The sequence below is a fragment of the Panacagrimonas perspica genome (genome assembly GCF_004364935.1).
Lineage (GTDB): Bacteria > Pseudomonadota > Gammaproteobacteria > Nevskiales > Nevskiaceae > Panacagrimonas > Panacagrimonas perspica.
This window is the reverse complement of sequence record NZ_SOBT01000009.1, coordinates 260,893-318,563: the sequence shown is the minus strand read 5'-3', so window position 1 is coordinate 318,563 and position 57,671 is coordinate 260,893. Positions and strand designations below refer to the sequence as shown.

The 57,671-nt window shown below is 66.8% G+C and carries 45 protein-coding genes and 2 tRNA genes (2 of these 47 only partly in view); 20 read left to right on the top strand and 27 right to left on the bottom strand.

What is annotated here, in order from left to right; translation table 11 throughout:
• The 8 genes from treS to DFR24_RS12935 form a co-directional block, all read left to right on the top strand.
• Position 1 carries a 1-nt sliver of a maltose alpha-D-glucosyltransferase gene (gene treS / locus DFR24_RS12970; RefSeq protein ID WP_246051651.1) on the top strand. 3,413 nt of this gene lie to the left of the window's left edge, so a 1-nt sliver of its 3,414-nt coding sequence is all that appears in the window; its start codon lies off the left edge, out of view; its stop codon straddles the left edge of the window (only 1 of its three bases is visible, at position 1).
• Positions 2-11: 10 nt separating this feature from the next.
• Positions 12-2,222: a 1,4-alpha-glucan branching protein GlgB gene (glgB, locus tag DFR24_RS12965; protein WP_133881832.1), complete on the top strand. Its 2,211-nt coding sequence runs from the start codon at positions 12-14 to the stop codon at positions 2,220-2,222.
• Positions 2,215-4,404: a glycogen debranching protein GlgX gene (gene glgX, locus DFR24_RS12960; RefSeq protein WP_133881831.1), complete on the top strand. Its 2,190-nt coding sequence runs from the start codon at positions 2,215-2,217 to the stop codon at positions 4,402-4,404. Before glgB ends, glgX begins: the two co-directional genes overlap by 8 nt.
• Complete coding sequence (treZ, locus tag DFR24_RS12955) at positions 4,401-6,176, top strand: malto-oligosyltrehalose trehalohydrolase (protein ID WP_133881830.1); 1,776 nt, start codon at positions 4,401-4,403, stop codon at positions 6,174-6,176. The genes glgX and treZ overlap by 4 nt, the downstream gene beginning before the upstream one ends.
• Positions 6,177-6,333: 157 nt before the next feature.
• Positions 6,334-8,391, top strand: coding sequence for a 4-alpha-glucanotransferase (malQ, locus tag DFR24_RS12950; protein WP_133881829.1), 2,058 nt, complete (start codon positions 6,334-6,336; stop codon positions 8,389-8,391).
• Between the two features lie 235 nt (positions 8,392-8,626).
• A complete protein-coding gene (gene treY, locus DFR24_RS12945) occupies positions 8,627-11,419 on the top strand; it encodes a malto-oligosyltrehalose synthase (RefSeq protein ID WP_211346602.1) in 2,793 nt (930 codons plus the stop codon).
• 37 nt (positions 11,420-11,456) lie between these two features.
• Entirely contained in the window at positions 11,457-12,602 is a 1,146-nt protein-coding gene (locus tag DFR24_RS12940) for an AI-2E family transporter (protein WP_133881828.1), read from the top strand.
• Between the two features lie 187 nt (positions 12,603-12,789).
• Positions 12,790-13,194, top strand: a complete 405-nt coding sequence (locus tag DFR24_RS12935) for a hypothetical protein (RefSeq protein ID WP_133881827.1) — start codon at positions 12,790-12,792, stop codon at positions 13,192-13,194.
• A gap of 94 nt (positions 13,195-13,288) precedes the next feature.
• Here DFR24_RS12935 and DFR24_RS12930 read toward each other — a convergent pair whose 3' ends face one another.
• On the bottom strand, positions 13,289-14,233 hold the full coding sequence (locus tag DFR24_RS12930) for a helix-turn-helix domain-containing protein (RefSeq protein ID WP_133881826.1): 945 nt from the start codon (positions 14,231-14,233) through the stop codon (positions 13,289-13,291).
• Positions 14,234-14,377: 144 nt separating this feature from the next.
• On the opposite strand from DFR24_RS12930, the gene DFR24_RS12925 reads away from it, so the two are divergent.
• Complete coding sequence (locus tag DFR24_RS12925; RefSeq protein WP_246051650.1) at positions 14,378-15,274, top strand: alpha/beta hydrolase; 897 nt, start codon at positions 14,378-14,380, stop codon at positions 15,272-15,274.
• Between the two features lie 54 nt (positions 15,275-15,328).
• Here DFR24_RS12925 and DFR24_RS12920 read toward each other — a convergent pair whose 3' ends face one another.
• The 3 genes from DFR24_RS12920 to DFR24_RS12910 form a co-directional block, all read right to left on the bottom strand.
• The gene (locus tag DFR24_RS12920; protein ID WP_133881824.1) at positions 15,329-16,306 is read right to left on the bottom strand and encodes an iron-containing redox enzyme family protein; all 978 of its coding nucleotides are present in this window, start codon (positions 16,304-16,306) and stop codon (positions 15,329-15,331) included.
• Positions 16,303-17,280 carry a methyltransferase gene (locus DFR24_RS12915; RefSeq protein WP_162851195.1) on the bottom strand — a complete coding sequence of 326 codons (978 nt, stop codon included), beginning with the start codon at positions 17,278-17,280 and terminating at the stop codon, positions 16,303-16,305. Before DFR24_RS12915 ends, DFR24_RS12920 begins: the two co-directional genes overlap by 4 nt.
• A gap of 333 nt (positions 17,281-17,613) precedes the next feature.
• The gene (locus tag DFR24_RS12910; RefSeq protein ID WP_133881822.1) at positions 17,614-18,063 is read right to left on the bottom strand and encodes a hypothetical protein; all 450 of its coding nucleotides are present in this window, start codon (positions 18,061-18,063) and stop codon (positions 17,614-17,616) included.
• A 103-nt stretch (positions 18,064-18,166) separates the two neighbouring features.
• Here DFR24_RS12910 and DFR24_RS12905 point away from each other — a divergent pair, with 103 nt between their 5' ends.
• Positions 18,167-18,739 carry a DUF4142 domain-containing protein gene (locus DFR24_RS12905; protein WP_162851194.1) on the top strand — a complete coding sequence of 191 codons (573 nt, stop codon included), beginning with the start codon at positions 18,167-18,169 and terminating at the stop codon, positions 18,737-18,739.
• 276 nt (positions 18,740-19,015) lie between these two features.
• On the opposite strand, the gene DFR24_RS12900 is transcribed toward DFR24_RS12905, so the two are convergent.
• From DFR24_RS12900 to DFR24_RS12855, 10 genes are all read right to left on the bottom strand, one after another.
• Complete coding sequence (locus DFR24_RS12900; RefSeq protein WP_133881820.1) at positions 19,016-19,456, bottom strand: helix-turn-helix transcriptional regulator; 441 nt, start codon at positions 19,454-19,456, stop codon at positions 19,016-19,018.
• Positions 19,457-19,635: 179 nt separating this feature from the next.
• Positions 19,636-20,364: a TetR/AcrR family transcriptional regulator gene (locus tag DFR24_RS12895; RefSeq protein WP_133881819.1), complete on the bottom strand. Its 729-nt coding sequence runs from the start codon at positions 20,362-20,364 to the stop codon at positions 19,636-19,638.
• Between the two features lie 140 nt (positions 20,365-20,504).
• The gene (locus DFR24_RS12890) at positions 20,505-20,918 is read right to left on the bottom strand and encodes a nuclear transport factor 2 family protein (RefSeq protein WP_133881818.1); all 414 of its coding nucleotides are present in this window, start codon (positions 20,916-20,918) and stop codon (positions 20,505-20,507) included.
• Positions 20,919-20,960: 42 nt separating this feature from the next.
• Positions 20,961-21,983, bottom strand: a complete 1,023-nt coding sequence (locus DFR24_RS12885) for a zinc-dependent alcohol dehydrogenase family protein (protein WP_133881817.1) — start codon at positions 21,981-21,983, stop codon at positions 20,961-20,963.
• Positions 21,984-21,985: 2 nt separating this feature from the next.
• Entirely contained in the window at positions 21,986-23,767 is a 1,782-nt protein-coding gene (locus tag DFR24_RS12880; protein WP_133881816.1) for an FAD-dependent monooxygenase, read from the bottom strand.
• 26 nt (positions 23,768-23,793) lie between these two features.
• Entirely contained in the window at positions 23,794-25,605 is a 1,812-nt protein-coding gene (locus tag DFR24_RS12875; RefSeq protein ID WP_210772359.1) for an FAD-dependent monooxygenase, read from the bottom strand.
• Positions 25,606-25,607: 2 nt separating this feature from the next.
• Positions 25,608-26,720, bottom strand: coding sequence for an aromatic ring-hydroxylating dioxygenase subunit alpha (locus tag DFR24_RS24730; RefSeq protein ID WP_133881815.1), 1,113 nt, complete (start codon positions 26,718-26,720; stop codon positions 25,608-25,610).
• Between the two features lies 1 nt (position 26,721).
• Complete coding sequence (locus DFR24_RS12865) at positions 26,722-27,990, bottom strand: aromatic ring-hydroxylating oxygenase subunit alpha (protein ID WP_210772358.1); 1,269 nt, start codon at positions 27,988-27,990, stop codon at positions 26,722-26,724.
• 47 nt (positions 27,991-28,037) lie between these two features.
• Positions 28,038-28,391 (bottom strand): hypothetical protein, encoded by a 354-nt coding sequence (locus DFR24_RS12860; protein WP_210772357.1) that lies wholly within the window; start codon positions 28,389-28,391, stop codon positions 28,038-28,040.
• Between the two features lie 59 nt (positions 28,392-28,450).
• Positions 28,451-29,311: a fumarylacetoacetate hydrolase family protein gene (locus DFR24_RS12855; RefSeq protein WP_133881813.1), complete on the bottom strand. Its 861-nt coding sequence runs from the start codon at positions 29,309-29,311 to the stop codon at positions 28,451-28,453.
• A 166-nt stretch (positions 29,312-29,477) separates the two neighbouring features.
• Here DFR24_RS12855 and DFR24_RS12850 point away from each other — a divergent pair, with 166 nt between their 5' ends.
• The 3 genes from DFR24_RS12850 to mdeB all read left to right on the top strand — a co-directional run bounded on the left by DFR24_RS12850 (position 29,478) and on the right by mdeB (position 33,358).
• On the top strand, positions 29,478-30,101 hold the full coding sequence (locus DFR24_RS12850; RefSeq protein WP_133881812.1) for a VOC family protein: 624 nt from the start codon (positions 29,478-29,480) through the stop codon (positions 30,099-30,101).
• A 177-nt stretch (positions 30,102-30,278) separates the two neighbouring features.
• On the top strand, positions 30,279-30,674 hold the full coding sequence (locus DFR24_RS12845; protein WP_133881811.1) for a nuclear transport factor 2 family protein: 396 nt from the start codon (positions 30,279-30,281) through the stop codon (positions 30,672-30,674).
• Complete coding sequence (gene mdeB, locus DFR24_RS12840) at positions 30,671-33,358, top strand: alpha-ketoglutarate dehydrogenase (RefSeq protein WP_133881810.1); 2,688 nt, start codon at positions 30,671-30,673, stop codon at positions 33,356-33,358. Before DFR24_RS12845 ends, mdeB begins: the two co-directional genes overlap by 4 nt.
• A 144-nt stretch (positions 33,359-33,502) precedes the next feature.
• Here mdeB and DFR24_RS12835 read toward each other — a convergent pair whose 3' ends face one another.
• The 4 genes from DFR24_RS12835 to DFR24_RS12820 form a co-directional block, all read right to left on the bottom strand.
• Positions 33,503-34,051, bottom strand: coding sequence for a c-type cytochrome (locus DFR24_RS12835; RefSeq protein ID WP_133881809.1), 549 nt, complete (start codon positions 34,049-34,051; stop codon positions 33,503-33,505).
• Between the two features lie 83 nt (positions 34,052-34,134).
• Complete coding sequence (locus DFR24_RS12830) at positions 34,135-34,584, bottom strand: DMT family transporter (RefSeq protein WP_210772356.1); 450 nt, start codon at positions 34,582-34,584, stop codon at positions 34,135-34,137.
• An 88-nt stretch (positions 34,585-34,672) separates the two neighbouring features.
• Positions 34,673-36,313 (bottom strand): flotillin family protein, encoded by a 1,641-nt coding sequence (locus DFR24_RS12825; protein ID WP_133881807.1) that lies wholly within the window; start codon positions 36,311-36,313, stop codon positions 34,673-34,675.
• The gene (locus DFR24_RS12820; protein ID WP_133881806.1) at positions 36,310-37,053 is read right to left on the bottom strand and encodes an OB-fold-containig protein; all 744 of its coding nucleotides are present in this window, start codon (positions 37,051-37,053) and stop codon (positions 36,310-36,312) included. Before DFR24_RS12820 ends, DFR24_RS12825 begins: the two co-directional genes overlap by 4 nt.
• A 382-nt stretch (positions 37,054-37,435) precedes the next feature.
• On the opposite strand from DFR24_RS12820, the gene DFR24_RS12815 reads away from it, so the two are divergent.
• The 7 genes from DFR24_RS12815 to DFR24_RS24450 all read left to right on the top strand — a co-directional run bounded on the left by DFR24_RS12815 (position 37,436) and on the right by DFR24_RS24450 (position 49,498).
• Entirely contained in the window at positions 37,436-38,572 is a 1,137-nt protein-coding gene (locus DFR24_RS12815; protein ID WP_162851193.1) for an aromatic ring-hydroxylating oxygenase subunit alpha, read from the top strand.
• Positions 38,573-38,701: 129 nt separating this feature from the next.
• On the top strand, positions 38,702-41,638 hold the full coding sequence (locus DFR24_RS12810; protein ID WP_133881804.1) for a DUF748 domain-containing protein: 2,937 nt from the start codon (positions 38,702-38,704) through the stop codon (positions 41,636-41,638).
• Between the two features lie 444 nt (positions 41,639-42,082).
• The gene (gene glgC / locus DFR24_RS12805; protein WP_246051649.1) at positions 42,083-43,378 is read left to right on the top strand and encodes a glucose-1-phosphate adenylyltransferase; all 1,296 of its coding nucleotides are present in this window, start codon (positions 42,083-42,085) and stop codon (positions 43,376-43,378) included.
• Positions 43,379-43,403: 25 nt separating this feature from the next.
• A complete protein-coding gene (gene glgP, locus DFR24_RS12800) occupies positions 43,404-45,587 on the top strand; it encodes an alpha-glucan family phosphorylase (RefSeq protein WP_133881802.1) in 2,184 nt (727 codons plus the stop codon).
• On the top strand, positions 45,584-47,068 hold the full coding sequence (gene glgA / locus DFR24_RS12795; RefSeq protein WP_210772355.1) for a glycogen synthase GlgA: 1,485 nt from the start codon (positions 45,584-45,586) through the stop codon (positions 47,066-47,068). The genes glgP and glgA overlap by 4 nt, the downstream gene beginning before the upstream one ends.
• A gap of 283 nt (positions 47,069-47,351) precedes the next feature.
• Positions 47,352-48,227, top strand: coding sequence for a 2OG-Fe(II) oxygenase (locus DFR24_RS12790; protein ID WP_162851192.1), 876 nt, complete (start codon positions 47,352-47,354; stop codon positions 48,225-48,227).
• Between the two features lie 434 nt (positions 48,228-48,661).
• Positions 48,662-49,498 carry a hypothetical protein gene (locus tag DFR24_RS24450; RefSeq protein ID WP_136249406.1) on the top strand — a complete coding sequence of 279 codons (837 nt, stop codon included), beginning with the start codon at positions 48,662-48,664 and terminating at the stop codon, positions 49,496-49,498.
• Positions 49,499-49,671: 173 nt separating this feature from the next.
• On the opposite strand, the gene DFR24_RS12780 is transcribed toward DFR24_RS24450, so the two are convergent.
• The 9 genes from DFR24_RS12780 to DFR24_RS12740 form a co-directional block, all read right to left on the bottom strand.
• A tRNA-Arg gene (locus DFR24_RS12780) sits at positions 49,672-49,748 on the bottom strand.
• 50 nt (positions 49,749-49,798) lie between these two features.
• Positions 49,799-49,890, bottom strand: a tRNA-Ser gene (locus DFR24_RS12775).
• 171 nt (positions 49,891-50,061) lie between these two features.
• The gene (locus DFR24_RS12770; RefSeq protein ID WP_133881800.1) at positions 50,062-51,291 is read right to left on the bottom strand and encodes an aspartate kinase; all 1,230 of its coding nucleotides are present in this window, start codon (positions 51,289-51,291) and stop codon (positions 50,062-50,064) included.
• A gap of 69 nt (positions 51,292-51,360) precedes the next feature.
• Complete coding sequence (gene alaS / locus DFR24_RS12765; protein WP_133881799.1) at positions 51,361-54,000, bottom strand: alanine--tRNA ligase; 2,640 nt, start codon at positions 53,998-54,000, stop codon at positions 51,361-51,363.
• A gap of 277 nt (positions 54,001-54,277) precedes the next feature.
• Positions 54,278-54,697, bottom strand: a complete 420-nt coding sequence (locus DFR24_RS12760; protein WP_246051648.1) for a regulatory protein RecX — start codon at positions 54,695-54,697, stop codon at positions 54,278-54,280.
• A gap of 40 nt (positions 54,698-54,737) precedes the next feature.
• Positions 54,738-55,754 carry a recombinase RecA gene (gene recA / locus DFR24_RS12755; protein ID WP_133881798.1) on the bottom strand — a complete coding sequence of 339 codons (1,017 nt, stop codon included), beginning with the start codon at positions 55,752-55,754 and terminating at the stop codon, positions 54,738-54,740.
• Between the two features lie 274 nt (positions 55,755-56,028).
• On the bottom strand, positions 56,029-56,622 hold the full coding sequence (thpR, locus tag DFR24_RS12750) for an RNA 2',3'-cyclic phosphodiesterase (protein WP_133881797.1): 594 nt from the start codon (positions 56,620-56,622) through the stop codon (positions 56,029-56,031).
• Between the two features lie 146 nt (positions 56,623-56,768).
• Complete coding sequence (locus DFR24_RS12745; RefSeq protein WP_246051647.1) at positions 56,769-57,251, bottom strand: CinA family protein; 483 nt, start codon at positions 57,249-57,251, stop codon at positions 56,769-56,771.
• 17 nt (positions 57,252-57,268) lie between these two features.
• Positions 57,269-57,671, bottom strand: partial view of a single-stranded DNA-binding protein gene (locus DFR24_RS12740; RefSeq protein ID WP_133881796.1) — the 3' portion only. Its footprint extends 80 nt past the window's final position; 403 of the gene's 483 nt are visible here — the last part of the coding sequence; its start codon lies off the right edge, out of view; it ends in the stop codon at positions 57,269-57,271.

The following is a 57,671-nucleotide window of genomic DNA, read 5'->3' as shown; positions in this document are numbered from 1 at the left end:
GTCCTCCTCCCATGCCCGATCTTCGTCTACCCGACGCGGCGGCGCAGGCGCTCCTCGGAGCGCACTGCGGCGACCCGTTCTCCCTGCTCGGCGTGCACGCCGTCGACCGCGGTTTCGCGCTGCGCGTATTCCTTCCCGGCGCGCGCGGCGTCACCGCACACATCGACGGCCACGGCGACCTGCCGCTCGACAAGGGCCAGGTCGAGGGCCTGTTCGTCGGCGCGCTGCCGGCGCGCGCGCCTTACCGCCTGCGCATCGAGTGGGCGCAGGGCGTGCAGGAAACCGAAGATCCCTATTCCTTCGGCAACCTGCTGGACGCACGCGACCTCGCGCAGTTCTCGTCCGGCCTGCATCCGCAGCTGGGCCGCGTGTTCGGCGCACAGGCGATGACGGTCGGCGGCGTGGCCGGCGTGCGCTTCGCCGTCTGGGCGCCCAATGCGCGGCGCGTCTCGGTGGTCGGTGATTTCAACAGCTGGGACGGTCGCCGCCACCCGATGCGCCGGCGCGTCGAGGCCGGCGTCTGGGAACTGTTCGTCCCGCGCGTCGCGCCCGGCGCCCTGTACCAGTACGAGGTCCTGGGTCCGCACGGCCTGTTGCCGCTCAAATCCGATCCGGTCGCGCAGCAGGTGGAAGTGCCGCCGCGCAATGCGAGCATCGTCGCGGATCCGGCGCCGTTCGCCTGGACCGATGCCGCGTGGACCTCACAGCGCGCGGCAAGGCAGTCGCTGCGCGCGCCGATCTCCATCTACGAACTGCATCCGGAGTCCTGGAGCCGTCCTCCGGGCGGCCCGCTGGGCTGGTCGGGTCTGGCGGACCGGCTGATCGCCTACGTGCAGTCGCTGGGCTTCACGCACATCGAACTGCTGCCGGTTTCGGCGCACCCGTTCGGTGGCTCCTGGGGCTATCAGCCACTGGGCCTGTACGCACCGCACGCGCCGCTGGGCACGCCGGCCCAGCTCAAGGCCTTCGTCGATCGCTGCCATGCGATGGGGATCGGCGTGATCGTCGACTGGGTGCCCGCGCATTTCCCGACCGACGCCCATGGCCTGGCGCAGTTCGACGGCACCGCGCTGTACGAGCACGCCGATCCGCGCGAGGGCTATCACCAGGACTGGAACACGCTGATCTTCAACCTGGGCCGCAGCGAAGTGCAGGCGCACCTGATCGGCAGTGCGCTGCACTGGCTGGACGAGTTCCATATCGACGGCCTGCGCGTGGATGCCGTCGCCTCGATGCTCTATCGCGACTATTCGCGACGTGCCGGCGAGTGGATTCCCAACCGCTACGGCGGACGCGAGAACCTCGAATCGGTCGACTTCCTGCGGCGCTTCAATACGGCGGTGCGCGAGCATCACCCGGGCGTCGTGACCATCGCCGAAGAGTCCACCGCCTGGCCCGGCGTGACGCGCGCGGTCGCCGACGACGGCCTGGGCTTCGACTTCAAGTGGAACATGGGCTGGATGCACGACACGCTCGGCTACGTGGCGCAGGATCCGGTGCATCGCCGCTATGCGCATGACCAGATGACGTTTGGCCTGGTCTACGCGTTCTCCGAGCATTTCGTGCTGCCGCTGTCGCACGACGAAGTGGTGCACGGCAAGCGCTCGCTGTTCGGGCGGATGCCCGGCGACGACTGGCAGCGCTTCGCCAACCTGCGTGCGTATTTCGGCTTCATGTGGGCGCATCCGGGCAAGAAGCTGCTGTTCATGGGCGGCGAGCTGGCGCAGGCCAGCGAGTGGAACCACGACGGCGAGCTCGACTGGGCGGCGCTGGAAGGCGATTCGATGCCGGCCGCCCGCCGGCGCGGCGTCCAGAAACTGGTGCGCGATCTCAACGGCCAGCTCGCGGTGCATCCGGCGCTGCACACGGCCGACTCCGAGAGCACCGGCTTTTCGTGGATCGTCGGCGACGACCGCGACCAGAGCGTGCTCGTGTTCTGTCGCCATGCGCACGATCAGGCCGGCCCGCCGCTGATCGTGGCGGTGAATTTCACGCCGGTGCCGCGGCACGTTTATCGCATCGGGGTTCCAGGCGCCGGTCGCTGGCGCGAAGTCCTCAATACCGATGCACTCGATTACGGCGGATCCGGCATGGGCAATCTTGGCGGTGTGGAATCGGAAGCGATCGCCCATCACGGGCAGCCACAGAGCATCGCGGTGACCTTGCCGCCGCTGGCGGCAATCTGGCTGCAGGCGGACGCGGGTGGGTCCGCCCGTGGCTGAGCCGGCGTCCCGGCTCCAGCCTTCCGAACCGGGACCTTTCGGCGCGCACTGGGACGGCCGCGGTACGCACTTCGCGGTCTTCTCGGCGCACGCCGACGCGATGGAGCTGTGCCTGTTCGATCACTCCGGCCGGCACGAAACCGCGCGCTTCCGCTTTCCCGAATGCACGGACGGCATCTGGCACGGCTACCTGCCGGGCATCCGGCCGGGCCAGCTCTACGGCTATCGCGCCTACGGTCCGTACGAGCCGGACCGCGGGCACCGGTTCAACCCGCACAAGCTGCTGCTCGACCCCTACGCGCGGCAACTGTCCGGTGAGCTGCGCTGGCACGACGCCCTGCATGGCTACAAGGTCGGCTCGCCGCGCGAGGATCTGTCGTTCGACCGGCGTGACAGCGCGGCCTACATGCCCAAGGCCGTCGTCAGCGCCGACCATTTCGATTGGGCCGGCGATCATCCGCCGCGCGTGCCCTGGTCGGACACCGTCATCTACGAGATGCACGTGCGCGGCTTCACCAAGCGGCGCCACGACCTGTTCGAACACGATCGCGGCACGTTCGGCGCGCTCGGTTCCAGCGAGGTCATCCAGTACCTGAAGGGGCTGGGTGTCACTGCGGTGGAACTGCTGCCGATCCACGCCTTCGCGCGCGACCGCGTGCTGCTCGAACAGAAGCTGACCAACTACTGGGGCTACAACACGCTCGCGTTCTTCGCGCCCGATCCGCAGTACCTGTCGGACGGAACGCTCGGCCAGGTGAAGTGGGCGGTGAGGCAGTTGCACGCGGCCGGCATCGAGGTGCTGCTCGACGTCGTGTTCAACCACAGTTGCGAAGGCAGCGAGCGCGGCGCGACGTTGTCGCTGCGCGGGCTCGACAATCTCAGCTACTACCGCCTGGATCCCGAGCAGCGCCGGTACTGCATCAATGACACCGGCTGCGGCAACACGCTGGACTTCCGTCATCCGCGCGTGATCCAGCTCACGCTGGATTCGCTGCGCTACTGGGTGCAGGAATTCCACGTCGACGGTTTCCGTTTCGACCTGGGCGTCACGCTCGGACGCGAGACGCACGGCTTCGATCCGGGCGCGGGCTTCTTCGATGCACTGATGCAGGACCCGGTGCTGTCGCGGGTCAAATTGATTTCGGAGCCCTGGGACATCGGGCCCGGCGGCTACCAGATCGGCAATCACCCGGCCGGCATGGCCGAATGGAACGGGCGCTATCGCGACGACGTGCGCCGCTACTGGCGCAGCGACGACGGCCTGCGCGGCGCGCTGGCGGCGCGCCTGCAGGGCTCCGCCGATCTGTTCGATCACCACCGGCGGCGCCCCTGGGCCAGCATCAACTTCGTCACCGCGCACGACGGCTTCACGCTGCACGACCTGGTCAGCTACGAGCAGAAGCACAACCAGGCCAACGGCGAGGACAACCGCGATGGCGGTGACGACAACCTCAGCCGCAACTGGGGCGTCGAGGGCGAGACCGATGACGCCGAACTGATCGACCTGCGCGATCGCCTGAAGCGCAGCTTCATGGCCACGCTGCTGACCTCGCACGGCACGCCGATGCTGCTGGCCGGCGACGAGCTGGGCCAGACGCAGAACGGCAACAACAACGCGTACTGCCAGGACAATGAGCTGTCGTGGCTGGACTGGTCGAAGCTGGACACCGAGCGCGGCCGGCGCATGCGCGACTTCACGGCGCGGCTGATCGCGCTGCGAAAGGAATGGGCGCTGCTGCGTGCGCCGCGTTTCATGCACGGCCGCGGCGAGGCGGAACTGGGCCTGCCGGACCTGCTTTGGTTCGACGAGAACGGACGCCAGCTGGTGTCGGCCGACTGGAGCAATCCGGTGGCTCGATTGCTCGGTGTGCGTCGCGCGCAGCGAAGCGGCGAGCGCGTGGACATCGCGGTGCTGCTGTTCAATGCCGACAGCGCCGATCACGCCTTCGAGCTGCCGCTGCCGGTTCCCGAGTTCCGCGTGCTGCTGGATTCGAACGAGCCGCTGCGCGATCCGCCGTCGATGAGCGCATCGAGCTACCTGCTGGCGGCGCACAGCGTCGCGCTGATCTCGGCCGACGTGGATCGCGACACGGCACAGCGCTGGACCGTCGAGCAGCAGAAAGCGGCCGACGCCGCGGCAGCGGCTGCAAACACGGCAGACGAACCCGCTCCCCCGGCATGAGCGCCGCACCGCCTGCCCGGCCGTCCTTCGGTGCGCAGGTCCTGGGCAACGGCAGGACGCGCTTCGGACTGTGGGCGCCGGCGCTCGACGAAGTCACGCTCGAACTCGGTGACGGACGACACGAGCAGCTGCGTCCCGATGCGCAGGGATGGTTCGGCTGCGAACTGGCGTGCGTCGCCGGCACCGCATATCGCTACCGTCTCGCCGACGGCACGGCCGTATCGGATCCGGCCTCGCGCGCGCAGGCCGACGACGTGCACGGCGACAGCCTTGTGGTGGATCCGGATGCCTATGCCTGGCGCAACACCACGTGGCGCGGACGGCCCTGGACCGAGACCGTGCTGTACGAGGTGCACGTCGGACTCTGCGGCGGTTTCATCGGCCTGCAGCAGCAGTTGCCGGCGCTCGCCGAACTGGGCGTCACGGCCATCGAGCTGATGCCGATCGCGGATTTTCCCGGCACGCGCAACTGGGGCTACGACGGCGTGCTGCCGTTTGCGCCCGATCGCGCCTATGGCAGTCCGGAGGATCTCAAATCGCTCGTCGACACCGCGCACGGTCTGGGCCTGATGATGTTTCTCGACGTGGTCTACAACCACTTCGGCCCCGACGGGAACTACCTGCACGCGTATGCGCCGGCGTTCTTTCGTGACGATCGCCAGACGCCCTGGGGCCCGGCGATCGACTTCCGCCGTCCGGAGGTGCGCGCGTTCTTCACGTCCAACGCGCGCTACTGGCTCGAGGAGTATCGCTTCGACGGATTGCGTTTCGATGCCGTGCATGCGATCCGCGAGCCCGGCTGGTTGCGCGAGACGGCGGCCACGATCCGTGCGGCGCTGGAGCCGGCGCGGCACCTTCATCTGGTGCTGGAGAACGACGACAACGACGCCGAGCTGCTGAGCGGCGAGGGCGTCGACAACGCCTATGACGCGCAGTGGAACGACGACGGGCATCACGCGTTGCACGTGCTGCTCACTGGAGAGAACCAGGGCTACTACGCGGCGTATGCCGAACAACCGGCGCAGCAGCTCGCGCGCTGCCTGTCGGAAGGTTTCATCTACCAGGGTGAGACCTGGCCGCTCAACGGCGAACCGCGCGGAATGCCCAGCGCGCAGCTTCCGCCCAGCGCATTCGTGCTGTTCCTGCAGAACCACGACCAGATCGGCAATCGCGCGCTCGGCGAGCGGCTGACGCGCCTGGCCGATCCACAGGCGCTGCGCGCCGCCACGGCGCTGCAACTGCTTTGCCCGATGATCCCGCTGTTGTTCATGGGCGAACCCTGGGGCGCACAGGAGCCGTTCCTGTTCTTCACCGATCACGGAGACGAGCTCGCCGAACAGGTCCGCGAAGGACGTCGCCGCGAGTTCGCGCAGTTCCCGGCCTTCGCCGACGAGGCGCAGCGTGCGCGCATTCCCGATCCCAACGCGCAGCAGACGTTCGAGGATTCGCGTCCGCGTGCAGCGGACGCCGATGCGCGCGCCCGCAGCCTGGCCGACGAGGTGCGCAAGCTGCTGCGCATCCGGCGCGAATCGATCGTGCCCGGGCTTCCCGGCTGTCGCAGCCTCGGCGCACACACGCTCGGCGCGGCCGGCGTGTGCGCGCGCTGGAGACTCGGCACCGGTCGCGAGCTGCTGCTGGCGATGAACCTCGCGACCGAGCCGGTGGCGTTCGTGCCGCCTGCGGGCGGCACGCGGATTCACGCGAGCCGTGCGGACATCGAGTGGCGCGACGAGCGGCTCGCGCCGCGATCGACGGTGGCGTATCTCGTATGAACTGCGAAGAAAACGTGTCTGCGGGTGGCGAACGTAGCCCGGACGAAGTCCGGGATTGCGCTCCGCATGCGAGGGGAACCCCGCTCTTTCGCTTCGCGAAATTCAACGTCCGGGCTGCGGTTGACATGCGGTTTTCGGGACGAACGAAGGAGAATCCGTGAGCAGCGATCCCGGACTTCACGAACTGGCCGCCGCCGCCGGCGTGTCCGTCCATTGGCACGACTTCAGGGGCCAGGCGCGCACGGTCTCGGACTTCGCGCTCGGCCGCATGCTCCACGCGCTCGAACTGCCGGGCGCGACGCCACAGCAACGGATCGACAGCCTGGCGCGACTGCGTGCCGAAGAGGATCAGCCGGCGCCGCTGGTGACCGCCGTCGTCGGCGAGGCCATCGCCTTGCATCGCGGCGCGGTGGGCCGCTATCGCCTGCTGCTGGAAAGCGGCGCGATCCGCGAAGGCCAGTTGCAGGCGGGCGAGATGCTTCCCGGCGTGCAGGAGCCGGGATATCACCGGCTCGAACTGGGCCTGGACGCACCGATCACGCTGGCCGTCGCGCCGCGTCGATGCCTGGGGCTCGATGATCTTGGCAAAGCGAATGCGCGTCGCTGGGGCGTCACCGTGCAGATCCCGAGCCTGCGCCGGCGCGGTGATGCCGGTCTCGGCGATTTCGGCTCGGTGGCCGGCATCGTCGGAGCGCTCGCGGCGCAAGGCGCGGATGCGATCGCGCTGAGTCCCGCGCACGCCGGCTTCGGCGCGTGGCCGGATCGCTTCAGTCCCTACAGTCCTTCATCGCGGCTGATGCGCAACGCCGTGCTGGCCGACGCGCGCGCGGTGTTCGATGCATCGACCATCGACGCGGTGATGGCGCAGCGCGGGCTGCTCGAGGAATTCGAGGCGCTCGAACGCGCGCCGCAGATCGACGCGGGACGCTCGACGCGAGCCAAGACGTCGCTGTTCGCCGGACTGTTCGAACGCCTCGACGCCAGCGGCCAGCGTGGCGCATTTGAAACCTGGTGCGCTTCGCAGGGCGCGCTGCTGCGCGAGCACGCGTGTTTCGAAGCCTTGCATGCGCGTTTCGCCAGCGGGCCGGAGCCGATTGCGCACTGGCGCAACTGGCCTGCGGAATTTCGCGATCCCTCGAGCGAACGGGTGACGCGTTTCGCCGCCGAACACGTCGACGAGATCGCGTTCGGACAGTTCCTGCAGTGGCTGGCCGATCGCAGCGTCGCAGCGGCGCAGCAGGCCGCGCGCGATGCCGGCATGGCGATCGGCCTGATCGGCGATCTCGCAGTGGGCACCGACAGCGCCGGCAGTCATGCCTGGAGCCGTCAGCGCGATCTGCTGCTGGGCCTGCGCATCGGCGCGCCGCCCGATCCGCTCAATGGCAAGGGCCAGGACTGGGGTCTGTCGGCGCTGTCGCCGCGCACGCTGCGGCAGGACGGCTTTCGCCCCTTCATCGAATTGCTGCGTGCGAACCTCGCGCACGTCGGCGGCCTGCGCATGGACCACGTGTTCGGCCTGGCGCGGCTGTGGTTGATCGCCGACGACACGCGCGCCGACGAGGGCGCCTACGTGCGTTATCCGCTGCAGGATTTCCTGCGCCTGATCGCGCTCGAATCCTGGCGGCACCGCGCACTGATCGTCGGCGAGGACCTGGGGACGATGCCCGAGGGCTTCCAGCAGCACCTGATCGGCGGCGGTCTGCTCGGCATGCGCGTGATGTGGTTCCAGCGCGACGGTGTCTATTTCGTCGAGCCCCAGCGCTGGCCGCGCGGCACGGTGGCGATGACGTCCACGCACGACCTGCCGACGGTCGCGGGCTGGTGGCGCGGGCGCGATCTGGAATGGCGCGCGCAACTGGATCTGCTCGACGACGGGCAGACGCCGGCCGACGCTGCGCGTGTGCGCGGTGAGGATCGCAACGCGCTGTGGAACGCCTTCGTGCACGCCGGCGTGGCGCAGGGCGCCGAGCCGCCCGCGGCGGAAGGAGAGATCGCCGCGGTGGCCGCCGCCGCGTTCATCGGCAGCACGCCCTGCGAACTCGCGCTGCTGCCGATCGAGGATGCGCTCGCGCTGGTCGAGCAGCCGAATATTCCAGGCACTGTCGACACGCATCCGAACTGGGTGCGGCGCCTGCCGGACGAGGCGGTGACCCTTATCGAGTCGCCGACGGCGCAAGCGGTGCTCGGAGCCTTGCAGCGAGCACGCACCCCGTAGCCCGGACGAAGTCCGGGGAGCCTCGCTGCGGGGTGAGCTCGGTAGGCTGGGTTGGAGCGAAGCGAAACCCAGCAGGTATTCGGCAAAAGTCCGCTGGGATTCGCTTCGCTTCATCCCAGCCTACGGCCGGAAACGCCGCAGCAAGCGCGCGACACCCCGTAGCTCGGACGAAGTCCGGGATGCCCGCTGTGGAGGTTTCGACCCCGGGATCCATTCTTGCTGCCCTGCCGGACCCGTGAATGACGTCCGCCCCCTCGCCTTGGATATTCCGACGCCACCGCGCGCCACCGCGCGTGTGCAGCTCAATGCCGGCTACACGTTCGACGATGCACGCGCCGGCGTTCCGTACTTCCAGAAACTCGGCATCAGCCATCTGTTCGTCTCGCCGATCCTGACGGCCCGCGCGGGCTCGATGCACGGTTACGACGTCGTCGATCACGCCCAGGTCAGTGCCGAACTCGGCGGTGAACAGGGCCTGCGCCAGTTGGTCGCGACGCTGCACGCGCACGGCATGGGCTTGGTCGTCGATGTCGTGCCCAACCACATGGCGGTGGGCAAGGGCGACAACCCGCGCTGGCTCGACGTGCTGGAGTGGGGGCGCGAAAGCCGCAACGCCACGTTCTTCGACATCGACTGGGATCGCAGCGACCCGGCTTTGTCCGGCCGACTGCTCGCGCCCTTTCTCGGCGAGCCGTACGGCGAGGTGCTCGCCGCCGGCGACCTGCAGCTGCGCTTCGACGAGCGGCGCGGCCGCTTCTTCGTCGGATACGCCGACCACGTGTTCCCGATCGCGCCTTCGCACTACGCGTTGCTGCTGTCGGGCAGTCGCCTGGCGGATGTCTTCACGAATGCGCTGGCGCAACGACGCGGCGACGCTCGCTTCAGCGCATTCGAGCAGGCGGCGATGCAGCTCGCGGATGCCACGCGCGAAGACGCCGGCGTGCGCGACACGCTGGCACGCACGCTCGAACGATTCTCCGCGGCGACGCCCGCAGGGCAGGCGCTGCTGCACCGCCTGCTCGACCGCCAGCACTATCGCCTCGCGTGGTGGCGCACGGCGTCCGACACGATCAACTGGCGCCGCTTCTTCGACGTCACCGAACTGGCCGGCATTCGCATCGAGGATCGCGCCGTGTTCGAGGCTGCGCATTCGACGTTGTTCCGCTTGTACGCCGAAGGCCTGATCGACGGCCTGCGCATCGATCATGTCGATGGCCTCGCCGATCCGCGTGCCTACTGCCGCCAGCTCCGTGCGCGCCTGAAGCGCGAACGGCCGCGCCACACCTGCTACGTCGTCGTCGAGAAGATCCTCGCGCAGGGCGAACGCCTCGCCAGCGACTGGCAGGTCGACGGCACGTCGGGCTACAGCTTCATGAACGAGGTCGGCGCGCTGCTGCACGACGCGCGCGGGCAGGCGCGCTTGACGCAATTCTGGAATCGGCACGAGGGCGGCAACGACTTCGCCGACGAGGAAGAGGAAGCGCGCCGCCGGATTCCGCAGGAACTGTTCGCGGCCGAGTTCGGCGCCTGCGCGCATGCGCTGCACGCGGTCGCGCTTGAACACTCGGCGACGCGCGACTGGACCCTGTCGGCGATCCGGCGCGTGCTCACCGAACTGCTCGCGCACTTCCCCGTCTATCGCACCTATGTCGACGGCCGCGGGCGCGGCGACGAGGACGCGCAGATCATGCAACGCGTCGTCGAGGCCGCGTCGCGCAGTTGCCGCCCGTCCGAGCGGCCGCTGCTGCACCGGATCGACGGCTGGCTTGGCGGCGAGGCGCCCAAGGACGTGGCACGACCCGCAGCGCGGCGTGCGCGCCTGCGCGCGATCGCGCGCTTCCAGCAGCTGACGTCGCCAGTGGCCGCGAAGTCGGTGGAAGACACCGCGTTCTATCGCCACGGCCTGCTGCTGTCACGCAACGAGGTCGGCTCCGACCCGCGACAGTTCGCGCTGTCCACCGACGACTTCCACACCCTCTGCGCCGATCGGCGCGAGCGCTATCCCGACGCGCTGCTCGCCACCGCCACGCACGACCACAAGCGCGGCGAAGACGTCCGCGCGAGATTGGCGGTGCTCAGCGAGACACCGGATGCCTGGGTCGAGGCCGTCGGCCGCTGGCGCCGGTTCAACGAGCCGCTGCGTCGACAGCAGGACGGGCAGGCGCCGGACGATGTCGACGAATACCTGCTTTACCAGATGATCGTCGGCGCATGGCCGATGGGATTGCAGGCGACCGATCGCGAAGGCATGAGCGCCTATGTCGAACGTCTCGCCGCGTGGCAGCTAAAGGCGATCCGCGAGGCCAAGCGCCACTCGAGCTGGAGCGCGCCCGACGAGCGCTACGAACAAGGCTGCCGGGAATTCCTCGAAGCCGTGCTCGATCCGGCGCGCTCCTCGACGTTCATCGAATCGCTGGCGAGCTTCGTCGACGAGATCACGCCCACCGGCGCCGTGAAGAGCCTGACGCAGGCGCTGCTGCGGATGACCTGTCCCGGCGTGCCGGACCTGTACCAGGGCACCGAAGGCTGGGATCTGAGCCTCGTCGATCCGGACAACCGCCGGCAGGTCGATTACGCGGGACTCGGCGCGAGTCTCGAAAGTTCGGTTTCCACGCCGGATCTGCTGGGCAACTGGCACGACGGTGCGATCAAGCAGCGGCTCGTCGAACGCGTGCTGGCGTGCCGGCGCGGCGATCCGGACATCTTCGCGCGAGGCGAGTACCAGGGTCTTGCGCTCGAAGGCCGACTCGCGCCGCACTTCGTCGCGTTCCTGCGCCGCCATGCCCGGCGTTGCCTGCTGGTGATCGCTCCGCTGCATGTTCATCCGTACACGCGGCGTGCGCGCGACCTGCGCCTGCCGCCGCAAGCCCTGCTCGATACCGCCGTGGTGCTGCCTGAAACACTGGCGGCGTACGACTGGTACGACGCGCTGGAGATGCGGCCGCTGTCGATGACGGGCCGCCGGCTGCCGCTGAACACCGTGATGACCGACTGGCCGGTCGCGCTGCTGCGCGGCACCAGCGCCTGACAACCGCTCCCTTGCGCCACGCGACAACGAGGTCGACATGAGCCCATCCGAAACATCCTCCCGCCAACGAGATCCGATCCGCATCGCCAACTACGTGGCGCTGCTCGTCCTGCTGGGCGTGCTGCTGATCTGGGCGCGCGTGATCGTGGTGTCGCTGCTCGTCGGCGTGGGTATCGGCGCCATCCTGGCGCCGGTCCTGGAGGCCATGCAGCGAAGGCTGCGCGTGCCGCGCGGTATCGCGGCGGCCCTCATCGCCTTGATCGCCATCGCGCTGGTCGGTGGCATCGGCTGGGCCTTCGCCGGCGTCGTCGACTCGCAGGCTGCGCTGCTGGCCGAGCGCGGTCCGGCGCTGGTGCAACGACTGCAGGAACTCGCCAACGGCCTGCTGCATCGCTTCCCGTGGCTGCAGAAGAACATGGCGTCGATGGACGTGGCCGGTACCGCGAGTTCGGTGGGCACGATGGTGTTCAAGGGCGCGTGGTCGGGTGTCGGTGTGCTCTCCGGATTGGTGTTCGCGATCGTCATCGGCCTGTACGTGGCGGTGGACGCAGGTGAATACCGACAGGGCGTCGTGCGCGCAGTGCCAGCGCGTCACCGCGAGCGCGCCGATCGTTTCGTCGGGCAGGCCTCGAAAGTGGTGCGCACCTGGTTCCACGCGCAGCTCATCGACATGCTGATCATCGGCAGCCTGACGTCGCTGGGCCTGTGGGCCGTCGGCGCGGATTACTGGCTGCTGCTCGGCGTGCTCACCGGCGTGCTCGGGATCATTCCGTACGTCGGCATCATCATCGTCGTGGTGTTCGCCGCCTTGCTGACGCTGGCGTCCGACGTCTCGCGTCTTCCGTGGGTGCTGGGCGTCTTTCTCGCGACGCAGCAGCTCGAGGGTCACGTGATCCTGCCGATGGTCATGCGCGGCAAGGTGCAACTGCCGGCGGCGCCGTTGTTGGTGATCATGCTGCTGATGGGATCCTGGGCCGGCCTGCTCGGCGTGCTCATCGCGCCGCCGCTGTTCGCGGTGCTGCGCCTCGCGTACCTGGAGTTCTATGTGCCGCGCGTCGACGGCATGAAGAACGAGGACGAACCAATGGAGGCGATCACGGTTCTGCCCGGCACGCAGGCCTCCGGTCGCGAGAGTCCGCCGCGTGCAGCGCCTTCGCGTCCGACGCCGCAAGCGACGGCTTGATCCGGCTTCGGGAAGGCCGTTCCGGATCGGTTGGGTATTCTGCGCGGGCCGTGCCGACGCGCGTTCCGCAAGTCATTGATCCCCGGGTGTGAACGCGACCGATTTGTGTGTTCGGGCAGGCACCGCGATTGCGTCTCCCCAGCGTCGTTTCAGTTACTGAAACCGCATCCACTGAAGGAGTAGATCCATGGCCACAGCCAAGAAGAAGACTGCGAATGCCGCGACGCCGGACGCGAAGAAAAACGTGATCGACGACCGCGGTCCCGGCGCGCGCAAGCCGGAACTCGAAAAGCGGCTCGACAGCAACGCCCAGGCCGAGCGCAAAACCGCTGACGCGCCGCATGGCGACGACCATGGACGCCGCGATGGCTCCGATCACCCGGATGCCAAGAATGACGAGCGCTTCCAGCCGCAGGCCGCGGCCGAAGACGAGACTCGCAAGCCGGAGCCGCCGGGCGACAAGCCGGACGAGGGTCGCTCGGTGAAGACCGACCTCGACGACGCGCTCGACGACAGCTTCCCGGCTTCCGATCCGCCGGCGCGTTCGTCGCCGACGTCGGCCGGCGGACATCGCGATCAGCGCGGCCGCTAGCGCGGTCTGAAGTAGTGGCGCCGTCAGGCGCTCGCCGAAGCTGATGCAGGCGCGGGGCTATCGAGCCCCGCGCTTTTTTTTTGACGGCGCCGCTCTATTGGGAGCGAGCGCTCCGCCGAAGATCGCGCGGCGTGCAGCCATAGGCGGAACGGAACGCACGCGTCAGCTGCGCGGCGTCGCCAAAGCCCCAGCGATGTGCGATCCGCGTGATCGTGGTCCGGCGATCGCCACTGATGTCGGCGTGGCAGCGCACGAGACGACGCTGCTTGATCCATCGCGACACCGTCGTGCCCTGATGCTCGAAAAGAAGATGCAGATAGCGAACTGAAATGTCGGTCGCCCTGGCGATGGCCTTGGGCCCGAGCTCTTCGTCATCGAGATGCAGGTCGATGTATCGAAGGGCCGACTCCAGCGATGCCGGGCGCATCGAGCTCTCGGCCCAGCCATCACCGGCCCTCAACGCGTTGCTGAGCCCGAGTATCGCCAGCTCCCCGGCGGCGATCGCTTCCCGGTCGCCCAGCGCGCCCGAGACATCCGCCAGCGCTTCGATTGAGTTGCGCAGCAGCTGGGTGAGCGGGCCACTGAGCACGGTTCCCGCATAGTCTTCCGCATTCGGAAGAGCCGCCTTCATCAGCGCGTGCGGGATCATCAGCGTCAGCTTTTCGAGCGGCTCGATGACCTTGAAGCTCTGCGTCTTGCGGCTGTCCCAGAACATCAGATCGCCGCCGGTCAGCAGGTGCTGCCCCACGTGATCGGTGACCTGCTCGCGGCCGCGCCGGATGTAGAGAAGGCCGAAGCAGTCGTCCGAGGTATTTTCGATCTGGCGTCTGCCGCGCTCGCCGGAGCACGGCGTGCTGCTGCACGACACGAAGCTCAGGTCACCCAGACCGTCACGATGCACGCGCGCGGAAATCGCATTTGCGCCAGCGCCATCCAGGTCGAAGCCGAGGTGCGTCTCATTGAGCGCAACCTTCCAGGCTTCGAATCGATCTTGCGGACGGTAAGCCTCGGTCGACCAGTCAAACGGGTGGATACGCATGGCAATTGGACGTGTTGCGCGCGCCAGTGTCGGACGCCGTCGCGGCGTGCGTCAACGACTGCACTGCCTGCTCGAACGACTGCGCTGACGAGCAAGATCGGAAGAACGCCTCTGGATACCGTGCGGCTCTGTCCGGACCAGGAGATGCGGGTGCGCAAGGATATCGAGTTCAAGACCGAAGACGGGACCACGCTGCGGGGGTGGCACTACGCGCCATCGTTCGGCGACGGCAGGTTCCCGACCATCGTCATGGCGCACGGATTCTCGGCCGTGAAGGAACTCCTTCTCGACCGCTTCGCCGAAGCGTTCGTCGCGGCCGGATTCGCCGCCGTGGTCTACGACCACCGCAATCTCGGCGCCAGCGACGGCCTGCCTCGACAGCACATCGATCCGTGGCAGCAGGTCCGCGACTGGCGCGATGCGATCACTTACGCCGAGACCTTGCCGCAGACGGACGCGCAGCGGATCGGCGTCTGGGGTTCCAGCTACGCCGGTGCCCACGCGATGGTCCTCGGCGCGCAGGACCGTCGCGTCCGATGCGTGGTCGCCCAGGTTCCGCTGACCAGCGGCCACGCGAATTTCCGGCGTCTGGTCAGGGCCGATCAGATCGTCGTCATGCAACGCGCGTTCGACGAGGATCGCCGGCGCCGGTCGCGCGGCGAGCCCGCACAGCTGATTCCGGTCGTCGCGCCGGAAGGTCAGCCGAGTGCGCTGCCGACGCCTGATTCGTACAGCTGGATGACCTCGCGGGCCAAGGAGCACGCGCCGTCGTGGCGCAACGAGGTCACGCTGCAATCGGCCGAGCTGTTCTCGGAATACGAGCCGGGCGCCTACGTCGAGTTCGTCAGCCCCACGCCGCTGCTGATGGTGGTGGCGCTGGACGATGAGCTGGCAGTTGCCGACGAAGCGCTCAAGACCTACGCGAAGGCGTTGGAGCCCAAGCGGCTCGAGGGGATCCGGTGCGGACACTTCGACGTGTATGACCAGTACTTCTCCCGATCATCGGGGGCCGCCGTCTCCTGGTTCATCGAGCACTTGTGAACCGGGTGCGCACGGCCGCTGCAGTGGCCGTGCGCGGGAATCTCTCTCGACGCGTTATTCCACCGTCGCCGGCGCGCTTCTGATCCGCGATACACGCTCGCGTGTCACGGGCCGGACGATCCGCGGCGCGAGCGTGGGGCTGCCCCACAGCGTCTCGCGATAGCGCGCGAAGCAGCGCGCGCCGGCGTTGAGTCGCATCAACGCGCCCTCGGCGATCGGGATGCGCAGCCGCGGGTCCGCCTCGATCAGCGGACGGATGACCTCTCGGTTCCACTCGCGCGAATGCAGGACGTCGATGCGCGAGTGCAACGTGAAGTAGCTGCGCGCGCGCGGCGCAACGCCGAGCCGCTTCAGGCCCTTGTCGACCTGGCGCACGCGCGACGGCGCCGTGAGTTCGACGACGCCGAGCGCGCCGATCGAGTGATAGGCGTACCGGCGGCTGCTGGCCATGGCCGACATCAGGTTGGCCAGGGCCAGGGCTTCCCAGACGGTTGCTTCGACGTCTGCGCGAAGCTCCAAGGCGACGGCGGTGGCGTGCAGCATCGGACCGTGCATCCGGATCTCGCGCCCGCGGCCCATCTCGTCCCAGTAGTTGCGGGCCATCTCGAGCTTGGCCTGGGTGGGCATGCGCACCTGCGTGAGCGCCACCAGGTCATCGAAGCCGGCTTCCCCGGCGATCTCCTGGTTCAGGAACCAGCGCATGTCCTCCATCGATGCGCGCGTCGCAAGCCAGTTGAACAACGGATCGTGCTGGCCGGCGCCGGCTTCGTCGAGTGACTCGAACCACTGCATGAAGTCGTCCGGATCCTGCGGCAGTCCGGCGCAGCGCTCAATGACGGCGCGCCGCTCGCCTTCCAGAAAGCGGCCTTCGAGTTGTGCGAAGTGGCCCTGCTGCTGCAGTTCCTCGAGCCATTCGCTGGTCGGCAGCGCCGGTGTGAGGCGCTTGCGGTTGAAGTACGCGAGCCGGCGATGCAGCGAATCCTGCGGTGTGATCGGGGCCACGCGGGCGGTTACAGCAAGTGACGAATTCATCGATCGCCTCCGGGGCGGGAAACCACCAGTCCGACGACGGCGATGCGATCGACCTCGGCGTATTGGGGAAGGCTCATGTTTTCGCCGAAGACGTCGGGATCGAGTTCGGTGTAGCGATAGCGCAGCGAGGTGCGGTCGAGCAGCGCGCTGGCGTGACGCAGGAACGTGTCGACACCGCGCACGATCGGCGTGCCGGTGTACATCAAGATCCGTCCGCCCGGCGCCAGCCGATCCATCGCGTCGGTCAGGAAGCGCAGCGCCATATCCACGCCGCCATGGGAGCCGCCGTCGCGGTAAGCGCGATCCAGGCCGTCTTCGATCATGTAGGGCGGATTGGCGATGAGCAGATCGAAGTCGGCCTCCACGTCCGCCAATGCGTCGCCCAGGCTCAGATCCAACGGACCGCAGGCGTTCAGCTCGGCGTTGGTCGCGGCGAACTGCAACGCTTTGGGATTGATGTCACGCAGCAATATCCGCTGCAGGTCGCGGCCGTCGAGCGCATCCAGCGCGACGATGGCGCCTGCCGCCGCACCACAGCCGATGTCGGCCATCGAACGCACGGGATGAGGCCAGGGCGCGGACAGCGCGGTCTCGACGAAGCGGGTGAACCGATACGTGTCGGGGCCGAAGAAGACCGCGTCGCGATCCAGCGTGGGATACGACGAATGAGCGAAGAGGCGATCGCCGATCGACGAGAAGCGCACGCCGCTGCGCAGTCGCGTTCCCATGTGCGACAGCATGCGGGCCTCGTGCAGCCAGTGGATGACGCAGTCCGGCATCACGCCCGCGGAGAACGGCAGGTTCCAGCCGAAGACATCGTCGAGCGACTGCGCTTCGCGATCGGGCGCTCGCTCGATGACGCGTGCGTGCGTGTCCGGCGTGGGACAGACGAACCGGTATGCCTGCGCCTGCAGCCAGCGCCCGAGTGAAAGCAGCGCTTCGTTGGGCACTCCGACGGTCGGCACCGACTCCATGGAACCGAAAGCTCCTGGAGGGATGCGCAGCATCGAAACAGCGGAAATGGAATCCAGCGGCACGGTCTGTCGCTCCCTATTGCATGCACTGGCGCTGCTCGAGCAAGGGGCGTGCCGTGCGAGGAAGGCTTCCGAAAAGCCGTGATCGGGCTGCGGAATGAACGTTTCTTCGGGGAAAAACGCGTCGGCGGACCGGGACGTCCTTGCGCTGTCCGGTCAGGGCCCGGAGAACGGCAGGACGCCCAGTCTCGTTTTGCACGCCGGCCTGCAGACTGCAGCGCAATTCGCGGGCGGCGATCCCGTCCGGCATCGCCGCCGTCGCCGCATCGATACCTAGGGGGAGCGAGCGGCCTGCTTGTCCGCGGACGAGTGGATGTCCTTGACCAGGTTCTCGATGATCAGCCGGTTGTACTTGGCGGCGTAGACCACGGCGTGTCCGTTGAGCAGCGACATCGCCCGCTCCTGATCGTCGGTTTCCGGCGCGAAGATCAGCAGGAAGTGACACCCCGCCTTGGCGAGTTCGAGCTGCTTCTGGCGGGCGGGCACGCTCGCACCGGCAGAAAGGAAGCTCGCGTCCTGCAGGTTCTCTTCCGCCTCGTCGGCCATCGATGCGGCGTCGACGTACAGCACGTGATCCTCGGGCCATTGCCCGCGCGTCAGCACGCCCTGGGCTTTCTTGGCAGCGGATGCATTCTCGAATGCCGCGACGATGTGTCCTGTCGGGTAGAAGACGCCGCCCTCGAGAAACTTGTTCGCTTCCTTCTGATCATGAACGGGATGCATGGGGCACTCCTATGGGAACTCCGGCGGAACCGGTCGCAATCCCTGTTCCCGGCATTGGGTACGTGGCGTGCTGCTGGACCCGGTCGACCGTGCGGAGAACGTCATGAAAGCCCTTCCCCTGATGTGCCTGCTGGCGGGCCTTGCTGCGGTGTCCGGCGCGACGCCGTCGCTATCCGCCGCGGAGCAGATGAAGCCTTCGGGTGCGATGGAGGCTGTGATGTCCAGTGACCCTTCGGACTTCTACGAATCGGCGGCGTCGCTGGATCAATTGGAGATCGAAGCCGGCAAGGTGGCGCTGGAGCGTTCGACCGATGCCGACATCAAGGCGTATGCCAGCGCGATGGTGAAGGACCACACGGCGTCGTCGCAGAAATTGACCAACCTGGCGACCCGCAAGAACGTCGATCTGCCCAAGGAACTGCTCAAGCGGCATCAGTTGATGCTCGACAGTCTGAAGGAGCAGGACGCGGGACCCGGCTTCGATGCGAACTACCGCATGAAGATGCTGCTGTCGCACAAGGAGGCGATCTCGCTGTTCGATCAGTCCGCGAAGGAATCGCCTGATCCGGATATCCGCAAGTTCGCGCTGTCGATGATGACGATGCTGCAGGAACATGGCAGCCGTGCGCAGAAGCTCGACGACGAGGCCAGGAAGAAGGGTGGCAGGAAGTCCTAGCGCGCCATGACAGCGGCACGCCGTCATCGATGAAAGCCCCTGCGGCACGAAGGCCGCAGGAGCATCCTCCACCGTCAATGGCAGCAAGGGATCCGGCCGCCCAGGCCTGGCGCCTCGCAGTCCGCGATCAGCGCTGCGGGTCTGGCGCCGATCCGCACTTCGGCGGGGCGGGAATCCAGCCGGCGAAGAACGAAGCGATCAGTGGAACGCGGCGGTCGGGATATCGAAGCAAGTGGACTCCGGTCGCCTCGTGCGAACCGGAGCCAGGATGTCGCCTCAGGTGGCGGCGTCGAGCATCTTCTGGACTTCGCGCTTGCCGACACCCCTCAGCCGCGACAGCGACTGCAGCTGTGCGCGACGGGGAACGGTCTTTTCCGCTTCCCAGTTGTAGACCGACTGGCCGCTGACGCCGGCGAGCTTGCCGAAATCCTCGGCGCTCAAGCCCAGGCGGGCGCGCAGCGAACGCAGGCCCTTGGCCTGGAAACGCAGGGGCTGCTCATCACCCTCGGAGGCTGCCGCGGCGGCGGGTGCGCGTCCGGGGGCTCCCTTGCGCAGGCGAGCGACTTCCTTTTCCAGCGAGGCGATCTGCCGTTTCATTGCCGCAATATGGCGCCGCTGTGCCGCCGAACTGGCTTGCAAGGGGCCGATCTGGGTTTTCAATACCTTTTTTGCGAGACGGGTGATTTCGTCTTTCAGCACGACGCCAATGTTGGGCATTCGGTTTCCCGGAGGTTGCGAGACGTACACCATACCGGCCGGATACCGGCCGAGGGAAGTAGGGAAGCAGCCTGCTGATTCACCCGCCAGCGCAGGGGACCCGCGTATGGGGCCTTGCCGATTAACGCGCGCCCAAGTTTGGGTGCCCGGCCGCGCAGCCGCAGCCGCCGCACCAGCGTTCAGCGGAACAGGAAATCGAAGATCAATTCGATGGTTTTCCGCACTTCGGCGGTGGAAAAGACATCGCGTCGGGTCAAAAGCCCGAATTCGGTGGAGACTGAAAAAAGCGTTCCGCCCAAACCGATCACCGCGTAATAGAGGCGTTCGGCCTCCCCTTTGCGCACGGCGCCCGAAGCCTGTCCGCGCCGGATCATGTCGCAGACCTGGCTGAACGAGTCGAGCAGATGAGCGTCGATCAGCCAGTGGATGCGCTGGCTGCCCTGCGTGCTTTCCTGCGTCATGATCCGGTGCAGCTGCGGCACCTTGGCCGAGAATTCCACGAAATTCTCGATGAACGCGCGCAGGCCGGCGCCAGCATCCGTCACGTCGACCTGCGCGAGCCGGGCATAGAGCGCACTCTGGTAGCGGCCCAGCACGTCTTCCATCGTGCTCTGCCAGAGCTGGTCCTTCGAATCGAAGTGATAGAGCAGCAGCGGATGGCTCAGGCCCGCGCGTTCGGCGACGGCGCGCGTCGACGTTCCCTCGAAACCGAAGGCGCCGAAGCACTCCAGTGCCGCATGCAGGACGCGCTCCCGGGCCTCGTCGCCACGCGCGCGCTTGGCGGAAGACTTGGCGACGGCAGCGCGGGGTGACGCATGCGATTTCGCGGGCAGGCGCGCCGCATGGCTGCGACGTTGCCCGCGCGCGTTCTTCCTGGCCGGTTCTTTCGAGGGAGTCTTTGTTGCCACTTGATTACGTTTCCTTCATTGCGCGCGCCGCGCAGGCAGGCTTGCCTGCGCGGCGCGTACCGCTCGCACGATCGCTTTCGGTCCGGAATGGTGGCGGAATCCGGGCATCCGCGTGTCGTGCAAGGCGTACGTGGCGCCGCTCAGGCCGGGACCAGCTTGTTGCCGAGCAGGGCGGTCTCGACCGCCACCGTGTCCATGAACTCGACGACGCTCTGGATCTGGCCGTTCTCGATGGACAGCACCATCGCGTAGTGCGCCTGCTTGTACGGCAGGCCCGTCGGACCTGCGCCCTCGCCCGACGCGATGGTGACCACCCGGCTGCCTTCGACGATCAGTTCATGGCAGGTCAGCTTGAGCGGCTTCTGGAAACTGGCTAGCGCCGGCACCAGTGCCGCCTTCACGGCCTCGCGCCCGGGCAGCGGCACCGACAGCGGCGTGGTGCCGATGATCCGGTAGACCGCCGTGTCCGAGAGCATGTCGAAGGCCTCGGAGAATTTCCCTGCGCTGAGCAGGTCCATGTAACGCTGTGCGACTTCGCGGGTGCTGTTGCTCACGGTGTTTCTCCTTTCAGGAACGGGATTTCGAAGGCGACGGCTTCAGGCGCCGACGCGGATAGAGACCTTGCCGAAATGGCGGCCGGATTCGAGATGGCGATAGGCGTCGGGCGCTTCGTCGAACGCGAAGACCTTGTCGACGACGGGGCGAATGCCGGTCAGGCCGACGAAGCGCGACAGCTTTTCGAGCATCTCCGCACTGCCCACGTAGACGCCTTCCATGCGCTTGGCGCCAATGATCAGCGACATCGGGCTGAAGTTGGGATCGGTGCCGAAGCCGCTGACACCGCCGATCAAGGCCACCACGCCGCCGAAGCGCGCACTGGCCACCGAACGCGACAACGTGCCTTCGCCGCCGACTTCGAGCACCAGGTCCACGCCTTCGCCGCCGGTCAGGCGCAGCACTTCGTGCTGCCACTCGGGCGTGCTGCGGTAATTGATCGTGTGCGTCGCGCCCAGCGTCTTGGCCTTGGCGAGTTTCTCGTCGCTCGACGAGGTGATCAGGGCTTCGATGCCGGCGGCCTTGGCGATCTGCAGCCCCCAGATCGACACACCGCCGGTGCCCAGCAGCAGCACGCGCGCGCCCGGTTGCAGGTTGGCGATGGCGAACATCGCGTTCCACGCCGTCACGCCGGCGCAGGTCAGCGTCGAGCCTTCGACGTAGTCCATGTCCTGCGGCAGCTTCGCGAAGCAGCGCTCGGGCAGCACCAGTTCTTCGGCGAGCACGCCGTCGATGCCACCGCCGAACGAGTGCAGGCTCTTGGTGGGCGTCTGACGGCCGTCGACGTAATCCTGGAAGAAGGTGTTGGCGACGCGATCCCCCGGCTTGAACGCCGTGACACCGGCGCCGACCGCCACGACTTCACCGGCGCTGTCGGACGCCGCGATGACCGGATGCTCCACGCGAACCGGATACAGGCCGTTGACCGCCATCAGGTCGCGATAGTTGAGCGAGACCGCGCGTACGGCGACGCGAACCTCACCGGGTCCGGGATCGCGCGAGGGACGCTGCACGATCTTGAGACTGGCGATCCTGTCGCCGTGTTTGAATTGCCAGGCACGCATCGTCATCGGCTTCCTTTGGTTTTGCTGAGAATCCTGCCGAGCGCATCCGACAGCGCCGTGGCGGCATCCACCGGCGCGCGGGCGCAGCGCCATCCGACGTGGACGTCGGGACGCACGAGGATGGCGCCGTCTTCCTCGACCTGGCGCAGCTTCGACCAGGTGTTGCTGCGGTCTTCGGCCTGGCCGGGCGCGCCGACGCTGACCACGTCGACCGGCACGCCGTAGCGCTCGGCCGCCGCCTTGGCTGCGGCTTTCCAGGTATCGCCCTTGGCGCCGGTGATCAGCACGAATCGCCCGCGACCGCAGAGATCGTGCGTCGACAGCTTGTTGCCGCCTTTCTCGAGCCAGGCATGCGGCAGGCGATGTCCGGGGCGCGTCGTCGGCGTGTAGATGTCGCCCATGCGTCCGCGCGGCGGCGGCTCGGTTCCGTCCGGTACCACGGCGTTGCCGTCGTAGCGGAAACCCAGCTCCATGTCGTGCGCCTGGAACTCCATGCGCTGCGTGCCGACGACTTCGTCGGCACGCGCGCGAAACCACTCGCCCTCGTCGCTATCCGACAGCAGCGTGGTGATCTGGAAGGCGTTGAGCTCGGGCGGCGCGCCCGGGATGAGACCGAAGCCGGCGTCCGTGACGACGTGGTTCATGAACGTCATCAGCGCCCAGCGCGTGTTGCGCGCGGCCACCGGCCGGCGCTCCTGCTCGTAGGAATCCAGCAGTCCGTCGCCGGCCTGGCCCTTGAGCACCGCGGCGAGTTTCCATGCGAGGTTGTGCGCGTCCTGGATGCCGGAGTTCAGGCCCAGGCCCGTCGTCGGCGGATGTCGATGTGCGGCGTCGCCCAGGATCAGGCAGCGACCACCGCGGTACTTGTTGGCCAGCACCGCTTCGACGATCCAGTGGCTGACCTTGTGCACCTTGATGTCGAGGTCGGGAATGCGCAGCAGGTGGCGGATGCGCGGGACGATGTCGTCCTCGTTGAAATCCGGATCGTCCGGGCGGAACGCGAAGTGGAACACCCACTCCTCGGAGTGGCGGTCGAACTTGTTCGGACCCATTGCCACCATCACGCCGCTGCCCCAGCCGCTGCCGCCTTCGGGATTGGCGAACCAGCGGATCAACGGCGAGTCGTCGGTGATGTACTTCGACAGGTCGGCGGTCATGTGCGTGCTGACCATGTCGACCAGATTGCTCGGACCCTGCAGCTCGATGCCGAGCTTCGGATTGATCGTGCGGCCGCGATCGGCGCCGCACAGGTACTGCGAGCGCACCTGGAATTCCTCGTCGCTCTGCAGGTTCTTGATCACCGACGTCACGCCGGTGTCGTCCTGCTCGAAGCTCATCAGCTCGTGGCCGAACAGCACCTTGGCGCGCGGGCTCTTCTCGGCGAACTCGCGCAGGATCGGTTCGAGCCGCATCTGCGGAAGGTTGCCCGAGCGCGTCGGGCTGTCGGCGTCGTAGATCGGTTCGAGCTTGCCGCCACCGAAGGCATCCATCTTGTAGAGCAGCTTGCCGTCCAGCGGGCCGTCGCCGGACAGCGAGGTCATCCACACGATGTGGCCCATGTTCTCGAACGGCGTGCCGCGCGCGTAGATCGTGTCGGCGATGCCGTGCTCGCGGAAGATCTCCATCGTGCGCTGGTTGTAGTAGTGCGCCTTCGGCAGATGCGAGGTCGTCGTGTGGCGTTCCACCAGCAGGTTGTCGATGCCGTGCGCCGACAGGAAGATCGACAGGCTCAGGCCTGCGCCGCCGCCGCCGCAGATCAGGACCGGTGTTTCGATGGTTTTCATGTTGCGTTCTCGAGGAGTGTCGTGACTCAGCCGGCCTTCGGGCCGAGCAGTTGGTGAAAAACGGTGCGCAGCTGCTGCGGCGCATCGGCGGGCGCGGTGGCACAGCGCCAGGCGACCATGCCGTCCGGTCGTACCAGCACGGCGCCGGCTTCGCCGACGCCGCACAACGTCGCCCAGTGTCGATCGGTGTCCAGCACGTCGCCGTCGGCTGCGACGCGCACGGCGCGCAGGCGCAGACCACGCTCCTGCGCGATGGCGCGCGCCGCCTGGCACCAGGCGCCACCGCTCGCGTTGGCGATCAGCAGGAAGGATCCGCGCTCGTCGAGCAGATCATGCGTCGACACGCGCTCGCCCTTGCTCTCGAGCCAGGCGTGCGGGAGGCGATGCCCGGGCCGTGTCGTCGGGCGGTACTCGGAGCCCCAGGGATCGCGCTCGGGCAGCGGTGTTCCGTCCGGAACGAGGGCCCCGTTCTCGTAGACGAAGCCCAGCTCGACGTCGTGATCGAACATCTCGACGCGATGCGTGCCGAACACTTCCTGCATGCGCGCGCGGCGCATGCGGCCGTCCGGCGTGTTGGCGAACAGGCCAGAGATCTCGTTGTCCTCGTCGGGCTGCCCTACGGCCTCGTAGACGTTGGCCGGGTGGATGGCGAAGATCGAGGCCGCGCTCAGCAGATGATTCCAATAGCTCGACAGCGCCCAGGCCACGTTGAACGAGCCGATCGGGCGGCGTTCCTGCTCGTAGCTGTCGAGCAGCGCGTCGCCGGCATCGCCACGGATGACGCTGGCGAGCTTCCACGCGAGGTTGTGCGCGTCCTGGATGCCGGTGTTGAGCCCCAGGCCTGACGCCGGCGGATGCCGATGCACGGCGTCGCCCGCGAGCAGCACGCGACCAAACCGGTACTTCGACGCGAGCACGGCCTCGATCATCCAGTGGCTGATCTTGTGCACCGTCATCTGCAGGTCCGGCAGCTTGAGCAGCTCGCGGATCTGCTGCGTGACCATGGCCTCGTCGAAGCGCGAGGGATCGTCCGGCGCCACCATGAAATGGAAGATCCACTCCGCGCTGTGGCGGCCCCACTTCGCGTCGTCGCCGCCGGCGGGCACGAGCGCGCCGCTGGCCAGCGGACCGCGACGCGTCGGGTGGATGAAGAAATGCAGCATCACGCGATCGTCGAGCAGCAGCTTCGACAGGTCGGCGCTGAAGTGGACGGTGACGTTCTTCGCAAGGCCCGAGGGGCCGACCATCGTGTTGCCCAGCGACTTGCCGATCGTGCGGCCGCCGTCGGCGCCGACGAGATACTTCGCGCGCACGGACAGCGTCTCGGCGGTCTTCAGGTTCTTCACGATCGCGTCGACGCCGTCGGCGTCCTGCGTGAACGAGACCAGCTCGTGCCCGAAGCGCAGCCGGCCCGGTGCGCGCGTGTCCGCGTGCCGGCGGAAGATCGGCTCGGAGCGGATCAGCGGCAGGTTCGCGGAGCGGCAGGCGCTGTCGCGATCGTAGATCGCGCGCTGCGACTCACCAGTGCCGCCGATGCCGTCCATCTCGAAGATGACCTTGCGGTCGAACGGGCCGTCGCCGCCGAGCGTCGTGAGCCACATCGCGCGCGACATATTGTCCGGCGGCGTGCCGAGCGCGCGGATGTCGTCCTCGACACCGTGCTGGCGCAGGATCTCCATCGTGCGCTGGTTGAGGTAGTGCGCCTTGGGCAGGTTCGCGAGTTCGGTGTTGCGCTCGACGGTGACGAAATCCACGCCGAGGTCGGCGAGGAAGATCGACAGGTTCAGGCCGCAACCGCCGGCGCCGACGACCAGGATGTCGGTGTGCAGGGCGCTCACATTCAGACGGCCGGTGTGATCGGCGAGCTCGTGACTTCGCTCGCCCGGCGCTGCTCGCGCAGATCCGGGTTCTGCGGGTCCGGCACGATGCCCTTGTCGATCAGGCTCGCGAGCAGTTTGCGTGCGCGCTGCGCGGCCACGTCGCTGGCGAACATCACGGCGTTGGCTTCCTCGAGCGATCGATTGCCGAGCATGCGCTGCTGCGCCTCGATGATGACCTGGTCCTGGCCTTCGAACGCGCCCTTGATGACCTGGCGCCACAGTTCGCCCGCAGCCGGATCCTTCGTCTTGTACGCGCGCGTGATGCCCCAGAAGTAATACGTGTTGTGCGCATCCTTGGGCGTCAGGATGTCGGTGCCGTACACCCAGGCGCCTTCGGTGCGCGGACGATTGAGGCCGGTGATGCCGACGTCGAGCAGCATGTGTGCCGGCGCATCCCAGCGCATGTACGCCCACTGGTCGCAATTCTTGCCCGGCGTGAAGTGCTCCCACAGCATCGCGTGCGCGGGCAGCGCCTCGCCGTCCGGCATCCAGCGGTTGGACCAGATCGTCGTGCCTTTCTGGATCGTCTCGAGCTTGCTGTTGGTGATCGCCGGGCTCGACAGCAGGCCCTCGTGCACGAATTCGCCGTGCGCCAGATCCAGCAGGTTGTCCGTGATCAGCTCGTAGTTGGCCTTCATCTCGATGACGCCGCCGACGAAGGCGAGATCCGGATCCAGATGGCAGGAGAAGTCCGGAATGCTGGCGGGATCGGCCTTGTCCGCGTCACCGAACCACAGCCAGATCATTCCGTGCCGTTCGACCAGCGTGTACTGCGGCACTTTCATCTTCGGCGGAATCATGCCGCCCGCATGCGGGTTGTGGACGCAGGCGCCGCTGCTGTCGAAGCGCAGGCCGTGATAGCCGCACTGGATCGTGTCGCCGACCAGCTTGCCCAGGTGCAGCGGCGCAAACCGGTGCGGGCAGGCGTTGCCGATGGCGGCGACCTCGCCGTTCTCCTTGCGGTACAGCACGATCGATTGCTCGAGCACCGTGCGTTCGAGCAGGCCGCGCGTGACTTCGGTCGACCATGCGGCGACGTACCAAGCGTTGCGCAGGTAGGCGTTGAGCCCCATGTCAGGCCAGCGCCTCGCGCACCGTCTTGGCGGCAACCCACTTGCGGATCGTCTCGATCGAGTGGCGCAGCATGAACTCGCCGTCCTGCAGGACGATCTCGGTCTTGGCACCCGATTCCATGGCGCGCTGCTGGCGTTCGAGATTGCCCACGTCTTCGAGGAAGATCTCCGCCATGCGGCAGTTGTGATGCTCCTGCTGGAAGCGCTGGCGCACGTCCTTGGCCTTCGGGATATGCATGCGAGCGACCCAGCGCGTGCTGTTGACGCTCAGCGGCCAGAACTCCAGCGTGAAGAAGCCGCCGGGCGAATAGAAGATCAGGAAGTTCGGGAAGATCCACGCGATCTCGGTGGCCCAGTTCGGCACGCGCCGCGGGTTGATCGCCGGATGATCGAGCAGGGCCTGGATCTCCTTGGCATCGTTGGCGCCCAGCGTGTTGCCGAGGTCGAGGTTGCTGTACGCCAGACGCTCCACCAAGGCGTGCTCGGGTGGGACGTAGTCCGGATTGCCGAACGTGGTCATCGTGCGATGCGCGCCGCGCGCGTGGCCGCTGAGCGGACGCGAGTACGGGTTGCTGTCGTTGGCGAAGGTCGCGCCCACCGTGTCCGGGTGCAGCACCGGCACGTGGTACGACTCGCAGAACGCATCGATCGTCGTCTTCCAGTTCGCCTTCATCGTGGAAACGTTGACGTTGAACGCGTGCTCGGCCGACGGCGCCGGCGCATTGGTGAAGGCCTCGCCGAATGGCCCGAGGAATTCCTTCAGGGAAACTTCGGGCACCTTCTGCAGGTTGATGAAGATCCAGCCTTCCCAGACGTCGCAGACGATCGGCGTCAGACCGCACTTCTTGATGTCGAGGTTGAAGAAGTTGGCGCGGTCGGGCACGCCGATGCAGTCGCCGTCGTTGCGGTAGGCCCAGTTGTGGTACTTGCAGACGAAGCGACTGCCCTTGCCGGCGCTGTCCTGCACGATCATGTTCGCTCGGTGCGAGCAGACGTTGTGGAACGCGCGCACCTTGTCGGCCTTGTCGCGCGTGATCAGGGCGATCACGCCGCGGACCTCGATCTCCTTGACGATGTAGGTGTCCGGTTCGGGCAGCTGCTCGATGCGGCCCATGCACAGCCAGGCGCGGCCGAAGATCTGCTCGCGTTCCTTCTCGAACCACTCGGGCGAGATATACGGCTCGATCGGGATCGGCCCGGTGTCGAGGCCGTTGGGCTCGGTGAGCTTGGGGAACGCGGATTTCTGCATTTCCGGTTCGTACTTCGTCATGGGTCTCTCTCCAGGGTTTGGGGCGCCTTGTCTGGGACGCCTGGAACTCACCAGCCTTGCGGCCAGGGTCCCTTTGCCACGTTCATTCCGTGCGGGAAGGGCGATGCGGCGGCGCGCGGTTGCCGATGGAACTCCACGGCCATCGCCGCGTGCGGCAGCGACAGCAGCAGGCACAGCAGACGCGTCGCGTCGGCCGGTGCTTCGCCGAGCGGAAACTGCTCGAGATACGTCAGCGCCTCGTCGGCGCGCGGCAGCATCGCGTCGTAGAAGCGACGGATCTGCTCCATCGGCGCGCGCGAGCGGCGATCCCAGCGGATGTCGTTGGTCTCGCCCGCCCAGTAAGCCACGAAGGGTTCGAGGTCTGCGAAGTCCCTCGGCAGGGAGCTCTCGGGTGCTGTCATCGTCATTTCTCCTCCTGCTGGGTCGCGGTCTGGCGCCGCGCCTTGCTGCTGATTCGGGCCTACAAGGGCTCGGGCACGACCTTGTTTTCGATGAAACCGAGCTTCTCGATCTCCACGCGCACGACGTCGCCTGCCTTCAGATAGCGCGGCGGCTTGGAGACGGCGCCCACGCCCGCGGGCGTGCCGGTGATCAGCAGGTCGCCGGGCTCGAGCGTCATCGCCTGCGACAGGTGCTCGATCATCTGGAAGACGTCGAAGACCATCTCGCTCGTGCTGGAATCCTGGCGGACCTCGCCGTTGACGGTGCAGCCGATGCGCAGCGCCTGCGGATCGGGAATCTCGTCGGCTGTCGTGATCCACGGTCCGAACGGGCAGTGCGTGTCGAACGACTTGCCGACGACGAACTGCGAGGTGCGCAGCTGCCAGTCACGCACGCTGACGTCGTTGGCCACGACGTAGCCGGCGATGACGTCGCGCGCCTGTTCACGCGTGACGTGCCTGGCGCGCTTGCCGATGATCACGCCCAGCTCCGCCTCGTAGTCGAGCTTGGTCGACACGCGCGGCAGGTCGATGCCGTCGTACGGACCGTTGGTCGACGTCGTCATCTTCGAGAACCAGGTCTGGATCTCGGGCAAGGTCATGTTGGCTTCGGCCGCGTGATCCTTGTAGTTCAGGCCCAGAGCCAGGATTTTTCCGGGACGCGGCACCGGTGCGTGCAGGCGCACGTCCTTCAGGGCCTGGTCGCCCGGACCGGCGGCGAGCTTCGTCAGCGCGTCTTCGAGCGAGTCCAGTGCCTCGATGATGCCGATCATGGTCTTCGGTGCATCGGGCAGGTGCTTGCCGATGTCGTGGACGCGATCGTTCGTGATCAGGGCGGGACGCGCGGGGGCGTCTCCTAGGCTCACCATGGCCAAGCGCATTGTGCTTCTCCTCGCGACGTTCTGATGCGTCCCCGCATGGCGGGTTTGGGAGTCGCGACCACCAGGGCCGTGCTCCGTGATGAACTTGACCATATGGTAAACATATGGAGAATGCAATCCGAGCGGACCCGGCATCGGACCGGTTCGCCGAGCGCGAGGAGAACGCATGAACGCACCTGCTGCCGTCCCCCATCCCACGGCGAGCGACGCTGCCGGGATCGTGCCCGTGAAGCTGGCGCACTACGTGATCCGCGCCAAGAAATTCCAGGACATGCTCGCGTGGTACCGCAAGGTCTTTCACCTGAAGACCTCGTTCGAAGCGCCGGTGATCGCGTTCCTGACGTATGACGAGGAGCACCATCGCATCGCGTTCCTCAACACCGAACATCTGCCGTCTCCGGACACGATGCGAACGGGCATTGATCACATCGCCTTCACGTACCGGAACATCGGCGACCTTCTGGGCAACTTCGAACGCCTGCAGAAGGACGGCATCACGCCGTTCTGGTGCATCAACCACGGCATGAGCACGTCGATGTACTACCGCGATCCGGACGGCAACGAGATCGAGCTGCAGATCGACAACTTCCCGACGATGGACGAGTGCAAGGCCTGGTTCGCGTCGCCGGAATTCGCGGCCAATCCGATCGGCGTGCAGTTCGATCCCGATGCCTTGCTCGCGAAGCTGCGTGCCGGTGTGCCGGAGAGCGAACTGCTGAAGCAGGGCGCCGCGCCGCTGGCCAAAGAGAAGGAATACATCTTCACGACGCTGCCGCCGCCGCCGGGATAAACGTGCTCGAGGCCAACCCCATCCCCTCTCCCACATGGAGAGGGACGCCCATCGCGCAGCGATGGGCAGGGTGAGGGAGAGTCTGAAGTTGCCGTCGCGAAGCCCGTCCATCATCCCGGCGGTTGCGCCGCCGACCCTCTCCCCGTGGGAGAGGGTGAACCGAACAGGAATCCACCGATGACCACGCCCATCGAAGCCGCTCGCCAGGCCTGCGAAACCCTCTGCAAAGCCTACGGTCCTCACGCTGACGCCGGCGAAGCCGATGCGCTGGCGAACCTCTACACGCCGGACGGCCTGTTCGATCGTCTCGGCCAGCCCATCGTCGGCCGTGACGCCATCCGCCAGGTCATCGCGGGTCGCCCATCCGGTGTCTGGACCAAGCACGTGTGCAGCAACGTGCGCATCGAGATCGCGCCCGACGGCCGCACGGCGACGGGTCGTGTCGATCTCGACATGGAGCGCGGCCAGCAGGGCGTGGAGAAGGTCGACAGGATTCGTGCGGAATACTTCGACCAGTTCGTGCTCACCGACGAAGGCTGGCGCTTCGCCGTGCGCAAGGTGGTCATGCGATGAAAGCCGATGCCGCGCCGGCGCGCGATCGCCTCGTGCCCGCCGACAGCGATCCGCTTGAGACGCGCGAGTGGCTCGACTCGCTGGACGCGGTGCTGCAGAACACCGGCAGCGAGCGTGCGCAGTTCCTGCTCCAGAAGCTGGAAGAGCGGCTGCGCAACAGCGACAGCGTCGTGCTCGCGCAGCCGTATTCGGCGTATCGGAACACCGTCTCGCTGGATAGGCAGGGCGCTTATCCGGGTGATCTCGCCATCGAGGAACGCATCACGGCGATCCTGCGCTGGAACGCGCTGGCGATGGTCATGCGCGCCAACGCCGCGTACGGCGATCTGGGGGGACACGTCGCGAGTTACGCGTCGGCGGCGGAGATCTTCGAGGCCGGTTTCCAGCACTTCTTCCACGCACGCAGCGAGTCGCACGGTGGCGATCTCGTCTACTTCCAGCCGCACTCCGCGCCGGGCGTCTACGCACGTGCGTTTCTCGAAGGACGATTGAGCGAAGAGCAGCTCGCGCACTATCGGCAGGAAGTGAAGGGCGGGGGACTCTGCTCCTATCCGCACCCCTGGCTGATGCCGGACTTCTGGCAGGTGCCGACCGGCTCGATGGGCCTCGGACCGATCAGCGCGGTCTACCAGGCGCGCTTCTTCCGCTACCTGCGCGACCGCAAGCTCGTCGAGACCGACGGCCGTCACGTCTGGGGCGTGTTCGGTGACGGCGAGATGGACGAGCCGGAATCCATCGCCGGGCTCACGCTGGCGGCGCGCGAGAAGCTCGACAACCTCACGTTCATCATCAACTGCAACCTGCAGCGCCTCGATGGTCCGGTGCGCGGCAACGGCCAGATCATCCAGGAGCTGGAGGCGCTGTTCACCGGCGCGGGCTGGAACGTGATCAAGGTGCTGTGGGGCTCGGACTGGGACGCGCTGTTCGCGCGCGACACCGAGCACACGCTGCTGCGCATCTTCGCTGAGACGCCGGACGGCGAGTACCAGACGCTGGGTGCGAAGGACGGCGCGTACAACCTCGCCAATTTCTTCCAGCAGGATCCGGCGCTGGCCAAGCTCGTGGCCCACATGTCGGACGCCGAGATCGACGGACTCAAGCGTGGCGGCCATGACCTGCGCAAGCTGCACGCGGCGTTCGCGGCGGCCAAGGCGCACAAGGGCCGGCCGACGGTGATCCTGGCCAAGACCAAGAAGGGTTACGGCATGGGCAGCGCAGGCGAATCGCGCATGACCGCGCATCAGTCCAAGAAGCTCGACGTCGAGGGATTGAAAGGATTTCGCGATCGCTTCCGGCTGCCGCTGTCCGACGAGGACGTGGCCGCGCTGAAGTTCTATCGCCCGGCCGAGGACAGCATCGAGGCGCGATATCTGCGGCAGCGTCGCGAAGCGCTCGGCGGTTTCCTGCCGATACGCCGGCGTGACGCGGAGCCGGTCACGGTGCCGCCCATCGCCAGGCACGCGGAGTTCGCGCTGCGCGCCGAGGGCAAGGAGATGTCGACGACGATGGCCGCGGTGCGCATCCTCGGCAATCTGCTGAAGGACAAGGCGCTCGGGCCGCGGCTGGTGCCCATCGTCGCCGACGAGGCGCGCACGTTCGGCATGGCCAACCTGTTCCGCCAGGTCGGCATCTACTCGCCGGCGGGACAGTTGTACGAACCCGAGGACGCCGGTTCGATGCTGTCGTACCGCGAGGCCGTGGACGGGCAGTTGCTCGAAGAAGGCATCACCGAGGCGGGTGCACTCGCCTCGTGGACGGCCGCGGCGACGTCGTACAGCGTCAACGGTATGACGATGCTGCCGTTCTACATCTACTACTCGATGTTCGGCTTCCAGCGCGTCGGCGACCTGATCTGGGCGGCGGCCGACCAACGTGCGCGCGGCTTCCTGCTCGGCGCGACAGCGGGCCGCACGACGCTCGGCGGCGAAGGCCTGCAGCACCAGGACGGCAGCAGTCATCTGGTCGCGGCGACGGTTCCGAACTGCCGTGCCTACGATCCGGCCTTCGCCGGCGAGCTGGCCGTGATCCTCGATCACGGCGCACGCGACATGATGGAGCGGCAGGTCGACGCGTTCTATTACGTCACCGTGATGAACGAGAACTACGCGCAGCCTTCGCTGCCGGAGGGCGTGGAGAGCGACGTCATCAAGGGCCTGTACCGCTTCGGCGGCCATGCGCCCGCGAAGGCCAAAGCCAGCGTGCGGCTGCTCGGTTCCGGCACGATCCTGCGCGAGGTCATCGCCGCGGCCGAACTGCTGGCGCAGGATTGGAACATCGGCTCCGACATCTACAGCGCCACCAGTTTCAGCGAACTCGCGCGCGATGCGGCCGAGACCCAGCGCTGGAATCGCCTGCATCCGGAGCAGGATCGTCGCCGCAGCCACGTCGGGCAGCAGCTCTCCGGAATCGCGCTGACGGTGGCTGCCACCGATTACGTGCGTGCCTATCCGCAACTGATCGCGCCGTACGTCGAGGGCCGGTTCATCGCCCTCGGCACCGACGGATTCGGACGCAGCGACACGCGCGCGGCCTTGCGCCGCTTCTTCGAGGTGGACCGGCACAGCATCGTCATCGCCACGCTCGACGCGCTGGCCGAGGACGGAAAGCTGAAGCGTTCCGTCGTCGCCGAGGCGATCCGCCGCTACGAGATCGGCGTGCAGGCGGCGGCGCCGTGGACGGTGTGAGTCGTCGGTGTGCGGGTGACGAAATGAAGGGCCTGACGCACCGGTAGCCCGGATGCAACCCGGAGCGTTCCGGTCGACGATGAGAAAAAGCCCCGGGTTTCACCCCGGCTGCGCTGGAGAACGGACTCTGTCCGACCCGCGAACTCACCGCGGCGGCAGCGCATACCGCGCCTCGTGCACGGCATCGATCGTGTCCTCGGCCCGCCGTGCCTCTTCAACCAGCTTCGCGTCGATCGGCACATACCCGGGCAGCGGTGCATTGAGATGCTCCGCGATGTACCGGATCACCGCGACGATCTGTCCGTTGTCGAGCCGCGGCCGGAACCTCGGCATCATTCCGAAGTAGAACTTTCCGTTCACCGTGAGGCCGCCGTACGGACCGTAGATGATCGCGTGCGCGACGTAGCGCTGGCCCTGGCGCAGGCTCATCCATTCCGACATGCCGGTCAGCGGCGGAAAGCTGTTGAAGTTGTCGGTGTGGCTGCTGCCGCTGCCGTCCGGCATGTGGCATACCGCGCAGCGCTCGAGGTAGATGCGGCGGCCGTCGCGCTCGGTGTAGGGACTGCGCTGGGCGAAGCAGGTGGACGGCAGCGTTCCCGCAAGAATGACGAGCGCGGCGAACCCCAGCTTGGGCGACGCGATAGTGCGTCGACGGTGACCCGGTGAGCGGCTCGGAAATTCGGAGGGGTGCATCGGAATGGGGCAGGAAAAGCGGCGCCTCCTGCCCGACGCAATTACCCTGCCTTTGCAGCGTGTGTTTGTGCGGGCGGTGCCGCTCAGCTCCGCCGTACCACCAGGAAGACGCCAGCCGCCATCAGCACCAGGCCGACCGCGCGCTGCATGGTCAGGCTGTGCTGGATGGCGCCGAACAATCCGACCTGGTCGATGACGGTCATCGCGAGCAACTGGCCGAGCAGCGCGAACGAGATCGCGTTGCCGACCCCGAAGCGCGGGGCGACCCAGGTGACGCTCAGCACGTACATCAGCACGAACAGGCCGGCGAAGTAGAAGTACCAGGGCGCCGACACGCGTAGCGACAGGCCGGCCAGGCCGCGGGTCGACAACAGGAACACCAGCGAGAAGCAGGCGCCGACGAACAGCATGATGCTGGCCGCCAGCGCGGGGTTCTGCATCCGCGCGCCGAGGCCGCCGTTCAGCGCGCCCATGACGGGGATGCCGAGTCCCGCGACGAGCATCACGGCGGCGTAGATGACGGTCTGGTTCATCGAATCCATTGACTGGCGAGTGGCCGGCCACGACGCGTGGCAGGCGCCTGTTCGCCAGATCCGGCGAACAGTAGACGGCGGACCGGGATCAACTATGCCCGGCGTGGGATTCGGCGGCCATGTCCGGACGCAAGGATCCCAGATTGAGGCCGCTGGGGCTGAGCTTGCCGTCGGCACCGATCAGGCCGACATCCCGCAGCGCGGCTTCGACGATCGGCGACTGCATGCGGTATTGCTGCACGGCGTCCAGCAGCTGGTGCGCGAAGCCTGTGCCCGCCACCGGCGCCACGCCGGGTGCGCCGCCACCGTTGATGCCCGGCGTCATGCCCGAGAAGTGGACGACCTTGAAGTCCGACATCTTCTCCAGCGGCTTCATCTGGGCCTGCAGGATTTCCGGCAGGTTCTCGATGATGGCCAGCGCGCGTCGCAGTGCGATCTGGGCTTCGGAGAGCGAGTTCTCGGCGGCGTTGATGGCGGTCTTGCCCTCGGCCTCGGCCAGCGCGCGTGCCTTGATGCCGCGTGCCTCCAGTTCGGCGGCATCGGCCGAGGCGCGCGCCTCGGTCAGGACGGCCTGGGCGCGGTCGTCGGCGGCTTCGCGTTCGGCCTTGGCCGTGACGCGTACTTTCACCGCGTCCTGCTCGGCGGCCTGGTTGGAGGCGATGACCGCGATCTGCTTGGTGCGCTCGGCGCGCGCGACCTCGGTTGCGGTGACGACTTCTTCCTCTGAGCGTGCGGCCTTCGCGCGGGCCTGGTTGGCCTCGGCCTCTGCATTCGACTGCTCCTGGCTCTTGTTGGCGATGGCGATACGGCGCAGCTGTTCCGAAAGCTCGATCGCCTGCTTGCGCGCGATCTGGGCCTGCTCGACGGCGCGTTCGGACTGGATCTCCGCTTCCTTGGCGGCCTGCGCCTGAGCGGCCTTGTTCGAAGCGATGCGCGCATTCTGCTCGGCCGTCATGGTGGCGATCTGTTCGCTTTGCTCGAGCTTGGCCTTTTCTTCGGTCTGGCGAATCGTCAGCGTGCGCTGCGCCGCCTGCAGATTGCGCTCCTGGATCGCGACTTCGGTTTCCTGCGAGATGTCGTTGCGTTCGCGGCGGCGCGATTCGGTCTGGCGCGTGATCGAGGTCAGGCCTTCGGCGTCGATGACGTTGTCGGCCTTGAAGAACTTCACGTCGGTCTGGTTGAGCGTCGTGATCGACACGGCTTCGAGTTCGAGGCCGTTCTTCTTCAGATCTTCGCCGACAGCATTGAGAACGGCCTGGCGGAACTGGTCGCGCTGGTCGAGCAGTTCGGGCAGTGTCATGCTCATCGCCACCGCACGCAGCGCGTCGTCGAACTTCGACTCGATGAGCTTCTTGATCTCGAGCGGATCGAGCGTGCGACGTCCCAGCGAACTGGCGGCCGTGGCGATGCCGTCATGCGTGCGCGCCACGCGCGTGAAGAATGCGACGCTCACGTCGACACGCAGGCGATCCTTGGTGATCAGCGAATTGTCGCCGTCGCGGCCGATGTCGAGCCGCATGGTGTTCATGTTGACCGGCGTGATCTCGTGAATGATCGGAATCTGGAAGCAGCCGCCTTCCATCGTCACATACACCTTGCTGCCGCCGGTGCGCACGATCGCGCGCTCGGGCGTGGCGCGGCGCCACAACCGCGACAGCACGAGGCCGAGCATGGCGAACAGGACGACACCCAGACCCGCAGCCGCAACGGTGAAATAAAGCGGGCTCATGGCAAGCGCTCCTGGCGTAGGGCCGACCGGTTCGCCGCTCGGCTTTCGATTTCGGACTTCCCGCTCGAGATCGAAGTGGGGAGAGTCGATTCTGCGATCTCGTCGATCGAGGTGGCGAGGTACAGGCCGCCCTCGGGCGTGATGTCCGTCACAAGGATTTCGCTGTGTACAGGCAGCACGACGCCGGGCGCAGCGGGCTTCACGCGGATGTAGTGCTCGCGACCCGAGGACAAGTCCTTTACCAGCGCCTCACCGGGTGCATCCCAGCGGCAGGGGCCGATCGTCACGCGACCGATCAGCCCGACGAACGCGGTTTCGCGGGTGGCATCGCCTTCTTCCGAAGGCATCAGTCGCGAGATGGGCAGCACGATCTTGTGCGTGCCATACACCGCGGTGGCGACGGCCGGGATCGAGGCCAGCCAGCCCGGCAGCAATCCGCCCGACACCGAGAAGGCGAGGGACTGGATGCCCAGGCCCGCGAGTGCGAACAATCCGGTGAGCGCCGAAAGGATGACGATCAGCGGTACCTTGCCCCAGTGCAGGTACCCGAGCGCGTCGGACGCCAAGCCATGTGAATCGACATCGGCGCCATGCCCTTGATCGAATTCGCCGAAGTGGGAGATGCCGATGCCGGCCACCAGCACGCCGACGATCTCGAGTGCGAGCAGCAGCAGCAGGAACACCGCGCTGATCGAGAACGGCAGATTCGGTGCGGCGGTCAGGAAGCTGAGCAGGTCCATCAGCCTGGCCCGCCGTGGAGGCGCGGGACGCTGGTCCTTCGCAAGAGCGCGGTTGCCGCGAGGCGCATCGTCGCAACCCCTTGTACGAGTGCCCGGCCGGGCGTTCGATATCTTCGGATGCCGCGGGTTCGAGTGTAGCAGCGGTCAACGCCGCGCTTCGCGTGCAGGTTGGCAGGGCCGATCCGTCGTCCGCGGCTCGCAGGCCCGCCGGAATTCGCTGCCCCTCCCATGCAACACAGGGGGCGCACCGATTCCACCGATCACCCCTGCGTTGTAGCCTTCCAGCAGCGATCCCGGAGCGAGCGGTCACATGCCAGACGAGGGAGCGGGTCCATCCGCTGACAGCCATCGGCCGCGACGCGGGGCCGAGGAAAGTCCGACCTTGCGCGCGCTCGCGGAGCAGCTCTCGGACAACGTCAGGCGGGGTGTCCGCAAGCAGGGCGAACAGGTCGTGCAGGTCCCGGCGTCGCGCTATCTCGACCCGGACTGGTTCGCCCGCGAGCGCCAGCATCTGTTCGGCGAGCGGCCGCTGTGTCTGGGTCATGCGTCGGAGGTCGCCGAACCGGGATCGGTGATGCGCTTCGACGCCACCGGCATTCCGCTGCTGATCGTGCGCGACGCGCAGGGACAACTGCAGGGCCTGGTGAACGTCTGCCGGCACCGCGGCATGCGCCTGGTCGAGGAACGCAGCTGCTCGGCGCGGCGCACGCTGTCCTGCCCGTATCACGGCTGGACCTACGAGCTCGACGGGCGCTTGCGCAACATCCCGCTGGCCGAGGCCTTCGAGGGTGTCGACCGTACGGATTTCGACCTGCTGAAATTCCCGGTGGCCGAGCGCGGCGGACTGATCTGGGGGATTCCGAAGGCCGGCGCGAGCTTCGACGCCGATGCCTGGCTCGGTCCGCTGGTCGACGATCTCGCCTGGTTCGGGATACCGGATTCGGTGCTGTTCCGCCGATTCGAAAGCGAGCGTGCGTGCAACTGGAAGCTGGTGATCGAGGCCTTCATCGAGGTCTATCACATCCGCGTGCTGCACCGGGATTCGATCTATCCGTTCTTTCACGACGCGCAATCGAACTGGCACGTCTACAACGGCCACGAGCGGATGATCGTGGCGCGCCGCGGCAGCGAGAGCGAGCCCGCATGGTCCGACGATCCGCGCGAGGTTCGCGACCGCTGGACCTACAGCCACCTGCTGTTCCCGAACATGATCGTCGTCGTGCACCCCGACTACGTGAGCTGCCTGTCGCTGTGGCCGCTGGCGCCGAACCGCACGCGCTGGTCGCACGCGATGCTGATCCCGCGCGCCAAGAGCACGCCGGACTGGACGCCGCATTGGGAGAAGACGATGGGGCTGCTGGAGCAGACGGTGTTCCAGAAGGAAGACCTCTACGCGGCCGAAGGCATCCAGGAAGGGCTGTCGAGCGGGGCGAACGACGTCGTGACGTTCGGGAAGCTCGAGTTCCTGCTCGGGGAGTTCCACCGGAATATTGCGGCGGCGGTTGAACGCAAATCGTAGCCCGGGTAAAGCCCGGGGCCCCTCGTATAGGGAGCGCAACCCGGGGTTCCCCCGGGCCAAGGTTTGACGCATGCGGGGAGCCGCTGCGAGAGTCGCGCCCGTCCTCCACCGCCCCCTTACGAAGCGCGAATGTCTCGAGCCTGGATCCGTTCGCGTCGCCTCTGGATCACGTTGTCGGTGGTCGTGTTCCTGGCGCTGGCCTACACGTTGTTCGGCTTCTACGGCGTGCCGCGCCTGGCCGATCACCTGATCCGCGCGCAGGTCGCCAAGCTCGGCCACAAGCTTGAACTCGGCCCGATCCATTTCCACCCGTTCCGCTTCGAGGCGCAGATCGAAGGCCTGCACCTGAGCGAGGCCGACGGCGCGCCGCTGCTCGGCTTCGCGAAGCTCGACGTGGACCTGGAGCTGTGGGATTCGATCCGGGAGCGCGGCGCGGTGCTCGGCTATCTGCGGCTCGCGGCGCCCGATGTGTCGGTCGTCGTCGGATCCGACGGCAAGGTGAACCTGTCGCGGCTCGTGCCGCCGTCGACCGAGCCGCAGCCCGAGAAGAAGGAAGCGTCGGCGATTCCGCGTATCCGCATCGGCGAGTTCGTCGTCAGCGAGGGTCGCATCGGCGTCGAGGACCGCAGCCGTCCGCGTCCGTTCTCCACCGAGCTGCGACCGCTCGCGTTCAATCTGCGTGATTTCCGCACCGAGCTGGATCACGCGAACCTCTACGAATTCAGCGGCGCGGTGAGCACCGGCGAGCGCATCGGCTGGAGCGGCGAGTTCACGGTGCAGCCGCTGGGTTCGCGCGGGCATTTCTCGATCGAGAACGTGCAGGCCTCGACGATCACGGCCTACCTGCAGGACGGACTGCCGATCCGCCTGGTGTCCGGCGTCGCGGAAACGGCTGGCGATTACCAGTTGCGGCTCGACCCTGCGCTCGACATCGAGGTCAGCCTGCCGCGGCTGCTCGTACGCGATGCGGGCCTGGCCGAGTACGGAACCAAGGGCGCTGCCGCCAGCGTGTCGGCGAGCGAGATCGCGCTGTCGGACATCCAGGTGTTGCTGTCGAAGCAGGAAGCGCGCGTCGGCGGCGTTGACCTGCGCGGTGTGCGCGCGAAGCTGCGGCGCGAGGCGGACGGCAGCATCAATCTGGCGAAGCTGGTCGCGCCGGCGAAGCCGGGCGAGGCCAGCAAGAAGAAGCCGAAGCCGGACGAAGCGGACAAGAAGAAGCCGGGGCCCGACGCTGCGCCCGCGTGGCGCGCGATGGTCGGCGGTGTGCGCATCCATGCCGCGCGGATCGATGCCGAGGATCGGGGCGTGCAGCCGCCGGTACGCGTCACCCTGTCGCCGATCGACATCCAGGTCGGCGCGCTCACCAGTGAGCTGTCCGACCCGCTCGCGCTGAAGGCGGGGCTGGGCATCGGCAAGAACGGCCGGCTCGACGCGAGCGGCACGCTGCAGCTCGATCCGCTGTCCGCGAAGGTCAAGCTCGACGCCAAGGGTCTCGACCTGTCGATGCTGCAGCCCTACCTCGCGCCGCATACCGGCGTGGACCTGAAGTCGGCTCTGCTGGGCGTGGGCGGCACGGTGGACTGGGCGCAGTCGCCGGCGAAGCTCGAATTCGAAGGGGACGCGCTGCTGGCGAATCTTGCGTTGCGCGATCGTGCGCAGAAGCGGGATCTTCTGGGCTTCGAAACGCTGAAGGTCGCCGGCATCGCCTATTCGCTGCAGAAGAACCGGCTGGGTATCCAGCGCGTGGACCTGGTCGCGCCGACGGCGCGCGTCGAGATCTCGCCCGAGCGCGAACTCAACGTGACGCGCGCACTGGCGGCGCCGGGCGCCCCGAAGAAAGCAGCCCACGACGCGGTGCCGGCTGCGAGTGCATCGGACACGGCGAAGAAGAAGGACGCCGAGCCTGCGCTGGCGGTGCAGCTCAAGACGCTGCACATCGATCGCGGCATGCTGGATTTCGCCGATCGCTCGATCGATCCGCAGTTCGCCGCCGCCATCCAGAAGCTCGAAGGCCGTATCGACGGCCTGTCGACCGATCCCGACGCCAGCGCGAAGGTCGATCTCAAGGGGCAGGTCGACGCGTTCTCGCCGGTGCTGATCAAGGGCGAGCTGAATCCGTTCGCCTACGACCGCGACACGACGCTGGCGCTCAGCTTCCGCAACATGGACCTGATCCGCTTCAATCCGTACTCCGGTCGCTTCGCCGGTTACAACATCGTCAAGGGCAAGCTGACGACGGAGCTGAAATACCGCATCGAGAAGCGCGCATTGCAGGCCGAGCATCACGTCATCGTCGATCAGCTCGAGTTCGGTGACGCGACCGGTTCGAAGGATGCCGTCCCGCTGCCGGTGAAGCTCGCTGTTGCGCTGCTCAAGGACCGGCACGGCACGATCGATCTCGAACTTCCGGTGAGCGGCGATCTGGACGACCCGACGTTCCGCGTGGGTCCGCTGGTCTGGAAGGTGCTCGTCAACCTGATGAGCAAGGCCGTCACGGCGCCGTTCGCGGCGCTCGGAAGGCTGTTCGGCGGCAGCGAGGAGGAGTTGCAGTTCGTGACGTTCGAGCCCGGGCAGTCGGCGCTCGACGCCGAGCAGAAGGGCCAGCTCGAAAAGCTCGCCAAAGCGCTGGTCGAGCGGCCGCAGCTCAAGCTCGACGTGCCCTATGCGCTGGCCGACGACGTGGACGGCAACGCGCTGGCGCAGGCGGCATTGCGCACGGCGCTGGTGACGGAGAAGCCACCGAAGGACGATGACGATCGTCTGGATGCGCTGGTCGCGCTGCACAAGGAGCGGCTGAAAGCAGACGTCGAGTTTCCGGACGACAAGGGCGTCGACAAGGCGGCGCGCACGACGGCACGCATCGCATTTGTCGAAAGCGCGTTGCTGCGGAGCCTGAAGCCTGACGCGCCGGCGATGGAGACGCTGGCGGCCGAACGCGCGCGCGCGGTGCAGACGGTGCTGCTCGCGCAACCGGAGCTGGCGCCCGAGCGGGTGTTCCTGACGTCGCGCGCCGGGGGGACCAAGGACAACGGTGGCCGGGTGCGGATGGAGTTGAAGCTGCAGTAGGCGCGGATCTATTTTTCCACGGATTTCGCGGATGAACGCGAAAAAACAGGCGAACGCGAAGGCGCAAAGGAAAAAGAAAGGCGCAAAGGATTTCCATTGATCCTTTGCGCCTTTCTTTGCTGTTCTCTGCGTCCTTTGCGCTCGCCTGTTTTTGACCCGCTCGACGCCGGCATCCAGCTTTACCCGCGTTCATCCGCGAAATCCGTGGCCAAAAAGCTCAGCGGCACCCCGCAAGCCCACTCCAATCGGTGAAGAACTTCTTTGCGCGCGACGTCGTAGGCATTCGCCGCGGCATCCAACTTGCTGCACGGGCTGCGCCGTATCCGGATTCGATGAGCGCGCATCATCGCCCCTCGCGAGCCGTTTATGATGTCCTTCCGCCGCTCGCGGGGCGCGAAGAAAAAGAATGCCGCGACCGCGCGCGGCACCACGCGAGGAGTCATCGTGGAACCCACCGCAGATGCCTGGGCCGAGGTGCCCGCCGAGACACGCAACATCAGCCGCCTCACGCGCGAGACGCTGGCGCTGATCCTGGCGGGTGGTCGCGGCTCGCGTCTCTCCGCGCTGACCGACTGGCGCGCCAAGCCGGCCGTGCCGTTCGGCGGCAAGTTCCGCATCATCGATTTCACGATGTCGAACTGCATCAACTCGGGCGTGCGTCGCGTCGGCGTGCTCACGCAGTACAAGTCACATTCGCTGATCCGTCACATCCAGCAGGGCTGGGGATTCCTGCGCGCCGAGTTCAACGAGTTCGTGGAGTTGCTGCCGGCGCAGCAGCGCATCAGCGAGACCGCGTGGTACGCGGGAACCGCCGACGCGATCTACCAGAACGTGGACATCATCCGGCACCACGCGCCCAAGTACGTGCTGGTGCTGGCGGGCGATCACATCTACAAGATGGATTACGGCCCGATGATCGCGGCGCACGTGGCCAAGGGCGCCGACGTGACGGTGGGGTGCATCGAGGTGCCGCTGTCGCAGGCCCGCAGCTTCGGCGTCATGAAGATCGACGAGGCTGCGCGCATCGTGAGCTTCCTGGAAAAACCGTCGCGACCGGAGCCGATGCTGGGCCGTGCCGACGTCGCGCTGGCGTCGATGGGCATCTACGTGTTCAGCACGCAGTACCTGATGCGCGAACTGGCGCGCGACGCCACGCGATCGGACTCGAGCCACGACTTCGGCAAGGACCTGATCCCCGGCGCGATCGGCCGCAGCGAAGTGTTCGCCTATCCGTTCCGCGACGTGCAGGGCATGGAACAGGGCTACTGGCGCGACGTCGGCACCGTCGATGCGTACTGGGAGGCCAATATGGAACTCATCCGTGTGGCGCCGCCGCTGAATCTGTACGACCGCGACTGGCCGATCTGGACCTACCAGGAGCAGTTGCCGCCGGCCAAGTTCGTCTTCGACGATCCGGACAAGCGCGGCCTGGCGATCAACTCGATGGTCTCCGGCGGCTGCATCGTGTCCGGCGCCGAGGTGCGCAATTCGCTGCTGTTCTCCAACGTGCGCGTGCACAACTACGCACGGGTCGACGACTCGGTGGTGCTGCCCAACGTGCACATCGGGCAGCGTGCGCGCATTCGCCGGGCGGTGATCGACAAGGGCTGCATCATCCCGGACGACGCCGTCATCGGTCATGACCGCGAGGAAGACGCCAAGCGCTTCCACATCAGCCGCAACGGCGTCGTGCTGGTGACGCCCGACATGCTCGGGCAGCCGCTGCATACCGGCGAATGAGCGGAACAAGAACAAGAGAGGACCGATGACGGAACAGGAACACTCCCGGCTGGACCCGGAACGCGATCTGATCGCTTACCTCTGCGCGGAGTTCGGCATCACCGAACATCTGCCGATCTACGCCGGCGGACTGGGCGTGCTGGCCGGCGATCACCTGAAGACGGCGAGCGATCTCGGGATCCCGCTGGTCGCCGTTGGCCTGATGTATCGCGAAGGATATTTCCGCCAGACGCTGGATGGCCACGGTGCGCAGCACGCGGCGCCGGATCCGATCGAACCGGCGGGGCACGGTCTCAAAGCGGTGACCGATGCGCGTGGGCACGATCTGCAGATCAAGGTGCCGATGGGTGATCACGCGCTGACCTTGCGCGTGTGGCGCTTCGATGTGGGCCGCGTTCCGCTGTTTCTTCTCGACGCCGATCACGCGGACAACGACGAAGCCGAGCGCGCCATCACGGCGCGCCTTTATGGCGGCGGCAGCGACAATCGCCTGTTCCAGGAAATCGTGCTGGGCATCGGCGCCGTGCGCTGCCTGCGTGCGCTGGGACTCGCGCCCACCGTGTGGCACATGAACGAAGGGCACGCCGCGTTCTCCGCGCTCGAGCGCATTCGCGAGGCGGTTGCCGGCGGCCTGAGCTTCGGCTCCGCACTGGAGCTCGTCGCATCGCGTACCGTGTTCACTACGCACACGCCGGTGCCTGCGGGCCACGACGTGTTCACGCACGAGCAGATGCATCAGTGGCTGGGTGACTACGTCGGCAGCCTGGAGACCACCGAGCGCCGGCTGCTCGCGTTGGGCGCCGATCACCGCGGCAGTCATTACTTCAACATGACGGCGCTGGCGCTGCGCACCTCGCGATTCCACAACGGCGTGTCGCGCATCCACGGCGGCGTGGCGTCCGAGGCCGAAGCCCACATCTGGCCGCAGGTGCCGCCCGCCCTCAATCCGATCACCTACGTCACCAACGGCATCCACCTGCCCAGCTTCCTGGCGCCCGAGTGGCGCGAGCGGCTGGAGAACAAGGTGCCGGACTGGAGCCGTCGAGCGTTGACGACGGCCGACACCGACTGGGTCGGCGCGATGTCCGACGACGACTACGACGGCGTCCGGCGCGCACTGAAGCGCCGCCTGCTCCAGTCGCTGCGTTCGCGCCTGATGGAGCAGCATCGGCGCAACGGACTGGACGAGCACACCGCGAATCTCACGGTGAGCCGGCTCGGCGACGACGGCGCGCTGGTCCTGGGTTTCGCGCGCCGCTTTGCCACCTACAAGCGCGCCACGTTGCTGCTGTCCGACACCGCGCGACTGCAGCGGCTGCTCGGCGACGATCAGCGTCCGACCTTGCTCGTGTTCGCCGGCAAGGCGCATCCGCACGACAAGGGCGGCCAGGAGCTGATCCGTCGTCTGTTCGAAGTCTCGCTGCAGCCTGCGTTCGTGGGCCGCCTGCTGGTCGTCGAGGGCTACGACATCGCGTTCGCGCGCGAACTGGTGCAGGGCTGCGACGTCTGGCTCAACACGCCCGAGTTCCCGATGGAGGCCAGCGGCACGTCGGGCATGAAGTCCGCCGTCAACGGCGGCGTCAATGCATCGATCCTCGACGGCTGGTGGGCCGAAGGCTTCGACGGCGAGAACGGCTATGGCCTGGTGCCCTCGGAGCATGCCGATCGCGAGGCGCGGGATCGTGCCGAAGCCCAGGCCCTGCTCGATGTGCTGGAACGCCAGGTGCAGAAACTCTGGTTCGAAGATCACGGCGCCTGGCTCCGGCGCAGCCGTGCGGCGATGCGCACGTTGATCCCTGCGTTCGGTACCGCGCGCATGCTGCGCGACTACGAGCGCAAGCTCTACCTGCCCGCCGCGCGTCACGGCTGGCGCATGAGCGAGCGCAATTCGCGCAACGCGGTGGAGTTCAAGCGCTGGAAGAAGCTGGTGCGCTCACAGGGAGGCGGCGTGAAGGTCGAAGTGGTCGTACGCAATCCGCTGGAAGTGCGCGTGCACCTCAACGGTCTGCACGCCAGCGACCTGGCGCTCGAGATCACGCGCAACGGCGCCATCGAGGTGCTGAAGCTGCACGAGGAGAACGAGGACGTCGCCGCGTACGTCGCGCCTGCGGGTGGCGGACGCGCACAGCTACGGGTGCTGCCGCATCACGCGCTGATGGCGCAGCGTTACGAGCTGGGTTGCCTTGCGACGATGGACCTGGGCGAGTGAGTGCCCATCCCTTGCGGCTGCTGTTCGCATCCGCCGAAGCGTTGCCTTTCTCGAAGACCGGCGGTCTGGCCGACGTGGCCAGCGCGCTGCCACAGTCACTGGCGGCGCGCGGTGTCGACGTGCGGCTGCTGACCCTTGCCTATCGCGACACGCTGGAGAAGCTGCAGGACCGGCGGCAGATCGCGCGCCTGTCGGTTCGCGGACAGGACATGAGCTTGTGGGAAGGCACCGTCCGCGGTGCCGGCGCGACGGCCCTGCGCGTGTGGCTGCTGGACTACGCGCCGCTCTATGCACGGCCCGGCCGCCCGTACACCAACGAGCAGGGGCACGAGCACGCGGACAACGCCTGGCGATTCGGATGCTTCTCCGAGGCCATCGCGATGCTGGCGCTGGGCGCCGTGCCGGATACCGCCGCATGGATGCCGCAGGTGGTCCACCTCAACGACTGGCATACCGGTCTTGCCGCGATGCACCTGCGCCGCGCCGGCAAGCAGGACTCGCCGGCCGTCGTGTTCACGATCCACAACCTGGCCTATCAGGGTGTCTTTTCTCGCGGCGAGTTCGATGCGCTCGGACTGCCGCCGGACGAATGGAACATGCAGGCGCTGGAGTTCTACGGCGGCTTCTCGTTCATGAAGGCGGGGCTGCTGTATTCGGATGCGATCGCGACCGTGAGTCCGACCTATGCGCGCGAGATCCAGACGCCGGCATTCGGAGAGCGGCTGGAGGGCGTGCTGCGGATGAGGGCGGCGATGTTGCATGGCATCACCAACGGCATCGATACGAAGGTGTGGGATCCGGCGACGGATCCGTACCTCGTGACGCGCTACACGGCCGATACCGCGGTCGATGGGCGGCGGGCGAACAAGCTGGCCCTGCAGCGCGCAGTCGGCTTGCGCGAGTCGGCGGAAGCGCCGCTGTTCGCCTTCATCGGGCGGCTCGCGGAACAGAAGGGCGCGGATCTGTTGCCGGGCCTGGATGCGCAGCTCGAACGCAATGGCGCCCAGCTGTTCGTGCTCGCGTCGGGAGATCCGGTGCTGGAGAGCACGCTCGCCAAATGGTCGGCGCGTGCGGCCGGCCGCATCGCCGTGCACCTGGGTTACGACGAAGGTCTGTCGCATCGCGTCGAATCTGCCGCGGATTTCCTGCTGATGCCGTCGCGCTTCGAACCCTGCGGTCTCAACCAGATGTACAGCCAGCGATACGGGACGATCCCGGTCGTCAGGCGCACCGGGGGGCTGGCCGATACGGTCGTGGACAACGGGACCGGAACGGATCACCAGGCCATTGCGACCGGCATCTTCTTCAACGACGCCGACGCCGGCGGAATCGCCTACGGCGTCGATCGCGCATTGAGCCTCATGCGGGACAGCGCGCGTTTCCGTCAGGTGCAGCAGGCGGGAATGGCGACGGATTTCGCTTGGGGTCTGGCGGCCGGCGAATACCTGGATCTGTACGCGCAGGCGCAGCGCGAGCGCTGATCGGTCCGGTTCGTCCTGTGGAAACGCTGCGCGGGCTGCGGACGGGCCGTCGGGACTGACACCCCTCCCGAAGGGCGAAGATGTTTACAGGAGGGGCGTCAGCCCCGACAGGTCGTCACCAAGACCCGGCGATCCTGCCCGCGCTGACGGCCGACGCAGCGTGGTCCTGCAGGCCTATCCGTGCTCGCCGACATTTTCCAGCGGCACGCTCCCTCAATTGCACGACACGCGAAGCGCTGTCGACAATATGCGCTGGCGGACACACATCATCCACGCGAGGCGCATGGTGACGCAGACGGTTGACGACGGGAATGCGGACGGAGCCGAGACGGTCCGGATCACCGTGCTGCTGGAAGGCGGGCATCGCGAAACGGTGACCGTATCGCTGCAGGACCCGCAGCTCGAGATCCTGATGCGCCAGCTTGGTGCGCCCGATCCCGGGCTGCGACTGCTGCAGCTCCCGGTGCGTGAAGGGCAGGCCATGCTCGCTGTGCGCAGCGACCGGATCGTCGGTGTCGTCAGCGAGCCGCCGATGCACATGGATCTGTCCGACGAGCCGCTTGCCGCGCCGGCGGTGGAGGTCTCGAAAGTCTTCGTCAAGGACGACTTTCTGCCGTCCGAGCAACTCAAGCGCGTGTATGCCTACGCTCTGAAGAACGCCGGCCGTTTCGTCGAAACCTCGACGTCGAGTACGGATCGGGATTACCGGCAGTCGGAAGTGCTGTTCGATTTCCCCGAGATCGCGGAAGACATCCGCACGCGCATTCGAAAGTTGCTGCCCGAAGTGCACGCGGCGCTGGGATGCGCGCCGTTGTCGTCGACGATCGAGGTGCAGATGACGGCGCACAACGACGGCAATTACTACAAGGTGCACAACGACAATGGCAGTGAAGACACCGCCCGGCGCGAGCTGACGTTCGTCTATTACTTCCACGGCAAGCCGAAGAAATTCACCGGCGGCGAGCTGCGCGTATTCGACTCCGTGATTCGCGAGCGACGTTACGTCGCCGCCGAATCCTCGCAGCTCGTGACGCCAGACGACAACCGGATCGTATTTTTCCTGTCCCGGTATTTGCATGAGGTGCAGGAAATCAGATGTCCGTCGCATCGCTTCGAAGATGGGAGATTCACGATCAACGGATGGGTGCATCAACTTTAGGCTGAGGGCGCAGGCACTCGACCCGCGATCGCGGACCGTATTTTTCACAACAACAACTAACAGGGACGTTCATGAAACTGAGACTTCTGGGCGGAGAGTCCGCTCGGGTATTGCGTGGCGCATTGATGGTGACCGTACTGGGTACCGCACTGGTGGCGTGCGGTTCCGACGGGGGCAACGATTCGGATTCGTCGGCGACGCCGACTCCGGCGCCGACGCCGACTCCGGCGCCGGCTCCCACACCTACACCGACACCGACCCCGACTCCGACCCCGACCCCGACTCCGACCCCGACTCCGACCCCGACTCCGACTCCGACCCCGACCCCGACTCCGACTCCGACCCCGACCCCGACCCCGACTCCGACCCCGACGCCGACGCCGACGCCGACTCCGACCCCAACGCCCACCCCGACGCCCTCGGTTGGCGCCGATGTGCGCGCAGTCACGCTGAGCGCTGCGGCCGACGCCGCGGCGGATCTGTCGACGGCAGAGAAAGCGGCGAAGTACGCCGTGGGTGTGCTCGGCGCGAGCAATGCCGCCGCGGCTTCGCAGCCCAAGTCGACAGCCAAGGCCGCAACGGCTTGCAAGGACAGCGGCACCCAGGACGTGCAGAACGCCGGCACGACGATCACCACCGTGTACGACAAGTGCGTGCAGACAACGAACGGCGTCACGCTGCGGAACGACGGCACGATCAAGATCGTGTCTGGCGTCGCAGGCTTCCCGATTCCCACGGCCCTTAGTGCGGACCTGACGTTCGGCGTGAACAACGTGACCTATCTGACGGAAGTCGAGCAGCCCGGCGTCGCGCACACGCGCAGCCTGTTGCTGGGGAACCTGGACTTCGACACGGCCATCTCGGGGGGGAGCCTTCCGCAGAGCGCAGCGGGGCAGGGTCGTCTCAAGGGTGCGGTGATCAACCTCGCCCGGCAGGACAAGGCCCGCGCCGATTTCGAGCTGGGCAATGCGTCGACGGCGTACACGTTCAACATCACGTTCGACAGCACGGGCAAGACGAGCACGATCCGGTTCGCTGGTCCGTTTCGCGCGGCGAGCCCCTGCGGCAGCGGCAGTGGCACGATCTCCACGCCGACGCCGTTGACGGTCAACAGCAATGGCGACTACGTGACCGGCCAGATCGCGATCGCCAGCACCAGCGGCAATGCGACGTACACGTATAGCGGTGGAAGCGTCACCGTTGCGTCCGGTGGTGGGTCCCAGACCTACACCCTGGCGCAGCTCAAGGCCCTGTGCCCGGCGTTCAACTAGTCGCGCACGACGTCACGCAGCAACAGAACCCGCCGGGGTTTCCCGGCGGGTTTTTTCATGGCGGTCGATTTGTTGCACCGCTCGGACGTCTGATCCGGCGCCACGGCACGGTCCGATCCGAGCAATAAAAAAAGGGATCAACGAGAAGACTCGCTGACCCCTTGGTGTTTGATTGGTGGGCTTGGAGAGATTCGAACTCCCGACCCTCTGGTTCGTAGCCAGATACTCTATCCAACTGAGCTACAAGCCCAATCAAAGCTGCTGCTGCCCTGCGTATTTTGCCGCGTTCCGCCTTGCCAGTGGCGGAGAGTGAGGGATTCGAACCCTCGATAGGGTTTAACGCCTATACGCCCTTAGCAGGGGCGCGCCTTCGTCCACTCGGCCAACTCTCCGATGCGATACGCGGCATGCGGCCTGCCAGCAGGGCGCGCAGTGTACCGACCGACCCCGAGGGCGACAAGCTTGTTTCTCGGGGTTTTCGGTCGGGGCCGGCGCCGCCCCTCGATACGCCCGGTCGCTGCGCTCGCGGGCGGGTCGGGATGAACGGGTCGGGGAGCGGGTTTTCAGACCTTGGGGGGCGCGTTTTCCAGCCCGAAGGCCTTGTGCAGCGAGCGCACGGCCAGTTCCAGGTACTTGTCCTGCACCACGACGCTGATCTTGATCTCCGACGTGGAGATCATGCGAATGTTGATGCCCTCGTCGGCCAGCACCTTGAACATCTTGCTGGCGATGCCGGCGTGGCTGCGCATGCCCACGCCCACCAGCGAGACCTTCACGATGTCGCTGGCCGGCAGCACGCCCTTGGCGCCGAGCGAGGCCGCCACCTTCTTGGAGATCTCGTGGGCCTTCTCGAAGTCGTTGCGGTGAACCGTGAACGTGAAGTCGGTGGCGCCGTCCGCCCCGATGTTCTGCACGATCATGTCGACCTCGACGTTGGCGTCGCCGATCGGGCCCAGGATGGCGGCGGCGATGCCGGGCTTGTCGGGCACACCGTTGACGGTGAGCTGGGCTTCGTCGCGATTGAAGGCGATGCCGGATACCAGGGGCGATTCCACGTTGTCTTCCTCGAGCGTAATCAGGGTGCCGGGTCCGTCCACGAAGGTGGAGACCACGCGCAGGGGAACCTTGTACTTGCCGGCGAATTCAACCGCGCGGATCTGCAGGACCTTGGATCCGAGCGATGCCATCTCCAGCATCTCCTCGAACGTGATCTTGTCGAGCCGCCGCGCCGCGGGTTCCACGCGCGGGTCGGTGGTGTAGACGCCGTCGACGTCGGTGTAGATCTGGCACTCGTCGGCCTTCATCGCCGCGGCGATGGCGACGCCCGTGGTGTCGGATCCGCCGCGACCGAGCGTCGCGGTCGAGCCGTCCGGCGACAGGCCCTGGAAACCCGCGACCACAGGGACGACGCCCTCGCGGCAGTCGGCCAGCAGCTTCTCGCCGTCGATGCTCTGGATGCGCGCCTTGCCGTAGGCCTCGTCGGTGCGGATTGCAACCTGCGGACCGGTGTACGAGCGGCTCTTCAGGCCGGCCTTCTGCAGGGCCAGCGCCAGCAGGCCGATCGTGACCTGCTCGCCGGTGGAAATGATCTGGTCGAGTTCACGCGCGCTGCCACGCGGGTTGATGCTCTTGGCGAGCTTGAGCAGGCGGTCGGTCTCGCCGGACATCGCGGAGACCACCACGACCACCTGGTGGCCCTGGTCGTGGAAGGATTTGACCTTGCTGGCGACGTGCTCGATGCGCTCGACCGAGCCCATCGAGGTGCCGCCGTATTTTTGAACGATGAGTGCCATGTCTTTGCTTGCTTGACCGCGCTTGACCGCTATTGATCGAAGTACCGCGTCACCCGCCGGCAGGGAGCTTCAGAGCTTCCCTTCCAGCCACGCATACGCCGACTCGATCGCTTCCGGCAGCTTCTCCGGCTGCGTGCCGCCGGCCTGCGCCATCTCGGGCTTGCCGCCGCCCTTGCCACCAACCTGACTGGCCGCGTAGCTCACCAGTTCTCCGGCCTTCACCTTGCCGATGAGGTCGCTGGTCACGCCGGCAATGAGGCTCACCTTCGGCCCCGTCGCGCTACCCAGCAGCACGATGCCGGACTTGAGCTTGTCCTTGAGCTGGTCCATCAGGTTGCGCAGCTCGTTGCCGTCGACGCCGTCGACCTTGGCGGCAATGACCTTCACGCCCTTGATCTCGCGTGCCTGGCTGGCGAGGTCGCCGCCGGCGCTCGACGCGAGCTTGCTCTTGAGCGCAGCGAGCTCCTTTTCGAGCGTCTTGCTGCGGTCGAGCGCGAGCTGGATCTTGTCGGCGAGATCGTCACGGCCGGCGCGCACGAGATCGCCCGCTGCCTTGAGCTTGCTCTCGGTGTCGCGCAGATAGGCCAGCGCGTTCTCGCCGGTGATGGCTTCCACGCGGCGCACGCCGGCGGCGACACCGGTTTCGCTGACGATCTTGAACAGGCCGATGTCGCCGGTACGCGTCACATGCGTGCCGCCGCAGAGTTCGGTGGAGAAGTCGCCCATCGCGAGCACGCGCACTTCGTCGCCGTACTTCTCGCCGAACAGCGCCATCGCGCCGCTCTTGATGGCGTCGTCGTACTTCATGACCCTGGCGCCGACTTCCACGTTGGCGAGCACGGCGCGATTCACGCGGTCCTCGATGTCGGCGATCTCGGCGGCGGTCACGGCCTGCGTGTGGCTGAAATCGAAGCGTGTGCGCTGTTCATCGACCAGCGAACCCTTCTGCGCCACGTGCGTGCCGAGCACGTCGCGCAGCGCCTTGTGCATCAGGTGCGTGGCCGAGTGGTTGCGCATCGTCGCGCGACGCACGCTGTCGGTGACTTCGGCGCGGATCGTGTCGCCCACTTTCAGCGCGCCGGCTTCGAGCGTGCCGTGGTGGCCGAAGACACCGCCCTTGACCTTCTGCGTGTCGGCGACCTTGAAGCCCTTGTCGGAACCGGCGACGAGCAACAGACCCTTGTCACCGACCTGGCCGCCGGATTCGGCGTAGAACGGCGTGTGATCGAGCACGACCACGCCGGCATCGCCGGACTTGAGTTCGGTGACGGGCTGGCCGTCGCGGTACAGCGCGAGAACCTTGGCGGTTTCGTGCAGCGTGCTGTCGTAGCCGACGAACACGGTGTCGACGCCGTCGTACGCCAGGCTGCTGCCTCCCTTGAAGCTGCTGGCGGCGCGCGCACGCGTGCGCTGCTCTTCCATCGCGCTCTCGTAGCCGGCCTCGTCGAGCTTGAGGCTGCGCTCGCGCGCGATGTCGGCGGTGAGGTCGAACGGGAAGCCGTAGGTGTCGTAGAGCTTGAACACGACGTCGCCCGGGATGACGCCGTTCTTGACCTTGCCGATCGCCTCCTCGAGCAGCTTCATGCCCTTGTCGAGCGTCGTCGCGAACGCGTCTTCCTCGGCGCGGATCGCCTTCTCGATGCGCGACTGCTGCTGCACGAGCTCGGGGAACGCGTTGCCCATCTCGCCCACGAGCGGCGCGACCAGCTTGTTGAAGAACAGGTCCGTGATGCCGAGCTTGTGACCATGGCGCAGCGCGCGCCGCATGATCCGGCGCAGCACGTAGCCGCGGCCCTCGTTGGACGGCAGCACGCCGTCGGCGATCAGGAAGCTCGTCGCACGGATGTGATCGGCGATGACCTTCTGCGACGGGCTGGCGTACGCCTTCTGCTTGGCCAGGTCCGCGACCGCGCCGACCAGTACCTTGAAGGTGTCGGTCTGGTAGTTGTCGTTGGTGCCCTGCATCAGCGCCGCGACACGCTCCAGGCCCATGCCGGTGTCGACGCTGGGCGCCGGCAGATGGGTCATCGTGCCGTCGGCCGCGCGCTCGAACTGCATGAACACGTGGTTCCAGATCTCGATCCAGCGGTCGCCGTCTTCCTCGGGCGATCCCGGCGGGCCGCCGTAGATGCCCTTCGAGCCGTCGGGGTCGTGGTCGTAGAACATCTCGGTGCACGGACCGCAGGGACCCGTGTCGCCCATCGCCCAGAAGTTGTCGGACGCGAACTTGGCGCCTTTGTTGTCGCCGATGCGGATGATCCGCTGCTCGGGGACACCGACTTTCTTCCAGATGGCGAAGGCTTCGTCGTCGGTGTGGTAGACCGTGACCAGCAGGCGCTTGGGATCGATGCCCAGCCACTGCTTGCCGGTGACGAACTCCCAGCCGAAGCGGATCGCGTCCGGCTTGAAGTAATCGCCGAAGCTGAAGTTGCCCAGCATCTCGAAGAAGGTGTGATGGCGGGCGGTGTAGCCCACGTTCTCGAGATCGTTGTGCTTGCCGCCGGCGCGCACGCACTTCTGGCTGCTGGTGGCGCGCACGTACGGCCGCTTGTCCTGCCCCGTGAACACGTCCTTGAACTGGACCATGCCCGCGTTGGTGAACAACAGGGTCGGGTCGTTGCCCGGCACCAGCGGCGACGACGGCACCACGGTGTGGCCGTTGACCCGGAAGAATTCCAGGTACTTGGCTCGCAACTCGTTGCTGTTCATAAGCCGGGGAAGGGAGACCGGGGCGGACAAAGGGGCGCAATTTTAGCCAGACGACCGATGGACCGCCATGCGAATGAGGCACTTGGCGTATCAACGCGGGCGAATATTTCGGGTAGGGGGACGAGGGGGGAGGCCCCGACCGCTCGTAGCCCGGACGAAGTCCGGGTTCCCGGCCGTCGCCAACGTAGCCCGGGTGAAACCCGGGATCTCCTGCGGCGGGCCTACGGTCGTTGGGTCCAACCATTGAGACCCCCCGGGTTTCACCCGGGCTACGGCCTTATTCGTCCGGCTCGCCCTTCAACGCCGCGCGGATCTGGTCGGACTCGAACCCGCGGCTGGCCAGGAACCGGTACTGCTTCTGCGAATCGGCGCCGCGTTCTGCCGGCATCGCGCCGAACTTGCGCTCGCGGACCTCGATGGCCCGCTGGGCAAAATCGCATTCGAGCGCTTCGAACGCGGCCCGGATCTCGGCGTCCGGAATCCGCGCTTCCTTCAACTCGGCGCGGATCCGCTGGGGTCCGTAACCCTGGCTGGCGCGGGAGCGGGCCAGGGTCTCGGCGAACCGGGTGTCCGACTGCAGGCCGGAGTCGGCGAGGCTTTCGATGACCTCGCCGCTGGTCTGGTCGCTGTGCCCGCGCTGCCCGAGCTTGCGCTTGAGCTGCGAGACCGAGTGCTCGCGCCGGGCCAGGATGCGCATCGCCGAAGCGCGCGCATCCGCCGGCGTCAGCTCCCTCCGATCAGGGCTTTTCCGCGGTGCCCGCACGCTTGGCCTGCAGCTTCTCGCGGATCGCCACCTCGAGTTCGGCGGCGAGTTCCGGGCGCTCCTTCAGGAAAGCGCGCGCGTTGTCCTTGCCCTGGCCGATCTTGTCGCCCTTGTAGGCGTACCAGGCGCCGGACTTGTCGACCAGCTTGTTCTCCACGCCGATGTCGATCAGCTCGCCGAGCTTGGAGATGCCCTCGTTGTAGAGGATCTCGAACAGCGCTTCCTTGAACGGCGGTGCCATCTTGTTCTTGACGATCTTCACGCGGGTCTCGTTGCCGACGACCTCGTCGCCCTTCTTGATGCTGCCGATGCGACGGATGTCGAGGCGCACCGAGGCGTAGAACTTCAGCGCGTTGCCGCCGGTGGTGGTTTCCGGCGAGCCGTACATGACGCCGATCTTCATGCGGATCTGGTTGATGAAGATCACCATCGTCTTGCTGCGCGAGATGTTGCCCGTCAGCTTGCGCAGGGCCTGGCTCATCAGGCGCGCGTGCAGGCCGACGTGGCTGTCGCCCATCTCGCCCTCGATTTCGGCCTTGGGCACCAGCGCGGCGACCGAGTCGACGACGATGATGTCGACCGCGTTCGAGCGCACCAGCATGTCGACGATCTCCAGCGCCTGCTCGCCGGTATCCGGCTGCGAGACCAGGAGTTCATCGATGTTCACGCCCAGCTTGGCCGCGTACTGCACGTCGAGCGCATGCTCGGCGTCGATGAACGCGGCGACGCCGCCGGCCTTCTGCGCCTCGGCCACCGCGTGCAGGGTCAGCGTGGTCTTGCCGGACGATTCCGGACCGTAGATCTCGATGATGCGGCCGCGCGGCAGACCGCCGACGCCCAGCGCCATGTCCAGGGTCAGCGAGCCGGTGGAAACCACCTCGACGTCGCGCACCGCATCGGCACCGGTCATGCGCATCACCGCGCCCTTGCCGAACTGCTTTTCGATCTGGCCGAGTGCGGCTTCCAGGGCTTTGCGGCGGTTGTCTTCCATGCTTTTGATCTCGAATAAGAGGGTCACGCGCCGGCAGGCGAAACGGCGGCGCGGGATCCAAGAAGTTTCCCACAGAACGTATGACGTTACGGACGAAACTCCGGTGCGTCAGCGCGTTACCTTAGCGGCGCTGGTCGGTCCCACAACTGGGCATCTGCGCAGGTGTAGGCGTGCAGCGGTGCGGTCGGAAGCGCGAAGGGGATAGTACTGTATAAATATACAGTATCGCAATTGAGGCCCGGAGCAGGCCACCCGCCGCCGCATGAAGGAGATCTCAGGCGTCCCAGAGGCCGAGCTGGGCGTCGGGAGGCGGCGGAGCGGAATCGCCCGACAGCGGCCAGGTCCCGAGGATGCGGTATTGCGAGTCCACGCCCAGGTGACTGTGGATCAGCGCGAAGCTGTCGACCGGCCAGTTCACCAGCGGAACCGGGGTCGGCGCGAGCACCTGCGTGGCATCACGCAGCACCGTGACATGCGGCGACAGTCTGAGCTTGGTGTCGTACGGCACCGAGTGCGCCTGCAGCGCGTCGCGCAGCGCACGCCACAGCTGCTTGAGCGGCGCGCTGGGCTGGGACGGCCCCAGCCACCACGGAATCGAACGATTGCGATAGCTGCCCGCCTGCTCGATCGGCAGATCGAAGCGTGGCGAGCGCACCGTGGCAGCGGCTTCCAGCGCACGTTGTGCGAGCGCCTCGGGCAATTTCTCGTAATCACCGAGAAAATGCAGCGTCAGGTGATAGCGATGCGGGCCGATCCATCGGCCCTCGGGCCGCAGCTTCTGCCGCAGGTGGGTCGCCGCCGCCCCGAGCTGCTCGCGCATGGCCTCATCGGGCCACAGTGCGAAGAACAGGCGATCGACTTCAGTCATGCCGGTCAGAGGGACTCGCTGCGATTGTGGAGGGAGTTCGCGGCGGGATGCTCCGGCTGCCGCCGCGAACAGGCCCACGAGAAGCCCGAACGGCCCCTCACTGGAACACGCGCGCGCCGCGAATCACCGATTCCCGGATCCGGGCGCTATTCGGAGATCAATGCGAGCAGGCCGGCGAAGGCGACTTCCGCCGTCTGCTGGCGAATGGCGTCCCGATCGCCCTTGAACACCTGGCATTCCGAGCGCACTTCCTTGCCGCGTGCGACCCACGCGATCCAGACCGTACCGACCGGACGTCCGGGATTGCCGCCGCCTGGGCCGGCGATGCCGGTCACTGCGACGCCGTACGTCGCCGGCGTGCGGTGCAGCAGGCCCCGTGCCATTGCGCGCACGCAGGCCTCGCTGACGGCACCGTCGGTCTCGAACACGGCCTTGGGCACGCCGAGCAGATCGTGCTTGGCATCGTTGCTGTAGGTCACCAGTCCGCGATCGAACCAGACCGAGGAGCCTGCCAGGTCGGTGGCGAGCTTCGACATCAAGCCGCCGGTGCAGGACTCGGCGAAGGCGATGCGTTCGCGACGCGAGATCAGCTGGCTGGCGATCTGCTGAACAGTTGCTGCGATATCCAATGCCTGTCCTCGTGTGATCAGAACGGAATGTCGTCGTCCGGGCCGCCGAAATTCGAATCGGCGGCGGGCGCTGCCGCCGGCTGGCGGGTCTGCACGTTGCTGCTGCGCGAAGGACCGCCGTAGCTGCCGCCGCTGCTGCCACCTTCGAAGCTGTCACCGCCGCCCTGCTTGCCATCGAGCATCTGCATCTCGCTGACGCGAATCTCCATGAAGCGTGCTTCCTTGCCTTCCTTGTCCTGGTACTTGCGCGTTCGGATCGAGCCTTCGACGTAGATCTTCGAGCCCTTGCGCAGATACTTCTGCACGATCTCGCCGAGCTTGTCGTTGAACACCAGGTTGTGCCACTCGGTGTGTTCCTGCTGCGAGCCGTCCTTGCCCTTCCAGGATTCGGACGTGGCCAAGGTGGCATTGGTGACCGAG

Excerpts from the sequence above, each read along its gene's own strand:
- glgB (WP_133881832.1), top strand. The coding sequence starts at position 12 with ATGCCCGATCTTCGTCTACCCGACGCGGCGGCGCAGGCGCTCCTCGGA.
- treZ (WP_133881830.1), top strand. The coding sequence starts at position 4,401 with ATGAGCGCCGCACCGCCTGCCCGGCCGTCCTTCGGTGCGCAGGTCCTG.
- DFR24_RS12940 (WP_133881828.1), top strand. The coding sequence starts at position 11,457 with ATGAGCCCATCCGAAACATCCTCCCGCCAACGAGATCCGATCCGCATC.
- DFR24_RS12935 (WP_133881827.1), top strand. The coding sequence starts at position 12,790 with ATGGCCACAGCCAAGAAGAAGACTGCGAATGCCGCGACGCCGGACGCG.
- DFR24_RS12930 (WP_133881826.1), bottom strand. The coding sequence starts at position 14,233 with ATGCGTATCCACCCGTTTGACTGGTCGACCGAGGCTTACCGTCCGCAA.
- DFR24_RS12925 (WP_246051650.1), top strand. The coding sequence starts at position 14,378 with ATGCGGGTGCGCAAGGATATCGAGTTCAAGACCGAAGACGGGACCACG.
- DFR24_RS12920 (WP_133881824.1), bottom strand. The coding sequence starts at position 16,306 with ATGAATTCGTCACTTGCTGTAACCGCCCGCGTGGCCCCGATCACACCG.
- DFR24_RS12915 (WP_162851195.1), bottom strand. The coding sequence starts at position 17,280 with ATGGAGTCGGTGCCGACCGTCGGAGTGCCCAACGAAGCGCTGCTTTCA.
- DFR24_RS12910 (WP_133881822.1), bottom strand. The coding sequence starts at position 18,063 with ATGCATCCCGTTCATGATCAGAAGGAAGCGAACAAGTTTCTCGAGGGC.
- DFR24_RS12905 (WP_162851194.1), top strand. The coding sequence starts at position 18,167 with ATGAAAGCCCTTCCCCTGATGTGCCTGCTGGCGGGCCTTGCTGCGGTG.
- DFR24_RS12900 (WP_133881820.1), bottom strand. The coding sequence starts at position 19,456 with ATGCCCAACATTGGCGTCGTGCTGAAAGACGAAATCACCCGTCTCGCA.
- DFR24_RS12885 (WP_133881817.1), bottom strand. The coding sequence starts at position 21,983 with ATGCGTGCCTGGCAATTCAAACACGGCGACAGGATCGCCAGTCTCAAG.
- DFR24_RS12880 (WP_133881816.1), bottom strand. The coding sequence starts at position 23,767 with ATGAAAACCATCGAAACACCGGTCCTGATCTGCGGCGGCGGCGGCGCA.
- DFR24_RS24730 (WP_133881815.1), bottom strand. The coding sequence starts at position 26,720 with ATGGGGCTCAACGCCTACCTGCGCAACGCTTGGTACGTCGCCGCATGG.
- DFR24_RS12865 (WP_210772358.1), bottom strand. The coding sequence starts at position 27,990 with ATGACGAAGTACGAACCGGAAATGCAGAAATCCGCGTTCCCCAAGCTC.
- DFR24_RS12860 (WP_210772357.1), bottom strand. The coding sequence starts at position 28,391 with ATGACAGCACCCGAGAGCTCCCTGCCGAGGGACTTCGCAGACCTCGAA.
- DFR24_RS12855 (WP_133881813.1), bottom strand. The coding sequence starts at position 29,311 with ATGCGCTTGGCCATGGTGAGCCTAGGAGACGCCCCCGCGCGTCCCGCC.
- DFR24_RS12850 (WP_133881812.1), top strand. The coding sequence starts at position 29,478 with ATGAACGCACCTGCTGCCGTCCCCCATCCCACGGCGAGCGACGCTGCC.
- DFR24_RS12845 (WP_133881811.1), top strand. The coding sequence starts at position 30,279 with ATGACCACGCCCATCGAAGCCGCTCGCCAGGCCTGCGAAACCCTCTGC.
- mdeB (WP_133881810.1), top strand. The coding sequence starts at position 30,671 with ATGAAAGCCGATGCCGCGCCGGCGCGCGATCGCCTCGTGCCCGCCGAC.
- DFR24_RS12835 (WP_133881809.1), bottom strand. The coding sequence starts at position 34,051 with ATGCACCCCTCCGAATTTCCGAGCCGCTCACCGGGTCACCGTCGACGC.
- DFR24_RS12830 (WP_210772356.1), bottom strand. The coding sequence starts at position 34,584 with ATGAACCAGACCGTCATCTACGCCGCCGTGATGCTCGTCGCGGGACTC.
- DFR24_RS12825 (WP_133881807.1), bottom strand. The coding sequence starts at position 36,313 with ATGAGCCCGCTTTATTTCACCGTTGCGGCTGCGGGTCTGGGTGTCGTC.
- DFR24_RS12820 (WP_133881806.1), bottom strand. The coding sequence starts at position 37,053 with ATGGACCTGCTCAGCTTCCTGACCGCCGCACCGAATCTGCCGTTCTCG.
- DFR24_RS12810 (WP_133881804.1), top strand. The coding sequence starts at position 38,702 with ATGTCTCGAGCCTGGATCCGTTCGCGTCGCCTCTGGATCACGTTGTCG.
- glgP (WP_133881802.1), top strand. The coding sequence starts at position 43,404 with ATGACGGAACAGGAACACTCCCGGCTGGACCCGGAACGCGATCTGATC.
- DFR24_RS12790 (WP_162851192.1), top strand. The coding sequence starts at position 47,352 with ATGGTGACGCAGACGGTTGACGACGGGAATGCGGACGGAGCCGAGACG.
- DFR24_RS12770 (WP_133881800.1), bottom strand. The coding sequence starts at position 51,291 with ATGGCACTCATCGTTCAAAAATACGGCGGCACCTCGATGGGCTCGGTC.
- alaS (WP_133881799.1), bottom strand. The coding sequence starts at position 54,000 with ATGAACAGCAACGAGTTGCGAGCCAAGTACCTGGAATTCTTCCGGGTC.
- DFR24_RS12760 (WP_246051648.1), bottom strand. The coding sequence starts at position 54,697 with ATGCGCATCCTGGCCCGGCGCGAGCACTCGGTCTCGCAGCTCAAGCGC.
- recA (WP_133881798.1), bottom strand. The coding sequence starts at position 55,754 with ATGGAAGACAACCGCCGCAAAGCCCTGGAAGCCGCACTCGGCCAGATC.
- thpR (WP_133881797.1), bottom strand. The coding sequence starts at position 56,622 with ATGACTGAAGTCGATCGCCTGTTCTTCGCACTGTGGCCCGATGAGGCC.